A 57671-nucleotide genomic window follows, 5' to 3' on the forward strand; every position below is an offset into this window, starting at 1 on the left:
GCGTGATGGACATCAATCTGTCAGGCTGCGTGCTGGGGATGAAATATGTTTTCCCGGAAATGCAAAAAGCCGGGGCAGGCTCCGTCATTAACATTTCCTCCATCGGCGGCATCGTCGGGATGGCCGGATCAAGCCCGTATACAGCAGCCAAAGGCGCGCTGCGCGCCTTATCGAAATCCGCCGCGGTTGAATATGCGAAACAAAACATTCGCGTCAACTCCGTCCACCCCGGCATTATCGTCACACCGATGACTGAACCGTCCATGAAGGATGCCATGCCGTATTACAAGACGTTCACACAGCTCCCATACTTCGGCAAACCGGAAGATGTCGCGTACGGCGTCCTATTCCTTGCTTCCGATGAATCGCGTTTCATGACGGGATCAGAGCTTGTCATTGATGGTGGCTGGACTGCTTTGTAAGGATTTGACCAACTGCTTCCATGAATGAACGAGAGGCCGCCCCTAATTAGGTATTTCCGCTTGGGGGCGGCCTCTTCGGCAGGCTCAGCTTGCATTTTCCAATTAGCAATATACACTAATTACAAATATGTTAATGTGAAGTTGATCACTAACTAGATAAGCATATTGAATTTGATTGATCTCTTCTAAAAGTAGATGTATCAAATATCTCCATTCAAAATCTCAGTGAATAGCATAATAAAGCTAGACTGTATGTAAGCTCCCTTCCCTTCGGACCTTTCTTGCAGTCTTTGCTTTTTGGGGAGGAATTAGAATGAAACGACTGCTGTTTACAGCTCTTCTAGTCATATTACTCTCATCATGCTCTGAAAAAGTAGTAGATGATAAAATCACTACTGAAGCGATTTCTAAAGTACCGCCAGAGATTGGTACAACAATTAGCCCAATGAGTGATGCTATGGACCGTGGTCAACATGATTTATCTAGAAATGTTGTTGTAGACGTTTCACACTATAAAACCCACTCAGTGGCAAGAGGGGACATTGTTTGCTATGAAGATAATATCGTCTCAAGGGTAGTTGGGCTTCCAAATGAAAAAATAAAAATAAGTAATGGACAAATTTATATTGGTGGAGCAAAATTGGATGCATTTTATGGGTCGGCTCATATTCGAGGCTATGATTATGAACATTTCAAAGGTAGTGACTTGGAGGAAAAAGCAAAAGAAACTCTTATCGAAGAGATTTTCAAAAAAGGCATGAAAGAGATTACGGTCGGCTCTAACGAAGTTTTCGTAATAGGTGACGATTGGTCTAGAAGCAATAATTCTACATTTCGAAGCTTAGCTATGAAAGATTTGCGTGGTAAGGTTGTTGGAGTTAGTAAATAGGTGCGCAGATTTCTTAGCCACTATCTCCAGGCTTTGGAAGCAGTTAACATTTCATGTTAATTTTTGTTGTGATAATGAAGTTCGCAACCCAATATTTATACCAACAAAAAAAGAGTTAATATTTTAAGGCCAGTTCCGTTCCTGCAGCATCTTCACGATAACCAGGATTTATTTGTGCCAGACCAAGTGCCCGAAATACTTTGTTGATTGTTCCCATCTTCACACCATCATAAGCTGCTTCGATCTGAGAAATACGCGGTTGAGTAGTACCCGCTGCTTCAGCAAGTTCTTTTTGACTCCAACCTAACTGAATACGTCTGGCCATTACAAGATCGCCAATAATTACAGAAAAGGAATTCAAATATTCTCGTACTTCTGGGATCTCCTTAGCCTCTTTCAAAAAATCGGCGTAATCCTGTCCTAATTTTTTAGTCACAGTGAATCACCCTTTCATAAATTAATGTATTTCATCGGATCGGTGTAGAAATTAGGGAGCATTGTTTCCGTTTCTTGGACCGCAGTATCAAAATCAGCAGAAGACCTTGCTTGTTTAAGTACAGAACGTGTGAACACGAGAATCTGCTGCCCTTCGTGCACATGGACAAAGAATATGGCACGAAATGCCCCGTATCCTTGCCTATATCAACCGCATCTGGAATTCCATGATTGCTCGCAAAATTCAATGCACGTGTAATTCGGGGCAATATCCAAAGCGCATCTTGATCGCCGGACTGCGCTTGAGCCTTGAGTATGTTCAAGTGATTTAGTACAGGCTTTTGACCGTCTTCATCCAAAGCAAATTCAATTGTTGCCACGATTATACCATGCGCGATATGAATTATCAAATAATTTAGCGCAATTCCTTTTCTATTTATAAGAAATATCGGAACGGGATCTACCTACACAGCCCCGCTCCCCCTGAAACATATTCTCTCCCCCAAATTATATCCGACTTTTTCTCTCAGGAATTTGCTTGTAAGGTCCTCGGATGGAGAGGTTCATCAGATGCGCGGCAATCTCCTCTTCCGAATAAGGCATATTGTTCGCGACCCACCAGATAATGACCTCCAGAAATGCGGATTCCACGTACTTGACGACGATTTCCCTTGTCGCTGTTAAATTGCGGTCATCCGGTTCTGTGAAATCGACGCCCTTGGAAATAAACTCATGAATGACCTCAAGCAAGGCGGAAGCGAAATAAGGCACTCGATTTCTAACCAGCAAGGCATAATAGAGGTTGAAATTTTGGGCAATTTGATGAAACAGCCGAACAAAGCTTGGATGCGCTTGTCCGCTCAGCATATCGAATTGGTCGGGATCATCTGCATCAGCAACAAACAGGTGCCCTCTGAGATCTTCCAATATCTCATTCATATACTGCTGGGCTAATGCTTGCTTATCATCAAAATGCAAATAGAATGTCGCCCGCTTCACGGTTGCGCGTTCGGAAATATCCTGCACGGTAATTTGCTCGAAATCCCGTTCTTCCATCAATTCAATCAGCGCTTTACGAAGAAGCAGATGCGTGCGTATAACTCGGGGATCCTTTTTTTTAACTTCCATTTCAGTAATCCTTATCTATCCAAAGTAGGGATGTTCAGACATCCTGTTAGCGTCATTATACCTTTTTCAGGTAACGTGGTACATCCCTCGATCATTTGCAGCTCATCGAGCCTCGCAAACAACAAAAAAGCCCACCATACGAATATGATGAGCTCCCTGCTTCCCTACCTTCTTGCCTTAGGCAAGGATTTCGTGATGGATGAAATTATAGATGACGTCCAGTAATGAATCTATCTTTCCAATAGCCTGTGTTCATATCACGAATGACGACACCCGAACTTGTCGTGTTGCTGATGAACTTCCCGTTTCCTATATAAATGCCGACGTGATTGATCCTACCCGGTTTGCTCACGCTGAACATAACCAGATCGCCTTTTTGCAGGTTTGCCTTACTTTTCACAACTGTCCCTACCTGCGTTTGTGCGCTGGAGCCCCAGGGAATGGTGATGCCGTTCTGGCTGAATACCATTTGTGTAAAAGCAGAACAGTCCAGGATGAGTCGTTTGGTATCTCTGACGCCAAAGCCGTATCGGACCTTGCCGATATAGGATTGCGCCGTCCGTACAATACTGTCTGCTTTGCTGGAGCTTATGGCATTCGCAGCAGCGGTTGTGTCGACAGTCGCAGCTTGAGCGGCAGGCGGATTCAGGAACATGGTCCCCGATGTTAATAAGGATAAACTTAGGCTGATCCCCACTAACGATTTGCTAAGGCGGTTCTTCTTCATTGCTTGCATGATTGGATGTCCTCCTTCATGGATCGTGTGTGATGGTCGGGGTATTTCCCCTGGAACTACCATATCACACCTGAACCTCCCGGGATTTACCAGGAAGTGAAGAAAGACCCGCCAAGCCTAGCGTTGACGGCCAACCTTAAAATTCCATGAGAATTTCCTTTGCGTCAATCCCTTGACGACTCAAACCATCTGTGTATGCTCCTGACGGTAATCCGAAGGCGTTACGCCATACTTCTTGCGGAATACCTGCGAGAAGTGCCGCATGTCTTGGTAGCCAATGCGTTCGGCGACATCAGCCAACTTCAACTTGGGATTCAGCAGCAGCTGTTTCGCCTGCTCCAGGCGAAGATGCGTAACATATTCCTTAAAGCCTTGCCCCGTCTTCTGCTTGAAAAGCTGGCTGAAATAGACGGGGTTCAGGTAGACGATAGAGGCCACCTTCTCCAGGGACAGATCGGCCTGATAATGCGTGCGCATATACTGGAGCGCAACTTCAATCGAGCGATCGCTGCCGCTGGCATGGTGCTCATAGACCTGCGTCGTGGATGCCTGACGCATGCGCTGCACCTCGGCCGGCACAGCCTGGAACTGCTCGATCAGCTCCGTGTTCATGATTTGAAAGGGAACCTTCAAATATTTCACTAGATGGCTGCGCAGCTCATCGACCAGTTGATTCACGCTGGCACCGCTCGGCAAGGTGACGAGGCCCAGCAGGCTCTTGTTGTCGTGCACGGTCACGAAGCCCTTGCCATAGCGCTCGATCAGCTCCTGAAGAACATTCTCAATGATGTAATTCTCGAGAAAGACCGGCTTGTCGCTCTCCATTTTGACCATGATCAGGTGGAAATACGGGTGCTGTTCCATGAAAGGCCCCATATCAATGCGGCCGGTATCCAAGCCTTGCGCGAATCGCTGGAAGACGGCTTCCTGCAAATATTTGCGATTCGCCTTCAGCAGCTCGGCATCTTCGATCAGCTCTGTCTCGCGTGCGATTTCTTCGCTCAGCTTCCCGATCATATCGCCGAGAACCTCTTTGCCAATCGGCTTCAGCAAGTAATCCTTCGCTCCTAGCCGTACAGCCTCTTGCGCATAGGAAAACTCCGAATACGCGGAGATGACCACCCATTTCACATGCGGGTGACGGGTACGCGACATATTCATGAACTCTAGGCCTGTCATGCCCGGCATGAGGATATCGGTAAGTACAATTTGAATACGGTGGCTGCGGAGCAGGGCTATAGCTTGCTCCGCATTCGCGGCCAGATGGATATTATGCTCTGGAAAGCGGTTCTGAAGCGTACGCTGAATGCCTTCCCGAATGACCGTTTCATCATCTACGATGAGAATGTCCATGGTTACACGCCTTTCCGGGGGAGCGGCATCGCAATCGTAACGGTCGTGCCCTCCCCTTGTTTACTATGAATACGGAGTCCGTAGGTTTCTCCGAACATTAAAACGATCCGCCTGTGAACATTGGTAAGCCCAATGCCCCGTCTGGTTTTCACGTCGGTGGCCGGTGTCATCTTTTCCAACTGAAGGGCAGCCATTTTCTGACCATCATTCTCGGTTGATTCTGCTGCCAGCATGGCCTGCATCTGACGCAGCGCACTCTCTTCGATGCCAACACCATTATCAGCAATAATAATGCGCAGCTCATACTCGCAGAGTTCTGTTGAGACTTGAAGAGTCCCTGGTCGATCCAGCGGCTCGAGGCCATATTTGACGGCGTTCTCGATGATCGGCTGCAGCGTCATCTTCGGCAGCACGACATCCAGACATTCCGGATCAATGTGCAGCTCCGTACTCACTCTGCCTTCAAGCCGATTCTCAATAATCGTCATGTAGTGCCGCATCTGATCCAGCTCCTGTCTCAGCGTCGTCTTAGAGGCCTCCTGCCAGTCGCTGCTGTACCGGAACATGTGGGATAGGGCCAAGATCACTCTGCCCAATCGATCGTTCTCACGCTCATCCAGCATCCAGTAGATCATATCCAACGTATTGTAGAGGAAATGCGGATTGACCTGCGACTGCAGCGCTTGCAGCTCGGCGTTCTTCTCGCTCATGGAGGACAGCGTGATACGCTCAATGAGCTCATCCATCCGATTCACCATGCGATTGAACGAGGAAACCAAGGAATTGATTTCCTCGAACGATTTGACCGTCACAGAGCCTTTGAAATTCCCCATCTCCACTTGCTTCATCTCGCGAATGAGCAGTTTGAGCGGTGAAGCAATATTTCGGGACACGATGCTCGCCAGCACGGTCGAAAGCAGAATCAATACAAGAATGACGACATATAGATACTCCCGTGTTTTCACGACCTCTGCGTTGATGTCGCTTTTGGGCGTCAAGCCAAAAACCGTCCAATCCGACATCTTCGCCTTCGCGGCGACAATGAGCTGACCCGTCCTGTCGTCCACGATGATCTCACTGGCTTGCGGACGCGGCAGTCCGTCGAATGACGGCATACTCACCTTCTCGCTTGCCGTCGAGGCAATCATCCTGTCTTCCCGGTCCACAATGTAGACCTGACTGTTCGGGCTGATCGTGACGTTGGAGAGTGCAGCCAGAATCGGCTGCGGATTCGTTTCAATCAGCATGACCCCAATCATCCGATGGTCCGATAAGTCGTAAAGCTTGCGGCCGAAGACGAACAGCGTATCCTTTTGAAACCGGTTGATGACAGAACCTTTATAGAGACCCAGCCACACCATTTCTCCCGAAGAATCCATCAGCTTCTTATACCACTCCGAAGTGGCGTAATCCGTATCAATGACACTGTCAAACCCGCGTTCATAGTTATAGTTTTTACCTGCATTGGTCACCACATGTATCCCTACGATGTCATCGCGCGAGTAATATATAGCGCCAATAATATTCGTAATCGTTCGCTCATTAATAATGCTGACGGTCTCATCCCTGCTCGAATCCCGCTCCTGGATGAGCCTGAGCATTTCGTAGTTGCTGTTAAGGGACTTGGTAATGCTGTCATACCCTTGAAGCAGCAAATCAAATAAACCCACCGTTTGGGAAATGTTTTTCTCTGCCAAATCACTGATTTTACTATGGATAATGTCCGTCGTTTTCTTGTAATAAACCACGCTCACCAGGAGCACGAGAACTAACATACAGGAGATAAAGAGTAAAAACAGCCGATTATGAATGGAATGCAGTCCCCGTGTCACTGGATCGTCGTTCCCCTTTCCGTCAGTAGCTACTGGCTATTTTACCAAGACCGCCTCCGAAATAGCAAAAAAGAGAGGGGTGAAGTTAACCCTTCACCGCTCCCGCTACCATACCTTTTGTAATTTTATCAGCTAATAAGAAATAAATAATGATGACGGGCAATGCGCCCAGAACGAGGAATGCACCAATGGCTCCGTAGTTGACCGAATACTGACTCACGAAGCTGTTGACCCCGAAAGGCAGCGTCTTGAGCCGCTCGGATGAGATAAACGTCGCCGCGAGGATGTACTCGTTCCATATATTAATGAAAGTTAAAATACAGACCGTCATCATCGGCGGTATCGATATCGGCAGAATGATGCTCCAGAAGATCCGGAAAACCCCCGCGCCATCCATGACAGCGGACTCCTCGATTTCAGCCGGAATGGATTTCATGAATCCACTTAGGATGAACACCGCTATCGGCGTTTGGAATGCAATATAAGGCAGAATGATCGAGAGATGCGTGTTCAGCGCGTGCAAATTTTTGAAAATAATCATAAGCGGCAGCAGCGTCGCTTGCAGCGGCACCATCATCCCGATCAGGAAAATCACCATGACCAGTTGGCCATATTTCCATTTGAACCGTGCAATCGCGAAGGAGGCCAAGGAGCCCAGCAGAATCACACAGACCATCGTCACGGATGTGACGAACAAACTATTTTTCAAGTATTGAAAGTAATGTCCCGCATCGATGGCAGCGGAGAAGTTGCTCCACTGCAGGGCGTGCGGCAGGGCGAAAAATTTGCCCGACAAAATTTCTTCATTCGTTTTCAACGAATAGATAAAGAGCCAAAGCAGTGGATATACTTGCGTAACCACGAGCAGTGAAAGAAATCCGACGACGATAATTTTGACGAAAGAGAGGCGTTTGCGTCTCCGAATTGTTGCAGGTTTAGCCGCAGCTATCTCCCTTGCCGTTTGCATGGCGACACTCCCCTCCTCATGAAAATCTTTTCTCTAGTTTGTTGAAAATCGTATTGATAACAACCGTTGCGATTAGGCACAAACCAACCAAGAAGGCGGCAATCGCGCTTCCGTAGCCATATTTCATGGACAGGAATGACATGTTGTACATATGCGTCGAGATCACATCAGTTGCATGCGCCGGGCCGCCTGCGGTCATAACCATGACCATGTCGAAAGCTTGCAGGGAGCCGATGAAGGCGAGGACGATCGATATTTTGAAAATCGGAATATTCATAGGGAAGGTAATATGCCAGTCGGCTTTAAGCCCCTCTGCACCGTCAATCCGGGCTGCCTCATAAATATCAGCAGGGATGTTCTGAATGCCGGTAAACTGGATCAATGTATGATAACCAAGGTACTGCCACAGTGCCACGAAGTAGAGCGAGTACATCGCAATCTTGGGTTCTGTCAGCCACGAATGGGTCCAGCTGTGCAAGTTCAGCATGTCTAACACTTGATTCAGCATGCCCCCCATAGCGGCAGGGTTATAGATCGTTTTCCACAATTGACCGATGATAACAACGGATAAAATAACCGGTAAAAAGTAACTCGAAACGAGAAAATTCGGTTTTTTGATAAAACGGTTAAGCAGCATCGCCACGCCTAAAGCGACTGGAATTTCAGCCATGGAAAACACGGCAAACATCAATGTACGGCGAACAGACGGCCAGAACACGGGGTCTGCGAAAAGCAAAGTGTGAAAATTCTTAAACCCGACGAATGTGGAATCGCCGATCCCATTCCAATCCAGTAGTCCGCTGTAAAGCGATACGAGAATCGGGACAAAAACGAGACTGACATAAATAATCAAACACGGCAGTACAAACATGGCAATCGTCCACTTGGAGACTCTTAACACATTCACTAGGCTCGCCTCCTTCATGGCATATACCAATCGGAATTTACCCTCAGCCCCACTCGCGGCGCTCAGGATAAATTCCGATTTGGCTGCTAATTCATCTTATTTTTTGTTGGTGTCGTAAGCTGTTTGGTGTTCTTTCCCTACTTCAGCAGGATCTTTCTTCTGTACGAAGAGGTTTTGGATGCTAGTTAAGTGACCTTGTGCAGTTCCTGGGTTCATCGTGTTGTCGAATGCCAAGTCGCCGCCTTTTACTTGTTTGAACAAGCCAAGCACTTCCATCGCCATGTCGGAGTAACCAGCTGCTTTGAAGTCGCCGTCTACTTTTTGTGCGATACCTACTGCGCCTTTAACTGCGAAAGCTTCTTTAGGGAAGTTAAGCATGAAGAAGTTCAAGAAATCTTTGGTTTCTTTCAAATGTTTGCTGTTTGCAGAGATTGCGAACGCGCTGCCTGGTGCCAACATGAACTCATCTGGGTTGCCTTTGCCTTTAACTGTTGGGAATTTGAATACGCCCACTTTACCGTTAACGGAAGAAGTTTCGATACCGCCTGTTGCCCAGCTGCCCATGTAGTACATAGCTGCTTTGCCTGTTTTGAACAAGTTTTCACCTGCGTTGTAGTCAAAAGATGTTGCGCCTTCTTGGAATGCGCCAGCTTGGATCAAATCTTCAAAGCTACTGACTGCGTCTGTGAAAGCTGGATCTGCGAAAGTCTTTTTGCCGTCAACAACCGCTTGCAGGAAGCCAGGTCCGCCGTTCGTGCGAAGCAAGACGTTCATGAACAAGAAGGAACCGGTCCATGAATCTTTCTCACCGATGGCCATTGGCTGAATGCCTTTGCCTTTCAGCGTTTTGACAGCTGCAACCATTTCTTCGAATGTTTTTGGTACTTCAACGCCAGCTTGTTTGAACAAGTCTTTGTTGTAGTAAACAAGTCCGATGTTGTTGCCGTCTGGAAGCGCGTAGATGTTCTTGTCGAACGTGTACCAGTCAAGGATACCGTCTTGGAACGTTGCTTTCAGGCCGTTTTGCTCAACCATATCGTTCAGCGGAGCGAAAAGCTTAGCATCAACGAAAGGTTTCATTTGCGCCGCTGGATTCACGATCGTGATATCCGGAACTTCTTTGGAAGCCGCTTGCGTTTTCAATTTCAGCTTTTGTTGATCCGTGTTCAAGGAATCAAGCTCGATTTTGATGTTCGGATTTTTCGTTTGGTAGTCGTTGACGATTTTCTTCAACATCCCGTTTTTCGGGTCCGTTGGATCGGGATATATGTTTTGGAACGTGATCGTGATGTTCTCTTTTTTCTCTACTGTGCTGGTCGTAGCCGCCGGTGTTGCTGCTGCTTTGGCATCTGGTGTTGCTGTGCTCGTGCTTGTACCGCTGCCTGAACCACATGCTGTTAAGCTGATTGCCAGTAAGCTTGCGCCGATAACTTGAAGACCTTTATATTTTTTTACCAATGTGAATCCCCCTCGTTTGTTTGGTGATCTTGATGTCCTTATTATTGCGCAAGAATGGGAGTGCTTACAATGTGGGAACTATAGGTTTGATGTTTACTTTTTATAGGTATATGGAAAATGGCTAGGCGAGGAGGTTATTCCTTCCAGATGGGTGGGAGCTTCATATGGGGATCTGGTGGCTGAAAGGCGGGCTCAGTTGACGGTTTGGCGGGCGGGCTTATTGAGCCTGCCAAAATAGCAGGCTCAGTCGACGATACGGCGGGGGTGCTCGCTGAGACTGCCAAAAAAGCAGGCTCAACTGCGAAAGTCGGGCATTTCTCGCCTTTTTCACGTCGAGACTGCCTGAATGGCGGGCTCAGCCGCGAATACAGCGGCAGTGCTTGCTGAGCCTGCTAAAAAAGCAGGCTCACCACCAGAAACCGAAGCCAGAAGGACAAAAAAATCGACTCTCCCTCTGAATCAGCAAGGAAAAGTCGATTTCTACATCTAGTGCGTCGCACAAAACTAGTACGCCTTAGGAACCTCAATTTTGTTGGTGACACCATCTTCGGTGAAATAAATATGCGCGTCGAAGCCTTGGTCATCCATGAAGTAGGACACGTATTTCGGCTCGCCGTGCTTGATCGGCACGAGCAGTGTCGCAATCCGGTGGCTGCGCGCCGGCTTAGTTGTCGCCTTCAGGTGCCGATGCGGCGGCAAGCCCTCGATTTCGGCCGGATCGACGTCCGCAAAGCCTTGATGCTGCGTCAGCTCCAAGTCGCCGGAGGAGCAATAAACGAAACGACCGTCCATGTCCGCTTTGCGGCCCTGGACTTTGAAGTTCTGTCCGTTCAGCTTCATCTCGTACAGGGTCTGGAACAGCCAATCGACCGAACCTGCCTGCGACAGGTCGATATGATCAACAACCACAACATACGTGCCGAAGAAATACAATTCGCGCACATAGCGCTCCAAATACGGCACGTTCTCAAGATACGCCGCTGTGGCGTTGCTGCGAGAGTAGCCATATCCCTTGCGCTGCTCGGCGATTTCTACGAAGCCGTTGGCTGCCATGTTCAGCACTTTATTTTTCTCAGCATATTGACCGTGTCCGTCGATCAAAATATTGTTCGTTGAACGCGTCTGTCTGCGCCAGTTCATGTGCATCGTGCTGTTGAACGCTACATAATAGCCGCTCTCGATGGCCAGCGGTTCGCCGTAGGCATGCAGCAGGAAGCCGTTTTGGTCGCCATGGCTATGGCTGACAGAGCCGTACTTGCTGCTCTTCGTCAGAAGCATGATATGGCGCTCCGGATCGGCCATTTGTGAGTGAAAGGCCACCCAGCCAATGTCGCGGAACCATTTGACCGACTCTATATTGGCATCGGTAGGCTCAACCGCTTCTACTTGCGGGTAATCGTGACGGTACACCATTTCGTCGAAACGGAAATCCCACCAGCCGTAGTTGTAGAATTTCATTTCGGAATCCGTATCCGTTTCCCGAGCCCGCTCGAAATACCATTGATATAGACCATTTCCGGTGACACCGGCAAACTGGCGGATGTTAAATCCTGTTTTTAAGCTGACTGGATCGCCAAGCGTGGATTGATCCCCGAAGCTTGCGCGAAGGGTATCCGGGCTGAAGGCATACAGCGGGAAATCCCCCGTTTTCGTGAAAAAGGGCCTTTTATAAAAATCAATATTCGTATATTTCTTCAGCAAATTCATCGCTTCCGTGACAAAAGCCATCCCGGTCGTCCAATACATCGGACCCTCCGCCCAGCCTCCATCCGGTCCGCCCCAAGGCGAATATAAGCACGCATAGTATTCAAGGGTGTAATCCAGCCACTCACGGACTTCCGGCTCTTCCTCCAGCAAAGCAATGCAGCTAGGTACCAGAACGCTCGAAAGCGAGCGCACCGCATGGCTGTCGAATGGTACATGATGAATCTTCGAATGTTCGATAACGTGCTGGGCGATTTGACGCGTACGCGCAAGCAAAACACGACGCACAAGCGCGCGCTCATCCTCGGATAACACGGCATGCAGCCAATCATAGCCCCAGGCTATCGCGCCTGCCATACGGAAGGAAGCTTCATCGTTGTAGTCACGGCATGTTGTGCCGTTTACATCCCATGAACAGACATGCAGCAGCCACGTTTTGGCTCGATCCAATAAGGCGTCATCTTCCATTAAAGTACCCGCCACGGCAAGATGACGAATCGCATAAAGCACTTCTTGCGTATCCATATACATTTGGCGCCACAAATTGGCAACACGCTTATTGCCTGGATAAGGCTGCGGTTCAGCAACCAGCTCACGGTCGATCCAAGGCTTAACGGATTTATCATAAAAAACGTCAAACCCGCAATAAGCTGGATCCACAGCTAATTGACTGCGAAAAGCCGCTATTTCCGCGGATTGCAGCCACAGTCTTGGATGCTTCGCAGTTGCTTCCGCATAACGGCGCTCTCGGCTTGGCAGTGGAGTTTCCGGCAAGTGAGGCGGTACCTCGAAGCGGCGCACTTGGCTCCAAGCGGTTTGTGAGCCTCCCTCTTCAAGTAGCGCATAACGCCAGAAGTAGGTGCCAGGCTCCAACGCTTGATCCGGTGTATACAAATTATACGGAATTGGTTGAATCGTCAGCGTGTCTGCCTGCGCGAACGCATCGGTAGACGAGATTTGCAGCACATAGCGATCTTGCTCCAGCTGCGCTGGAATCCACGTGAAGCGAGGAGGATTCTCCAGTAAAGCCGTTTGCTCATTCGGTTCGTATTGTACGGTTAATACGCCGCTCTGCGGTTCGTATAATGGCGACAGTCGTGTCATATCCATTCTCCTCCCGAGGGTTGTCTCTACGTGAAGCCTTCTCTTAGTTAAAGCCTTCTCCTAGATAAAAAGCAAGCCTTGATCATCCCTTAATTGAATACGTGTGATGCTATCTGAAAGATCAGGTACGGAAATAGCGATTTCCTTGTCCGAAAGGCGGGTCAATTCTACTGGGCTGCCTGCGCGGTAAATATGGATAAAATCAGCACGGCGATCCTGACGGCGGTGAAGCATTGCCGTAAGTGGCTGACTCGGGTCGACAGCATCACCCGGTGTCCCGATAGCCAGCAGCTCATCGCCTGGCTGTACAAGCGCCGTATGGAACACGGTTGCCTCCGTATGAAGCGAAGCTCCCAGCTCATAAGAGGCGTGCAGCTGAGCTGCGCCATTCCCGTCGGCCGCTTCAGAAGCAAGGTATTGACCGACAATGGGCAGCGGTCTTTCCAATTCAACGGCATCTGCGGGAGCATCCTGGGCTGCGATTAGAAGCGTGTAGACTTCGTCCATGCCATACGGCTGCTGCCCGGCTTTCGGCTCAACAACGGGATGCATCCACCACTCTATGCGCTTCGATTCTTCACCCGCCAGCTCGACTTGGAACCAATCGAGCAGCCACTCTCCCGTCAACAGCAAATGACGATTCATCGTGCAGCCCTCGTAGCCGTCCGTAGACTGCAGCCAAGTATACACCGCTGTTTCTGTTACCTCATAGCGAACACAGCGCCCTTCATGAGGCGCTTGTGAGCGGCCATCCAGCGACACGGTATTGTGGCTGGCCGTTTCGGCAAACCACGATTTCCGCATGGACGAGCCGTAAGGCACCATCCCCAAATCGGGCGTCAAGGTTTGCGCCTTGTGCATCAGCGTCAGATGCAGCTTGTCGTAGTGGCCGTGGGAACCGCCATGCTCGCCGAAATCGGCGAGGAACGACAGCGGGTTCCCCGCTGCACGGCCAAGCACGAAGCCGGAGTCCGGCCAGAGCCGCGCCGGCCGTGGACCGGGCGAAGTAACGCCGGCGGCTTCGCCGGAGCCGTAGAGCAGCGCTTCGAGCTGCTCCCCGCTGGCAGCGCCCAGCTGCCGGTAAGCTTCGCGCAGCACCGGCGCGAGGCCGGCGATGCCGTAGATCGCGAGCCCCTGCTCCGCGATCTCGGCGATCTCGCGCGCGTAGGGATCGCGCGCGAGCGGCCCGTCGTGCAGCGCGGGCAAAGCGCCTTGGTCGTCGGCCATATCGGCCAAGACCTCGAGCATGCCGCGCATGGATTGTCCCTCTGCGCCGGTCGTGGCGTAGAGATCGATGCCGAACCGCTGCGCCATCTCCGCAGAGATCAAGTACGCCCGAAGAACGAAAACGTGATAATACGTGCTTCCCTCGAACTCCATCTGATCAGGCTTCACGCCGATCGATAGATGATGTTTGAAGCCGCCCTGGCCTTCAATGAGCGCCTCCAGCGCCGCTTGCTCCCCGCGAGCGGCGTAGACGCAAGACAATGACGCGTTCAGCCAAGCGGTGTAGTTGTTCTCCGCATTGTTCCGCTCATGAATAAGGATGTGCCGGTATTCTTCCATGCTCCCGGCGAGCAAGCCTAAGAACGCGTCGATCGCCGCTTGCTCTGCCGCCTCGAACGCAACCCCCTCATCGCGCAGCAATAAGTACGCGCGAATCAGCGTCGTGGACCAGATCGCTTCCGTTAGCGCCTGGTGAAAAGCGCGCCCCTTCAGCATCCAGCTTTGCGCCTCCGGATGCACGGGATAAAGCGGGAACTGCTCGGCGTATTCGACGAGCAGTCTTTTGCTGAGCGACGCATAGGATACTTCGCCCAGCGCCGCATAAACAGCGGCGGCCTGCAAAGCCACGCGAGCCAAAGACTGGTGCTTGAACACGAGCCAAGCACCGTGGTATTCCTCACCTTCAATGACGCAGCCATGCGGACAGTGAAATTCAGCCGCATCAACTTGCAGCGGATCGAACGCCAGTTCGGTGTGGTGGCGTGGACAAACATACTGGTGCCACCATCCCCCAGGTTCTTTGGGAATCGAGAGGCTGCCTGCTTGCAGCAGCCCGTCGATTTCCTCTTTTAAACGTTGTGCTGTACGGCCTGCCCAAGTCAGTTGCTCCAGCTTTTCGCTTAGCCTCAGCGCCGTACTCATCGCATCATCATCCCGCCATTGATTTCGATCGTTTCACCCGTTACATAAGCAGCCAGATCGGAAGCCAAGTAAAGCACTGCGCCTGCCACGTCATCCGGTGTTCCTTCCCGCTGCAGCGGAATGCCGTTGATCGTAGCTTGACGAGCCGTATCCGTCGTAAATGTCGCATGGAACATTGTATTGCCAATAAAACCAGGGGATACGTTGTTAACCGTAATTCCGCTGGCTGCTACTTCTTTCGCCAACCCTTTGGAGAAGGTCAACACCGCTGCTTTGCTTGCTGCATAAATGCTTGAACCCGGTCCGCCGCCATTGTGCGCTGCTACAGACGTCATGTTGATGATGCGGCCGCCGCCCTTGGCTTTCATGCCAGCCAGCACTCTTTTGGACATAAACACGGTGCTTTTCAAATTCACATCCATAATGCGGTCATACATCTCTTCGAACATCTCTGCATTCTGCACACGCTGTACGAGGTGACCTGCGTTGTTGACGAGAATATCAATCGTACCGCCAAGCGCCTGCTCCACTTCATTAACAAGTCGATCGATTTGCTCCAAGTTCGTCACATCTGCCTGCACTAAGACAGCTTCGCCGCCTGCTGCTTGAATTTCCGCTACAACTTCCTGCCCCTGCGCAACGTTGTTCAAACAATTCACACCAACTTTAGCTCCATTGCTAGCCAATGCCAATGCGATAGCGCGACCGATCCCTGCGTTAGATCCTGTTACAAGCGCAATCTTGCCCGTTAAATTGATGTTCATATGATTTCCTCCATTTGGTTGTGTAGTTTGTTGTTGGTGTCTAGCAGCTTCTATTTCCGAATTTAGCGCCTATTTTGTTGGAATAAGAGTCCCTCGAGACTCTTATTCCCCCCCCCACGGATGCCCCATCACGCCGACTCAGCCGCGAATGCGAGGCCGCGCCGTCTCCGGCATGGTCATCGTCAAGCGGGTGCCTTGGCCCCAACCGCTGTCTACGGAGAGGCCGTAGGCTTCGCCGAACACCATTTGAATCCGTCGGTGGACGTTCATCAGCCCGATGCCTCCACGCTCCAAGCTGCCCTTCCCTTCGACTTCTTCCGGTTCCGCCAACCGGTTCTCCTCCAGCTTCCTGCGAAGCTCAGCCAATTGTTCCGGCTTCATGCCGATGCCATTGTCTTCGATGAAGACTTGGAATAAACCGCCTTCTTTGCTAGCATCGATGCGAATGTAGTGATACGACTCCACACCGTCAGGAAAAGCGTGCTGGAAAATATTCTCGATCAGCGGCTGCAGCGTCAGCCGGACCATTTTCTCGAGCAGCAGACTAGGCGGGATCGCTACGTCAATCTCGAATTCTTTGCCGGTACGATGCTGCAAAACAATCATATAATTGCGCACATGATTCAATTCATTGGCGACGGTTATTTCTTCTAAGTTGGTCTGCACGGAGTAGCGAAGCATGAAGGCCATGGCCTCCACCATCTCCGTAATTTCACTGGAATCCTGCACAATTGCATAGCAATTGATCGTTTCCAAGGTGTTATACAGGAAGTGCGGATTGATCTGCAATTGCAGCGACTGAAATTCCGCCCGCTGTCTCTCCAGCTTCGTTTCGCCTAATTCCAGCGCATTTTTCTGCTGCTCCAGCTCAGCTTCATAGACACGCTCAATCATATCCGAGAGACGCGTTACCATCAGGTTATAGCTGTGAATGAGTCCGCCCATCTCATCAGTCCGGCCAATCTCGTCGATATACTGCCAGTTCCCCTTTTCCGTCTCCCGCATGCTCTCTTTCAATTCCCGAATAGGAGCGATAATGGAGCGGCCGAAGCGATAAGCGAGCCACAAGGCCACGACTAACGTAACCAAACCAACAATCAGCGTTGTCGTTCGGATCGTATCCGCAGGTCGGCGCAGCTCTTTTACAGGCATAGAAGCCACCAGATTCCAATCGGAGTAAGCCGATTTCCGCGACACAAACATACGTTCTTCCCCGTTATATTTATGAATGAACGTTTGATTGCCGCTGGCCAGAATTAAGGATGACAACTCATCTTTCGGTTTGCGCTGACCCATCGTAGGCGGATAAATGTAGTTCCCGGTATCATCAACGATGAAGAAAAACCCTTCCTTGCCCAAGCTGACGCGGTCCCACGTCTTCGCAAGCTCCGCGAGCTTAATTTCTATAGCGGCAACACCGCGGTTCTCATCTCCATAAGACGGTCCCCGCACCTTGCGAGCCATCGTGACAACAGAGCCCTGATCGACAGGGCGAATGCTCATATTGAGCAGGGCGATTTTGCCGTCACCCGCAATTTTCATCAGGTTGTCGTATTGCTCCTGTACGAGCACCGGATCGAAGTTGAGCAGGTTCTGGTTCTCATAAATGACCGAGCGTCCATGCTGCCCAACGACATAAATCATATTCAACTGTTTATATAAGGTAACGACGGACTGCACCGACGCCTCGGCAAATTTTTTGATTTTATCGGAGTAAACATAATATTCATAAGAATCATCCGGCTTCATTTCCATAAAAGACCGCACATCGGAGTTAGACGAAACCGTGTTGCTTAACAGCTCATAAGCCTGCAAATAGCTATCTGTCTGGTAGCTAGCACTGTCGATCATTTGCTCCATATACTGCTTAACCTGACCATCAAGTGCCTTGGACGATTGGATATAGGAGAAAGCACCGACAGACAGCAGCGACAAGATGATAACAATGAGAAAATACGAGTAGATTTGGCCTGAAAGCGTCTTTCTTCTCATGTACGAATGCCCATTTGTTGGCGGTACTCCGAAGGGAGACAGCCTTCATACTTCTTGAATGTCTTCGTAAAATGGGGATGATCGGCGTAACCGACCTCTCCGGAAATGTCCGTGATGCGCCACTGCGGCTGTTCAAGCAGCTTCTTCGCCTTCTCCATCCGTCTGCGCGTGCGGTACTGCACAAACGTCTCTTGCGTGCTTTGTTTGAACAATTGGCTGAAATAAGAGGGATTCAGTCCGATGAAATCAGCCACTTCTTCTAACGAAACTTCCTCCGCGAGGTGGGTCTCGATGTACTGCTTGGCCTCCTCTACCGGGTCCTTCAGCTTCCCTTTGCGCTTCGCACGGAGCTCATCCAGATGTCCATGAACCGCTGCAATGAACCGGTACCACGCTTCCTGCTCATCAGCGGCACCTGTCAGATCCAGCTCGCCCTGCATGAGGTACACATCGCGCACATTGAGTCTTTGGTGCAAAAGAGTGTGAATCTCTTGTAAAATATCTATCCAGCGATTGAGCTTCAATTTATACGTCTTCAACTCATCCTGAATTTCGCTGACAAGGCCTTTCAATTCCGCTTCTTGCAGCATCCAGACCGCATGTTCCATACGGCTTGCCCACTGTTCCAGCTTCGTGACTGCCACGAAAGTCTCTGAACTGACTTTGGTTTTGGTGCGGATCAGCTTCTCCAGCACGTTTTGGAAACCTTTGATATTAACGGGCTTCAGCAAGTACTCTTTTACCCCATAGGAAACGCATTTCTGCGCATATTCAAAATCACCGAACCCTGAGATGACCACCACTTGGATATCTGCATCCATCTCGGCGACCCGTGCGCACAGCTCAAGTCCATCCATTTTGGGCATGCGGATATCAGTGAACAGGAAGTCGGGTCGTTCCTCCCCAATTCGCTGCAGCGCGACTACGCCATTCTCAGCCGTACGCAGGCTTTCGATCGGCAGTTCCGATTGTTCCACGAGCTTTTGCAATCCTTTGCGTATCATCGGTTCGTCATCGACAATGAGTATGCGATACATGAGGAGGTCTCCCTTCTTACCCTTATGAAATGCCTGCTCCCCACGTGCACAGCACGTGAGGAGACGGTCATGCCCAGTTGCTGAGCTTATTTACGCGGCATCGACACAGTCGTACCGGAATCTTTGCTATTGAATTTCTCTGTGGCTTCCTTGATGACATCGTTGCCGCCTTTGGATTTCCACTCTTCCAATACTTTCGGCCAATCCGAAATCGGTTCTTTGCCATACACCATTTTGACCATATGCTGCAAAAGAACCGGAGGCGCTTGGTCGGAAAGCGGTGAAATGTCCACGTTTTTCATTAATGAATCCAAGCGAGGCTCGAAGCTGATGCCGTCGCGGCCTTCATTTTTCAGCGTTGTATCATAGATGTTCATTAGCTTCTTGCCTTCATCCGTCAAACTAAGTGTGCCTTTATTATAAGTCGTATCTTGCACTAGCCACAAGAAGGATTGACGGTAACGCTCTTCATCGACGCCTGCGCTGTCTGTTGGGGCTTTGTAGTCAATTTTGCCGTCTACGGTTTTGAAGGTGTCGCCTTCGATCCCAAACGTGAAGAATTTCTCTGCTTCGTCCGACATCATCCAATCGAAGAACTTAATGATTTGTCCGGCATTTTTCACATTTTTATTGATGAAATAAGTCCGTGGCGCTGCGCCGTACAAGTAGTGACCGCCTTTGCCATCCGGGCCCGTTGGGGAAGGGATGATAGCAATACTGCCTGTTGGAACCGTTGTTTTCAGCTGTGTTTCCCATTGCAGCATTTCATTCGCGTTCATGGACCACATACCTGCTTTGCCCGCAAGGATCGTGTTCTTGAACACGGTCGCGTTGATCGTTGCAAATTCTTTGTTGATCAAGCCTTCGTCAAACATCGTTTTGTACGTTTGCAGCGCTTTCATCATATTCTCAGTATCGAAGAATTTCGGCAAGATTTGATCGCCTTGCTTCTCGAACATCGACAAGTACGGGAACACATCATAAGCGCCGAAGAAGGAATCGGCATATTTGAAGTTCTCGCGCCCCATGTAAGGGTTCTCTACGCCCATTTCCTTGAACTTGCGGAGTACGTTCATGTACTCATCTACGGTTTTCGGAACGCCTAGGCCGGCTTTATCCAGCAAATCCTTGCGCACGAAGATCGCGCGGCGGGACGGGTTGGACAAGTACTCCGGAATCGCGTAAATTTTACCTTGATACGTCACACTGTCCCAAGCATCTTTGGGGACCTTTTTCAGCAAGTTGGGGCCATATTGTTTGAGCAAATCATCCAAAGGCATGAATACGCCCGCTTTCACGGAACCCGCCATTTCCTTGCCGTTCACGCCGCCGCTGCCCTGTACAACGTCAGGAATATCGTTGGTTGCGAACATTTGGATCATTTTTTGCTCATATTCTTTGTGCGGAACCAACACGATATTCATATCGGAGTTCGTGATCTCTTCTAGTTTCTTCACCCATTTATCTTGATTGATATCCGGTGATTTCTCCACATGTCCGAAAGCCAGAGTACGCAGAGAGATGGAGAATTTCGTTTTCTCAGCAGGCTTCGTGCTGGCCGCACCAGCTGTTGCACCCGCAGCGCTTGATGCTTTCGGTTGTTCCGAAGTCTTGGAAGTACAAGCAACCAGCATACTGCTCAACAAGACAGCTGCCATCGTGGTCGGAATCCATTTTTTCATGTATGCCCCTCTTTTCTTTTTGCAAATTGATAACGAGATTACATCTTCATTGTAAAAGCGTTTACAAAATGCTGATATGGAATGCCTTTAGTTCGATTTGTCTTTTTTTTAGAATACTGTAAAAATTGGAGATTTCATGCAGAGATTAAGCAGCTTCTATACAAGTTTCGTCGACGTTATAGGTATATCCTACCCTCGTGAAACGCTTTCAACAATGGAATGCCTTATCACTTGCTTGTGTTTTTTTTAGGTTGGGCTCGAAAAAGCTTGTCAACTAAAAAGGATACCAACATAATAAAATAAATAAAAGTCGGAGGTTTGGCAATGACCAACTTACAGGCAACGAAGGAAGAATGGCAGCAGCTTTTTGAAACAACAATTCGATTTAAAAAACAAGCTCCCTGGGATTGGATGGAGGACGAGGATTACTTTCTAATAACCGATCCCGATAGCGGCGAGCATGGTTGCTGTGTCGTGTTAGGGGCAGGCAGGATCAGTTATGGTCTCAATGTTTATATAGGTCCAAACGCACGGCTATTCCTGCAGGAATTGAGCGGTGTTAATGATCAGTTGGAGGATGATCAGCTTGAATTAATTCATTCGACGAGAGCCATCACCGTTAGTTTCGAGAATCGCGATCAGTTGGACAAGGATGATCTCCAATTAATCCGTGACCTTGGTTATAAATTCCGCGGTGCTCAGGCTTGGCCGCAATTCCAAAGCTATGAGCCTGGCCTCTTGCCTGCTGAGTTGAATGGACCAGAAGTTAGATTTCTTAGAACTGCCTTAGAGCAAACCATGCATGTAGCGGATCGGTTCCGAGAGAATCATGAATTGTACTTTGAACATGACCAAACGGATGAAGGGACTGGTGAAAAACGTCTGCATCGCGTCCCGGAGATCACATCCTCGGGTGTCACTTGGTCAGATACGTGGCTTCCTTGGCTGGAAGAGGGGGACTTTCTAACCCCTTACGTGTATCCTAACGAACTGCAGCTTCGCCAATTAGCTAAAAGTTTGAAGAAATCAACAGAGATCTGGCATTCCGACTTTCAATACATTTCCCAAGCATTCGGCGAAAAGGATGAACGAGGAAGCTATCCTCGATTGAGTCTATGGATGAACGCTTCAGCCGATTTTGTGATGGCTGGCGGATTGGCGGGTAACCATAATTTCATTCAAGCCTATGTGGAACAGCTGCTCAATTTGCTCAAGGAGTCTGACCATACACCAGCTTCCATACAAGTAAGCTCCAAGAAAGCATATCTCGCTTTGAAGGACACTGCTGATAAGCTGGGCATTAAATTGCAATTCAATTTCGATTTGCCTGAGCTTCAAATGGCTTTCAACGAGATCGAAAATTCCATATAGGAAATCTACCTTTCGTGAATAGGTAATAAACCCTAAAAAGGAACCGTCCCCAAGAGGACAGTTCCTTCTTCGCCTTACGATTTAACAGAACCCACCATCATCCCTTTAACGAAATGACGCTGCAAGAACGGGTAGATCAGAATAATTGGAATTGTGGCAATGATAATTGTCGCCATTTTGATGCCTTCCGGATCCATATGAGCCAGCCCGCTGAACTGCGAAGAGTTCGGGTCAATGCTGATGTCCTCCGAAGCAATCAACTGACGCAGCTTCACCTGAAGCGGCCAAAGCGCTGGTTTGTTAATATAGTATAACGCATTTTGATACGTATTCCAGTGGCCCACGGCATAGAAAATCCCCAAGGAAGCCATCACCGGTTTAGACAAAGGCAGGACAATGCTCCAGATCATGCGCAGCTCAGAGCAGCCATCCATACGCCCGGAGTCAATTAATTCACTCGGAATTTGCAGGAAGAACGACCGCATCACGAAGAAGTTGAAGGCACTGATGGCTCCCGGAAGCAGCAAAGCCCAAAGGGAATTCGTCAGGTGCAAATTTTTCATCAAAATAAAGTTGGGAATCAGCGGCGCACTGAAAACCATTGTGATCAGCACCATGATGACAATCGCGTTGCGGCCTGCATACTCAGGGCGAGAAACCGGATAAGCCAGCGATGCTGTAGCAATCAAATTAATCAGTGTACCTACAATTGTAATGTAGACCGTTACTCCAAAAGACCGCCAAATCGCCGCGTCACTGAACACATATTGATAGTTGATTGACGTAAATTCTACAGGAAGGAACAGAACTTTCCCGGTTACAATGGCTTCCGACGAACTGAAGGATTGAGCCAGCACGTTTAAGAACGGCAGGAACATCGCCAGTGATAAGAGTGTCAGAAAAAGCACATTAAAAACATTAAACGTTTGCCAGCCGGCTGTCGGCTTGCGATTCATAGCGTTCACCTCCGTCTTAGTACAGGCTTTCCCCGGTTGTTTTTTTACTCATAATATTTCCGGTGACGATGAGCATGACCCCGACGAGGGCTTTAAATAGGCCAATCGCCGTTGTATAGCTGAACTGTTGATTCATTAGCCCTGCAGTATAAATATAAGTATCTAGAATTTCGCCATTTTCTTTATTCAAAGGGTTCAAGAACACGTAAACACGTTCAAAGCCGAAATCCAGGAACTTTCCGATGTGCAGCAAGAACAAAATCATGATCGTTGGCAGCAGCGACGGCAGCGTGATGGAAATAGTTTGTCTCCAGCGGTTGGCGCCATCTACCTCAGAAGCCTCGTATAAATCGGGATTAATCCCTGCTAATGCGGCCAAATAAATGATCGTCCCGTAACCGGAGTCTCTCCAAATTCCTGAGGTAATCAGTACCGTACGAATCCACGACTCTTCCCCCAAGAAGTACACAGGGTCGAAACCAAGCATCGTAATGAAATGATTCACAGCCCCCGTAGATGGTGAAAGAATGCCAATTGCGATACCGCTTACAATGACCCACGAAAGGAAATGAGGCATGTACACCACGGTTTGCAGAATACGCTTGTAGAGGACGACTCTTAGCTCATTCAGCAGCAGAGCCAGAACAATAGGTGCAGGGAAAGCCAGCACGAGATCATAGATCCCAATCAGCATCGTATTCTTCAAAATTTTCAAGAAATCGTAATGGGCAAACATCCGCGCAAAATGCTCGAACCCGACCCACTTGCTCCCGGTAAAGCCATCAAAAATGTTGTAATCCTGGAACGCAATGACAGACCCGAGCAACGGTACATATTTGAAAATAATAAAATACAAAATACCCGGCACCGAAATCAGGTATAACGCCCTATACTTCCAAAGCTTTCCTAGAAAGCCTTTACCCTTGCTGGCCTGTGCGCCTTGTCTCACTTGCTTCACAGCTTGTGCGTTGACCGCCATCCTCTGGCCCCCCTCACTTCAATCTCGTCGATGTTATAGTTCTATCCTACCTTTCTAAAGCGCTTCCAACAATGGAATGACTTTTCACTGACTTGTGTTTTTTTTAGGTAGAAAAAAGAAATAAAGAAAGGTGTCTCCAACGTAGATCTCTCTACGCTGGGACACCGAATTTTAGTACAATGGCTGCGTTTGGAACAATGTCATTTTAGGACATTGATCTGCCCAAAAGTTTAGCTCAGCTTGCTTTTCTCGATACGGACATGCCCAGAGAAAAGGTTGCGTCGTTAGTTGTACCCAGCTTGGCTATGCGCGCTATGTATTAAAAACTGCCAGTCTAAGTAGATTTACCTACTTAAACTGGCAGCACTAGAGTCTCACCTTATTTATTCCGATACTTTCACTTTCAATACTTCGGCCGCGATGACCCGTTTCGTTCTGAAACGCTTCAAATCCTTGAATTGAATAAACTTCTTCGTTTCCTCGTTCCAGATTCGGAACTTCAATGATTCTAGGCTGGTAAGCAGCGTAATCGTTTGCACTTTGCGCAGCTCGGCACTTTTGTTATGCACCTTTTCCAGGTAGTAGTTCGGTACGCGCGGGCTCAAGTGATGAATGTGGTGGAAGCCAATATTCCCTGTAATCCAGTGTAGAACGCGAGGCAGCTTATAGAACGAACTGCCATGCATTGCGGCTTTCACATAATCCCATTCGCCTTCGTGCTCATAATACGTGTCTTCATAGTTATGCTGCACATAGAATAGCCAAATGCCAGCCATCCCTGATACGAAAAACATAGGACCTTGGATCAGAAGGACGGATTGCCAGCCGATTCCCCAACATAGCAAAGCGAGTCCGCCTACGATACCCAAGTTGGTTATATAGGTGTTAATGCGCTCTTTATTGCCAGCCCGCTTGCGGTTAAACCGATAATCAATCAGGAAGATGTAGATCGGTCCAACAATAAACATGATAAGCGGATTGCGGTACAACCGGTAATACAATCTTCGGCCCCATGAAGAAGCCATATATTCGTCAACCGTGAGTGTCCAAATATCGCCCACACCTCTGCGATCCAAATTACCGCTGGATGCGTGATGAACCGAGTGCGTATGACGCCATTGATGATACGGACAAAACGTTAAAATACCTGTGATGGTCCCGACAATTTCATTCGCAATTTTGTTTTTGAAAAAAGATTTGTGACAGCAATCATGGAAAATAATAAAGATTCGAACCAGAAACCCTGCGGCAACGATATCTAACACGAACGTAAGCCAGATTGAAACCGAAAGACTCAAGAAAGCGAAGTACCACAAGACAAGAAAGGGTACCAGTGTATTGATAATTTGCCACACACTATGCTTCATATGTGGTCTTTCGTAAGGTGCGATGTCAGCTCGCCACCCACCTTTTTCCTCATGCTTCATATTCAGTTAGAACTCCTTCTTTCCGCTTCGTGCCGGATGTGAATTATTGTCACCTGATGTAGTACGTTGCGAATCAAATAAAGTTCCCTATTGCGAGAAGAAATATTACACCGCTCTACCATCATAAGTTGGAAATGGCTTTTTGTAAAATGCAATATAAGTCATATTTATAAAAAGAAGTGAAAAGCACTGCCGGAATCATGAATACCTGCTCGTTCCAACCCCTTCTTAACGACCATTTTGCACTCGTGCCTTCATTTCGGGAACGGTCACAATATCGAAGTTCTCCTTCTTCAAGTAAGCGATAATGCCCGGAAGGGCTTCAATCGTATTGTCCAAGTTTCCTTTTTTGCCACCATAGCTGTGCAGCAAAATAATGCCGCCGTCTTTCGTATGCGTTTTAATATTATGAATAATGTCCTTGGATGAGGTGCCCGCCCAATCCCGGGGATCCACGTCCCAACCGACCAATGAGCGTCCAGACTGTTCCACTGCCTTCTTCACGGGTGTGGAAACAGCTCCGTATGGCGCCCTGACCAGAGAGGGGCTTATACCGATCGTTTTCATAATCCAATCCTCTGTTTCATTCAGTTCCTGCTCTATACGAACGGAGGAGAGTTTGGTCAAATCAGCATGGTCCCATGAATGATTGCCAATAGCATGACCCTCCTCATGAATTCGCTTCAGTACTTTTGGAAACTTGCTGACTTGGCCGCCAACGACAAAAAAGGTCGCTTTGACATTATTCTGTTTCAAAATATCCAAAACTTGGGGCGTATACTTACCGTCCGGTCCATCGTCGAATGTGATTGCAACCTGCTTGGATGCAGCGGATTGCTTTGCTTGTGAAAGGTTCCCATTCCGTCCCGTTTGGGTTTGCGCAACGGCCGTATTCAGAGAATGCTCTCCTTCTATCGGTTTCACTTCGATCAAAGAGGCAGCCGGCCCGATAAGGGCTGCATTCGTTAATACACCTTCCTCGTGGGATTCCTGGATGCTTATGACTGGTGATTTGCTGGGGAACGGTATCACACTTCCCGTCATTGTGAAATTAATGAGAGCCATGCCAACCATGCCGCAAAATGCGCTGCCTAATATCCAATGTTGTTTGCGTTTCGTCAATAGTTGAACTTTCACGACAAAAACCTTCCTCTATGCTCTCTGAGCGGCATTATTTATGTAAGAATAGACGCATGCTGCTTATAAAAAGTTTATTGATTCGACAAGATTTGACTCCAATTACTAGTTGCGCAATGCCTAGCGCTTTTGGTAGGATATGCAACTAGAAACCTAGGACAAGGAACATCCCTCCTCATTGACGAATCTCTTAAGCAAATGCGAACGGAAAGGAATTTTTTCCTATGAATATCTTAATTATCGAAGACGATTCCAGCATTCAAATGCTGCTCAAATTGAGCCTTGAGGTGGAAGGGTTCCAAGCTGTTGTGGCCGGCACGGTCGCCTCCGGTCTTCACGAGCTGGAAACTCGGCCCATCGACCTGATCTTGCTGGACTTGATGCTGCCGGATCAATCCGGCTTCGAGCTGCTTATGACCTTGCAGCAAACTTACAAGGAAATTCCCGTCATCGTGCTCACCGCCAAAAATGAAATGAACGACAAAATACTTGGCTTTCAGCTCGGAGCGGACGATTACTTGACCAAGCCGTTCGAAACACGGGAGCTGGTCATGCGAATACGCGCTGTTATGCGCCGTATGACGCCGGATTCCGCTGCACAAGCGGTAGACGTTCTTCAGGCTGGCATCATCGAAATGGATCGCAACGAGCGGACGATGAAAGTCGCCGGCAAGCTGATCAAAACGACGAGCAAGGAGTTTGACCTGCTCTGGCTGCTAGCCAAAAATCCCAAGAAGGTATTCACGCGGGAGCACATTCTGGATCAAGTCTGGGGCTTCGAATATTACGGGCAAACCCGGTCTGTCGATATGATGGTGAATCGACTGCGCGAGAAAATCAAGCCTTACGATCATGTGCTCGCCACTGTTCACGGTATGGGCTACAAGCTGGAGGTTTAAGGGATGAAGCTTCGCAACAAACTATTCATTCAGCATTCCATCACGATCGTCATGCTGCTCGCCGTGATGTATGTAGTCGTCAATTATACGTTGAGCAAAAGCATGATTGAGCGGGATACCCAAACCTTGGGCCAGTATTATTCGCTGCATCGCATTGAAGCCCTGAAAATTGTGAACGATAAGAAAATCAGCATTGAACAGCTATTTTCGGGCACCTATGCTCCGCTCATTGCCTCCCACCTCGCGGCGAACAGCAATTTCCAAGTGCAGCTCTTTGACCCCGAGGGCATGATTATTGGGGACAGCGGCAATAAAGAAGATTTGATTAAACGGAGCGATATTGACGCCGCGTTGGCTGGTCAAACCGCATCTGTCATCACCGAGGGAGAAAACAGCAAATTGCTCATTTATGCCTCTCCCTTCGTCTATGAAGGCAAGATTGTAGGCGGGTTCCGCTACTTGCTTGATCTGAATAAGCACGAAGAAACGCTGTCCGCGATGCGTTCCTGGTTTATTGGCGTCGCTCTCGGCTGCCTGCTCATTGCTCTGCTCGCGAGCTACTCCTTCTCTTTCTTCATTATGCGCCCTCTGCATGCTTTGCAGCAGGCACTGAAGCTTGTCACTATCGGCGATTTCAGCCGCAAAATCGTTGTCCACAGTCAGGATGAAGTGCGCGAATTAGCCGATGACTTCAATCAAATGTCAGCAGCGCTGCAAGAGCACATCGAGCTGCTTCACTATGAACAAAGCAAGCAAAAAAAGTTTTATGACAATGTGACCCATGAGCTGAAGACACCGCTGACTTCCATCATCGGCTTCTCTGATCTTATCGACAAAATGGAGCGTATTGATGATATTCGAACGTGCAATGTGTACATCCGCAAGGAAAGCACACGACTGCTGCAAATGGTTGAGGACCTGCTGCAATCATCGCTCAAAGGCGATGAAGCTTGGCTGGTACAGGTCGAGCGTACCGATCTAGCAGCGATACTGACAGATAGTCTGCGAATTCTTGAGCCTACCCTGCATAAATCCTCGATCATGACCACCCTGCAGGTTGAGCCATGCGAGGTTTATGCCGATCCCAAGCGCACACAGCAGGTGCTGTTTAATGTCATTGAAAATGCGATCAAGCACAGCGGATGTACAGAGCTTGCGATTCGATTGGAGCAGCAGGAATATCATTGCCTTGTACGCATCACCGATAATGGGAAAGGCATGAACGAGCAGGAGACAGCTGCGTTGTTCCTGCCTTCTGAGCAGAAGCTGAATCGTCCCATTTCGACGCATTCGCATGGACTCGGACTGCTGCTGTGCAAGCAATTGATGGAGCTGCAAGGCGGCGACATCACCGTATACAGCCGTGAAGGAAGCGGTACGGAAGTTGTATTAATGTTCCAGGTCGAGTCCCTTCCCCCTCAAGTTTTGTTACAAAATTGATACAAAATGATGATTTTTCTGAGATAAAAGGAGAGTAATCTACATGCAAGAGGAGAAGAAAGGGCTTTCATGGTTGCGCCTCATCTTGTTACAAATCGTTATCGGATGTACGTTGATCGGTATTTTCGCCTATGTGTTCCGCATCGGCGTTGATGAAGTACAGATCGTACCCAAGGAACCGAACAGCCGAGATATGTTTGACGGTGTTCCCATGCGTATGAATGTGACGTATCCGGGGATTGGAACCATCTCGATTGATGATCCGAAAGAGCTGATTGCCTGGAAAGCAACGTTTAGCCGCATCTTAAGCGGAGGCCAGCCACAAACTCGTGAAAACGCTTCACGGTTGCTGTTAACAGGCTCCATTGCTTATCTGGATCAAGAGGATATTCCTTTCCAAATCGGTACCAGCGGCTTTCGTTTCGGGTCTGACTCCGTTAATTCGCTGGACATCAGCGCTGAAATTAGGAAGCTGCAGAACATGCTGATCGACAAGACACTCACCGCAGATACGGTAAGTGAAGCTATTGCGAACAGGAATCATCAGGTATTCCGCTTGCAAGATGGCCTTCTTACGACATTGTCTGATGCGGACCGGGCTGCTCTTACGATGCAAATGCGTTCTGCGGTCAGGCTGATTGATTTCAGTCATTTTGACTTCATGGCTGAACAACCCAGCGCCCACTTTGTCGTACAACTTTCCGACAAAGCGGTGAACGGCAAGCATTGGCTGCATGTTGACCGATATGATAACGCTTACTTCATCGTTTTCGATTTGTTGGATGAAACCAACCACAAAGCCTATTTCAAGTTGCGTGATGCCTCCTAACATATCGAGGGGATGGTTGATGAAATGGCTAGAAAAAAAAGCAATAGTTCTTTGATGATCGTATCGATCATTGTTGTCGTGCTGGTTGCAGGATTCTTCCTGTACAAATCCGGTGTTTTTGGCGGAAAAGCGAAAGGAAAAATTACAGTTTACTCCATTTTCCAAGAAGAAGAAGCTCGTAAAATCTTGGATAAATTCAAAGCAGAAACCGGCATCGACTACGACGTGCTTCGTTTGCCGAGCGGTGAAGCTGTGACTCGTGTGCAAAATGAAATGGGCAAGCCGCAGGCCGACTTCCTGATGGGCGGTCCCGCTGATTCGCATGAAGTGCTGAAAAAAGCTGGCGCACTGGAAAGTTACATTTCGCCGAATTCCAAAGATATTCCTGACAACATGAAGGACAAAGAAGGCTTCTGGACAGGGTTTTACTTAAATCCAATTGCTATCGGGATCAATGAGCAGCGCTGGAAAGAGAAATATGCAGCAGCTCCGTATCCGCAAACGTTCCAAGAGCTTCTTGACCCGAAATTCAAAGGCGAAATCGGCATGTCCGACCCGGCTACCTCCGGCACAGCCTACACAGCCGTAGCTTCACTAGCCCAGGTTTGGGGCAAAGACGAGATGCTGAGCTATGTAGCCAAACTGCTGCCGAACCTCAAAGAAAGACCGAAATCTGGCATCGAGCCGATTCAGAAGGCAGCTAAAGGCGAGTACACGATTGGCATTACCTTTTTAGGCGACCAATTAAAAATGAAAAATCAAGGCAATCCGATCATCAGTATCGTTCCGGAAGCCGCAGGCTACGAAGTAGGCGGACTCGCGATCGTAAAAGGTGGCGCTAACACGGCTGGCGCTAAGAAGCTCATGGATTTCATGCTGACCAATGAGCCTGGCCTTCTTTATACCGAATCTGCTTTTGCCAGTTCCGTGAAACCGACCGTGCCGATTCCCAAAGGCGGTATTGATATTAAAGCAACCAAATACAACACGACCTACAGCTTGTGGAAAGCTGCTGAACAGCGTAAAGAGCTGCAAGATGCGCTGAAAAACCTCAAATAAAAGTAAGCGATTACAGGGCATTGAAGCACGTCTGTTGTGCCGCCAATGCCCTCCTATACAATGAATTTGGAAGGTGGTCGTGAACCCCTTATGATCATAGAAAAAAAGGGTATGGGTTCGTCGATCGGCAGACTGGTGAAAGATCCATCCTCGCTGATCCTTGTGCTCATCAGTTTTGCAGTTCTCTGTCTCTTCGTCATTTATCCGCTCATTTACGTCATTGCCTTGCCAGGAGCGACAGATTGGACCACTTTTTTCAGTAAAAGCCGTTATGGAACAGCCTTGCTGAACACTGTCGTCAGTTCCTCCCTATCTGCTCTAACAGCTACTGTTTGCGGCTTTATTTATGCTTACTCCATTCATTACAGCAACATCGCAGGGAAGAAATTTTTCCGCTTTATCGCCTTTCTTCCGATTCTGGCCCCTTCTGTCATGACTGGTCTGGCCTTCCTGCTGCTATTCGGCAGAGGTGGAATGGTTTCGCAAACCATGAAAGCTTGGTTCAACGTCGAGCTCGATTTATACGGGCTGCCAGGACTCTGGATCGTGCAGACGATCTCGTATTTCCCACTTGCTTATATGACAATTACAGGCGTCCTTCGCTCGATTTCACCTAATCTGGAAATTGCGGCACAGAATTTAGGAGCGCGCGGTTTCAAGCTTTTTCGCACCATTACGTTTAAATTAGCACTTCCAGGCGTCATTAATGCCTTCTTGCTGGTTGCCATCAACTGCTTTGCTGACTTCGGAAATCCCAAGCTGATCGGAGGCAATTACTCTCTGTTAGCTGTTGAAATCTACGGAGAAATTATTAATAACGAGCCTGGGCTCGCTTCTGTCATGGGTCTTATTCTGGTCATTCCTGCCCTACTGGTCTTCGTCATTCAGAGCAAGCTGCTGTCCAAAGGCTCCTATTCCACCATAACAGGGAAGCCAGTTTCCGGACTCAATCGTGTGAAGACTTCACGCAAAACCGATATCGTGCTATTTATTTTCAACAGCATCATGGCGCTCTTCATTCTATCGATGTTCGCTATCACCATCTTGTTCGCTTTCACCAAGAACTTCGGTCGAGACAACACCTTTACACTGGATCATATATTCAAAATCGTCTTCAACCCATCCAGCCCTGCTGTACTGAACAGTTTGGTTCTATCGCTGATCAGTTCCATTCTAGCTGTTGGCTTCGCCCTCGTGCTGGCCTATGTCGTTGTACGCAAGCCGTTTCCCGGCAAAAAAATACTGGATTTCACCGCCGTTCTGCCCATTGCCTTGCCTGGAACGTTCGTTGGTCTGGCTCTGATCGTCGCTTTCAGCAACGGACCAATCATGCTGCAAGGATCAGCGATTCTTATTATCGTCGCAATGCTGCTGAAGCAGATGCCGGTCGGCTATCGAGGACTTACCGCATCTTTCAAACAGGTCGACAAATCCATTGAAGAGGCTGCCACGAATCTTGGCGCAGACAGCCGGCGCACACTGACAACGATCGTATTTCCGATGCTCCAGAAGACGATTGTCGCGAACTTTGTTTATGCCTTTATGAAAAATATGAACACCCTAAGCACCATCGTCTTTCTCATTACCCCCAAATGGGTGGTCGCAGCGGTATCCATCTTCAACTATGCCGAGACGGGAACCTACTACTGGGCGGCTGCCGTCGCCGTCGGATTAATGGGAACAACCCTAGCCACGCTGGGTGTGATGAAGCTCATCTTCCGTTCGAAGGTCAAAATATTCGATTTCTAATTTAACGTATATCTAAGACATCCGTCTTTCTACGGGAAAGTTCATCTTACGATGCCAGCTTTTCAACCGAAAAGCTTTAAGGAGTGAGGATCATGAGTTCACACATATTATTGGATTTGAAAAATGTGAGTAAAGTGTTTGGCAGCAACCACGTTCTCAAACAGATTGATTTGCAGATTGAACGCGGGAAGTTCATTACATTCCTAGGGCCAAGCGGGTGCGGTAAAACAACACTGCTGCGCTCGATCGCGGGCTTCTACACCGTTGACGAAGGTGAAATATGGATTGACGGCAAGCTCGTCAACGATCTGCCTCCTTACAAACGCGGAACACCAATGGTGTTTCAGGAATACGCCTTGTTCCCGCACATGACAGTGTTCGATAATGTCGCCTACGGACTTGATATCCAGAAGCGTCCTGAAGCTGAAGTGCAGGAGCGCGTGAAGACCGCCATGGCGAAAGTGAAATTAACAGGACTTGAGGAGCGCTATCCGCACGAAATGTCCGGAGGCCAGCAGCAGCGTGTTGCTATGGCGCGGGCTCTCGTCATGAACTCCCCGATCATCCTGCTGGATGAGCCGTTAAGCAACTTGGATGCCAAGCTGCGTGAAGAAGTGCGCGTAGAGCTGCGAAGCATCCAGCAAGAGCTGGGCCTGACGGTCATCTACGTCACCCATGATCAGCTTGAGGCTTTGTCGATGTCGGATCATATCGTCGTCTTCAACAAAGGGGCGATCGATCAATACGGCACACCGCACGAGATTTATTACAAGCCTCGCACCCCCTATGTGGCTGATTTCATTGGCACGACGAATTTCGTCGATGCGATCGTGAACGAATCTGCAAACGGGAAAGCCACAGTTGCCTATGGCGTGAAAGGTCGTACGGCCAGTGTGACCCTGGATGAAGCTGTAACGGTTGGCGAGAAGGTGCTGCTCAGCATTCGCCCAGAATCCCTGCGTATTAATGCACCGGATGCAAGCGAGTTCATCGTAACCGGCTTCGTGAAATCATCGATGTTCTTGGGCGAGAAGGAGCGGTATTTCATTCTGGACGATAACATGAAAGAATGGATTGTCGATGCTTATGACATCGGTTTGACAAGGTTTCTAGGGAATGTCACGATTAGTGCAGCTGATGATAAAATTCACGTAATTAAGCTCACCGGGGCTTAAAGCGAAATAGATAGTTGCTGAAAAGGGGAACTTTGGTTTCCTTTTTTGGCTGTTCAGGAGGGATTCAACATCATGTGGAAAAAAGCATTGCTCGTGATTATCGCCGGTGTTGGCGTATTCCTTGGCTTTCTCATCTTCGGGGAGAAGAAAAATAACCAGCCGCTGAAGGTCTATGTTATCTTTCAGGAGGACGCCGGACGCATTCTGCTCGAGACGTTCAAAGAACAAACAGGCCAACCCTACGATATCATCCGGATGTCCAGCGGCGAAGCCAGCTATCATCTGCTGACACTGGGCAAAACCGGGATTGACGTGGTGCTGGGCGGGCCTGCCGATCTTCACGAGCAGCTCAAAAACAAAAATAAATCCCTCCGTTACTCCTCGGCGGCTGCGAACAGCATCCCCGCCAAGTATAAAGACAACGACGGCTATTGGACTGGTATGTACATGGGTGCGCTGGCCATTGGGGTAAACCAGACTGTCTGGCAGCAGGACCCGACACTGAAGGCTCTGCCGCTTCCCCAGGGGTACGAGGATCTGCTCCGCCCTGAGCTTAAGGGCAAGATCGAGATCCCTGACCCGGAGACCTCGGGAACGGGCTATACGCTTCTCGCTTCGCTCGCCCAGCAGCGCGGTGATCGCGAAGCGGTCAGCCTGATGCAGTCGCTGAAGCAACAAAGCGCCTCCATGACGTTCGCCGGCAACACAAGCGCCCAGCACTTGGCGGAAGGCGAGCTGGCGGCGGCTGTCTCCTTCTTAAGCGACCAGCTGCGGTTCAAAAACTCGGGCTACAACATCAGCTCGCTCATTCCGCCGCAAGCCGGCTGGGAGATCGGCGCTGTCTCGATTCTCAAGGGAGGCAACAACTCCGCAGCAGCCAAAAAGCTCGTCGATTTCATGCTGTCTCGGGAAGTTCAAACCGATTATATGAACACAGCCTTCTCCTTCCCGGTCGCGCCGAATATTCCGGTGAACCCGCTCCTTGTACCCGTAAAGCTGGAGAATCTCCTTGCGACGTACCGCTTCGATCTGGCTGCGGAACAGCACGAGAAATTACTAGGCGAGTGGCGGGAAGCGTCGAAGTGAAGCTGCGGCCTGAGGAGATGCTAGGCGCCCGTCTCCGACAAGAATACGAAGAACCTCATTTCCATGATTCGTGGAAATGAGGTTCTTCGGTGCGCGAAATCCTGTCCAAGCGGAACTACGGTACGCTATTTGGGGCAAAAGAGAGCTGCCTGCACAGGAAGCGGAACTGGAGTACGCTATTTGTTGAAATTAGCACGCTGCGGAGGTGAAAACGGCGAAATAGCGGACTGTAGTTCCGCTTCGGCGGTTTTTTCGCTATTTTCGGTGAAATAGCGGATCGCAGTTCCTTTTGGGTGGCATTAATACAGCGGCTGCAACCGCTACTGCTACTGCTACTGCTACTGCTACTGCCACTGCCACTGCCACTGCAACCGCAACTGCAACCGCTACTGCGACCGCAACTACAACCGCAACTGCGACCGCAACTACACTACCAGAACAGCTCGCCGTGTCCTAGCAAACGGGACAGGCCTTCAACGAAATAGTAATCGCCGTAAATAAGCGGCACGTCGATATTCTTGCCTTCCGGATAATGGCTCGTTCCATGAAGGATCAGCCCTTCCTCGGTCTCCGAGTCCCATGCGCCATAGTTCACGTACAGCGAGTGCAAGATACGCTCGCCAGCTTGGCGATACAGGGCGCTCTCCTGCTCGCTTACCTGATCAGCCAGCAGAAGCAGGCCGCACGCGGCGCAAGCGCCTGCGGAAGAATCCCGATAAGCCGTAATGCCCTCCGGCAAGCGGAAATCCCAGTGCGGCACGCTGTCCTCCGGCAGATTGGCCAAGAAGAAGTGGGCTGCGCGCTTGGCGGCTTGCAAATACCGCTCATCTCCCGTGTGATGATGACTGAGCGCCATGCCGTAGATCGCCCACGCCGTGCCGCGCGACCAAGCGGACTCCGGGGCGAAGCCCTGTCCGCCATTAACTTCAAGCTGCTCGCCGGTGTGCGGATCGAAGATCACGATATGATTGACGGAGCCATCCGGACGGATGAAGTGCTCCAGCACCATATCGGCATGCCGCACCGCGATCTGCTTGTACCGCGGATCGCCGGTCGTGCCCGACGCCCAGTGCAGCAGCGGCAGGTTCATCATGCAGTCGATGATGGCCCAGCCGGCGTTGTCTTCCCCTTCGTGCCATGGGTTCCAGGCGCGAATGAAGTTCCCCTGCACGTTGAACCGTGCAGCCAATAAATTAGCCGCGAGCAAGCCGCGGCGCTTCGAATCCTCCGCGCCCAGCAGCTTGTAGCGCGCAACGCTCGTCAGCGTCCACATGAAGCCGATATCGTGGTCCAAACGGTAATAATCCGCAATGACCTGATCGAGCTGCTGTTCACAGGACTCCGCCAGCAGCTTCAGCTGCTCGTCTTTGGTCTCGCGATACAAGAGCCAAAGCAGCCCTGGCCAGAAGCCCGCCGTCCACCAATACGCAGGCTCCAGCTTATACTCTCCTTGTACACTGGCATGAGGAAAGCCGTCTCCGATCCGCTTGCTTGTTCGCGCTACTTTGGTGACCGTCTTCTGCCAAGCCTCTTGAGCCCAACCGGATTGCCTATTCATCCTCTTCACTCCCTATCTGCTTTATTCGAACGCACATATAAACATAGCTGATAATTCCAAGCGTATTTGTCCACTAGGCTTCAATGTGAAATCAATGGCATAGCAAGCTCGTGACTGTCCATAATGATCATCATGGATGAAGGACTCAACCGACCAATCGAACAAGCTTGGGTCGAAACCAATGTACAACCGCGCCTCCTTGGTTGGCGCGATCACAATCCGTCCATCCTCCGCTAGCTGCGGCAGATGCCAGGAAATGAAGCGCTCCACCAGTGTGGTCGGCGCTTTCGTAAATTCAAAGCGGTCCGACACGACCAGCGTCGGCGGCTCTGTCTTGCGCCAAGTAAAGCGGCGCACCCATTGCCTTACCTTCTCCGTGCCATAGGCGCTGGAGAGCTCCAACGCCAGCGTGTCTTGCGCTTCCGTGCTGGTAAACTCAAGCAGCTCCGCTCGATGAGCCGCACCGGCCTGCTGATAATGTCCATCTATGATGGGGACAGAGTGGCCTTGCGAGCCATTGCACAGAATCTCGTATCGCTCTGGGCCAAAATACGCCCGAGTATAGCGCCCGCTGCCGAGATCAGCGAGCAAGGTCTCCCCTTGGGCATAGAGCAGAAAATGCCCAAGATCATTATGATTATGCGGCTCGTTATTGTGGCCGCCCTTGGCTGCAAATACATAAGCGCCTTGCGACTGAAGCTGCCTTGATATCAGCCACTGCGCATCCGCTAGATAATAGGATGCCGTGTGCCACGGACGGCCGTCTGCCTCCTCACGGGCCCAGAGCAGATTGCGCAGCGCAGATGCCCACCTGCTGCAATGGTCATCCCTGTATCCAGCGCGAAGCCCTAGCTCAGGATGCTCCAGCTCGGGGTAAAGCTGCTTCAGATAGCCGCTTAATCCCATGAAGATCCCCGCCTCCCCGTGGGAGTCGGAGAAGCTGACAACCTTCCGTCCATCGAGGAAGCATTTCTGTTGGAACAAGGCAATCCGCCGCACCTTGTCGTCTTGGAACCAATCCACGGCACCGCCTGTGCGCCGCTGAATTAAATCGGCGGCATAGGTGAAATAGCCGAAGCCGTACTGCCAGTACATGTACCCTTCGGTGCATGCGCCATCTTCTTCAAAGCCGCTCAAATAAGAGGCGAGCGGCGGGAAGGCTCGCTCCAGTACAGCGGCGAGTTCATCATCATCCTGCAGCGTGTAGATCGCTGCAGCAGCAATCGAGCCTCCGCAGACGGAGGCCCAGTTGTGCGTAGCCGTCTCCCAGACGCTGGGAGCCTGTGTCACAAATGGCCGCAGTACGCGGCGCAGCACTTCTTCGCGAATGCGCACGCGAAGCAGGTCAGGCAGTGCGTCGCCCAGCAGCACGCTGATTTCACTCAGCGCGAAGGCTGTCTCCGCAGCGAAAAGATCAATCGTGAAAGCTTCTCCCGAAGCATTCGCAAGATCTGCGGCCTGCTGCCCCTTCCCGTTAGGCCCGCGCATCTCTGGCCCTTGCAAAATATGCGCAGGCAAACACCACGTATACTCGTCCAGAATGGACCATATCGTATCCAGAAGCGCGTCGAAATAGACGCCATGCTCCGTCTCTAGCCAAGCTAATAAAGCAAATGTCGTCAAGCGGTTCCGACGGCGAAAATACACATGTTCGTACTCAACTCGTGTTCCTTGCTCCGCATATAACCGAAATAAGGTGTAACTAAGCTCAGGCATCGTTTCCTGAAGCAGCTTGACGCCTTCTGTACGGATCTCCTCCACAAGCTGGCTGCTATGCTGGCCGCTGTGCAAGCGAGCTTTCACTTGCTCGGAGCTTTCTCCAGCAAACAACAGCTGGGATTGATCCAGTCTCACTGCCCCTAGTGCTGCTTTCAATTCTCCCATGTTCCCTAATGCTACATTCACCGAAATACGACCCACTTTCTTGAATGAAATGTGAAGGCGCTTGCCCTCCGTTCGCGTACGCATGTATTGGTTCATCCGTTAACAAACAGGGAGAACCGAAGTTCTCCCTGTTTGCGCTTTCCTCTTGACTATACCAGAAACTACTTCTTGGCAGCATCAATAATTTTCTGTGTGCGATCTTGCGAATTTTTGATCATAGCATCTAGATTTTGCTTATCTAGAATAAGCTTCTCATACTCTTCATTCAACGCTTTATACACGTCTGCTTGATAAGTTGCAGGAGGCACCAATTTGGATGCTCTTGCATTCGTCAACACCGTAATCAAGGAATCTCTGTCTACCTTCTCCGGGTTTTTGGTGCCTTTGAGGATGGTATCTACAATTTGACCCAGTTGATCATTTTTAACTTTAGACCATGATGGAACATACTTCCCTTGCACAAGAATACCATCTGTTGTCAGGTAGCGAATAAATTGGTAAGCCTCTTGCGGATGTTTCGCTTTGGCAGAAACCGCATAGAAATCTGTTGTAACCATGGAATAACCGCTTGGATCTGAAGCATTGTTTTTAGGGAATGGCGCTACAGCCGCTTTAAAATTAAGCGGGAACTGCTCGGTACCGCCGATTTCTGAGTTCATCCAGCTGCCGATGACGATCATGCTTGCGCTTTGGTTGAAGAATTGCGGACGATAATTCAGCTTTTGTGAAATCATATCTGTGTAAGGCGTCGAAGACTTGTCCACTTTCTCCATTTGGTAACGCATCTCAACGGATTTGCGGAACAGCGGGCTATCCAAGTTGGACGTACCGTCTGCTTTCAAGTAATCACTGTTGTCTGGTTGATTCGCCAGCGCCAAACGCATGAATTCAAGCCAGCCGCCGCCTTGAGGTCCGTGGAAATAAGTACCGTAACGCTTCGTCGGACCGTCGCCTTTGGTCAGCTTTTTGGCATAATCCTGGAACTCCGTCCATGTCCAATCCTTCGGAACTTCCAGACCGGCTTCCTTCAGATGATCGGTGTTCAGCATGACGTACCAAGGGTTGAACTTCCCTGGAAGCGCATAGTATTTGCCATTAAGCTGTGTATCTACTTTGTATTCTTCGGACTCCTTGTAGCCTTCTTTGCTGATATATTCATCAAGCGGAGCCACCATGCCGAGCGCAACGCGCTGCGCGTACATGCCTGCTTCACTGAACATCATCACATCCATATCTTCGCCGGATGCTGCGGATAAATCCAGCTTCTTCGCGTATTCTTGCGTATCCCCTTTTTCACTCAGGTTGATGAGGTCAACCTTGATGTTCGGGTTCTTCGTTTGAAAGCCATCGATGATTTTGCTCCAGTTTTGCTGAGCTTCGCTGCCGTAAGCATGAAATTTGATCGTAACCGGCTTCGCTGAAGCTGCTGCTGTCGATGTTGCAGTCGTATTAGGTTTATCTGTACCACAGCCTGCCAACAAAGAGATGGTGACAGCCCCACAGATGATGCTTGTTATTGTCTTTTTCATGAGTGACCCTCCGATATTTAGTTTCGCTAAAGCGCTTAACTCTCGTGTACACCCCCATTATAACAAGGGGCATATGTGGAAAGATGACGCGATATTGACTACTATCGACGTTATTTTGACTTCTCTGCTAGGGCTGCTTTCGTCTCCGCTAATCCGCGATATTCGAGAGGTGTCATGCCAGCGACGCTTTTGAACATTTTGATGAAATAGCTATGATTATCGTAGCCCAGCGATTCGCCAATTTTGGACACCGCTAAATTCGTCTGATCCAGCAGCTCCTTTGCACGCTCCACCTTCATCCGATTTACATACTCAATGAACGTTTCCCCCGTCTCTTTCTTAAACAATCGACTGAAATAGCTTGGGTTCAAGAACAGCTGCTCAGATACTTCATCCAGTGAGATTTTCTTATTCAAATGCAAAGAAACATACTGGCAGGCATCCAATACCTCCGGGCGCTTGCTCAGAACCTTCACATCTTCGGCCACTAGGAAAAAGGAGGAGAAGAAATGAACCATCCACTCTCCCATTTCCTGCAGCGTATCCATTTCAAGCAGTTCTTTGTGCAGGATCTCTACGGAAAAATGGTTCCGAAACAGCTGCATACTTTTCAGCTTCAGCTTTAGATCCAGTACCAGCTTTAGAATCCAATCCCTCACCGTCTCCGGCGGGAAGCGATTCTCGCGCAAATAGGACATCCATTTCTCGACCATGGGCTGGACCTTGCCCGGATTGCTCTCGATCAGCATTTCCCTCAGCGTCGTGACCGCTTCATCATACACCGCAAATAAATCCTGCCCGGAATAGGCCATGATTCTCCATTTCTCAATCGCTTTGGGCTCCATATAGAACCGCTGCCCGTTAGCCGTTAACAGGCCGTTTAATTCCTGTTTGATCTCCGACGGAGCAGCGCTGATTTTGCCTATGATAAAAGAAATCTTAATCTTCAAGGTTTTCTCCACCGCATGCTGAAGCTCAGCAAGAAGAGGCAGGGCACGATCATAAGGATTGGTCTTAATCCCGCCGGGAGCCGAAATGAAAATGAACGAACGCAGCACATCGTAGGCAAAATGGACTGCTTCCCGCTCTTCGCTGCTCAGTACCTCTTCCATGATGTTATTGAGCGCGAAGCGCAGCACATCGTCACTGACGAAACGCTGGCGCGCCAGCCGCTGCCCATCAATATAGCAGGCTACTGGCAAGCAAGTCCTTCCCTTGAGGCTGAACCCGAAGGATTCGGCTTCCCGCACCCAAGAGGCTTCATTCAACACGGGCTCATGAATAGTCGCTCTTAGGAATGTCTCTTTATGCTGCTCCCGATTGCGATCAACCAGATGCCGCAGCTGATTGTGACGCTCCCGGGAATGATATTCTTCATCCAGACTGATTTTGAACTGCTTCAGCAGCTTTTCCAAATCCTCTGGATTAAGCGTGTCTTTGAGCATGTATTCCTGCACATTGAGCTTCATAGCCTGCTGGGCGAAGTGGAATTCATTATGACAGGAAAGAATGGCGACTCGAATAGCCGGATGTTTATCCTTTAAACCACGAATCAGCTCCAAGCCGTTCATGCGGGGCATCCCGATATCGGTGACCACAATGTCAGGCATATCCAAGGCCGCCGCTTCCATCGCCACAGCGCCATTTTCATAAAGCCCCACCAGCTCCATATCCAGCTTCGCCCAATCAATCGCACCGGAAAGCAGCTCCAACACGGGATAGTCATCGTCTACGAGCATCACTTTATACATCTTCCTGCACCTCCTCTTGTTTGGGAATCAGCAAGGTCACAGATGTGCCTACTCCCTCTTCACTGTCCACTTCCATCCGATAAGCCTCGCCAAAGGTCATTCGCATTCGTTCGTTCACGTTCGGTAATCCAATACTGGAGAATCCTTTCTTCTTGTCCGGCTCTATAAGTGCTGGCTCTACTGGATGTGCAAACAGCTTGTTCCTTAGGCGTTCAAGGGTGATCGGGTCCATGCCTTGACCGTTGTCACGGACACTAATACGGATATACCCTTCATCTAACTGTGCTTCCAACGTAATCGTGCCGGCTTGCTGATTGAAACCGTGAATCAGAGCATTTTCGATAATCGGCTGCAAGAAAAAGCGGGGGACCCGCTCCAAGAACACATCCGCATCAATGTAAGTCTGCAGCGTGACTTTCTCCTTCTGCCGCATATTCATCAGCTTCATATAATCCATCACAATATCCACTTCATCGTGCAGCAGAATATAGGCTTTGTCTTGAATGGTCATACGCATAAGCTTGGACAAGGAGCTGATCATATCGGCGCTTTCGCGATCCCCTTTGCCAAGCACCTTCATTCGGATCGAGTTCAGGACATTGAACAAGAAATGAGGATTGATTTGGGCTTGCAGCATGTCCAGCTCCGCCTTGCGCTTGCGTGCTTGCGTGTGTGTCACTTCGACAATCATGTCGGAGATGTGATCCAGCATCTGGTCAAATGACTTCCCCAATCGGCCGATCTCATCCTCACCGCGAATGGCGCTGCGCAGATGGAGATTCCCTTGCTGGATCGAGGTTGCTACTTTATCCAGCTTCACGAGCGGTCTTGTGAAAGCACGAATCGCTACCATGAGCAGGATGAAAAATAAGATGAAAGAAACGACCTGAAGCGTGAATACATTTTCAAAAATCCCATTGATGGTTCCCACGGCTTGACTGTAAGGAATAAGCGAAACCAGCTTCCAGCCGTTCATTGGGAATTCCCGCTTGGAAATCAAATAATTCTGATGATCGATTTGGATGATTTCCGGAGACTTGGGGTTCTGCTCCTTCAAATAAGGAAACGCCTCGCCAATCCTCGAAACGTCCGCATGGGACAGGATGCGGTCATCCTTATCGAGCAGAATAATCTCCTGCCCCTGGCTCTTCGCTATTTCTTTGAAATAATTACCGATTTGTCTCTCCAGAATGGTCACCACGATGAACCCATTTTGGCTGGAGAGAGACCTCGCCACCGTTAGTTGATACGGGCTATCCGCTTTATCCTGCAAGAATTGAGTCGACGACTCGCCAACCCAATACGATTCAATTCCTTTCAAGCTCCGTACTTTGTTAAGCCAGGGCTCCTTAAACAATCGTGTTGGATCGTAATCCGATATCCAATAGTTCGTGAAATAGGTCCCATTGTTGAGAAAAACGGTAACAAAGCTCTTCTCCCCTGCACTGGTCTCCGCAGCCCCGGTAATCGTCTCCAATTTGATCAAAACCTCTTGCCGGGCTCTGAATTCTTCATACGAAGGGTTGCTCATGTCTCCGCTTTTCAAACTGAAATCTTGAAACGTCATATTCATGCCCGTGTCATATTGAATGAAATTCAGGATATACAGCATATTTTTGAGCGTGCCTGTCACATGACCGTCCACCAGCTGCAGCGTTTGCTTCGCATTCAAGACCGCCTGATCTTTGACAGCATCCCGAGTTAAATAGTTATAAATGAACAATGTGAGGAGTGCCGGTATCAAAATACAGACAATTAAGGCCACGGTTAATTTGCCGCGAAATGATTTAATCGAGTATTTGGTCTTCACCGGCCCAAGCGCCCCTTTTACAGTGGAATGAATAGCAAAAGAGGAAGCCTCAGCTCTTCCCCTTCACCTCATTATAACCCAATGTTGCGTCGACAAAAAACGACATCCATCTGGTTCTCTATTTATTTTTTTGATTAACCCTTAACGCCGCCAAGTGCTATACCTTCAATCACGCTCTTCTGCCCGATAATGAAGATGATTAAGAGTGGAATGATAGCCGACACAGCGGCCGCCATAATCAGCGAGTAGTACTCCCCGTTCAGGGAAGCGAATTTCTGCATCGCCAGCGGAATCGTGAACAATTTATCCGAACGCAGGAAGATCAAAGCATTCTGATAGTCGTTCCATGTCCAAATGAAACGCAGAATGGCATAGGTGGCAACGGCTGGACGGACGAGCGGGAAAGCAATTTTCCAGAAGATCAGCCAATGGCCGGCCCCGTCGATTTTGGCTGATTCCAGATATTCATTATGAATACTCATGAAAAATTGGCGCAGCATGAACGTACCTAGAACGCTGAAACAGCCGATTAGCACAAGACCGAAGTGATTGTTAAACAAACCAATATTGCGATATAAAATAAATTGCGGAATCAAAATCGCTTGGCTTGGCACCATGTAGGTCGCCAGTACGATCAGGAATAGCCACTTGCCGGCTTTGAATTCGACCTTGGAGAAGCCGTACGCCGCCATCGCGGAAACGACACAGGAAATGAAGGTTGTAATGACGGACACTTTAATGGAGTTCCAGTAATAGAGGTAAAATGGATTTTTGCCAAACCAGACTTCCTTGTAGTTCTCGATAGCGTTCCAATGCGATGGAATCCACTCGATCGGGTATTTGAACACATCCGTTTCCACTTTGAAGGAGGCCGAGAGCATCCAGAAGAAGGGGAGCAGGAAGATCAGACTGATGATGAACAGAATGATGGTTGCAATCAGCTTTGATGAGTTAAACCGTTCTTTCATGAGAAGTTCCTCCTACGCTTAGTAATTGACCCATTTCTTTTGTCCCGCCCACTGCAGGAACGTGATGAATAATACACAGACGAATAAGATGACAGCCATTGAGGAGGCGTACCCTACACGAAGGTTAACAAAAGCCGTATCGTACAAGTACCAGACGATCATGCTCGTTGAATTAATCGGGCCTCCCGAGGTCAGTACGGCGATTAAATCGAACACCTTAAACGTGGAAATTATCCCTGTGACCAATAAGAAAAAGGAGGTTGGCGACAAGATCGGAAGCGTTATCCGGCGGAAACGCACCCAAGCATTCGCTCCATCGATCTCGGCGGCTTCATACAGATCTCTGGGAATGGATTGCAGCCCTGCCATGTAAATAATCATATTAAAACCGATGGAAATCCACACGGAAATCATCATGACCGAGGACAACGCGAAGGCCGGATCTGCGATCCATTTCGGCGGGTTTGTGAAGCCAAGTGACATTAAGAACTGATTGACAGGACCTGCTGATGGATGAAACAGCACCTGCCATACGACCGCTACGGCAACAACGCTGGAGATATAAGGCATGAAATAGGCCACTTTGAAAAAGCCTTTCCAATATACGTTCTTATTGATGACAATCGCTAATATTAGAGATACGGCCATATAAATGGGCACGGTGAGGACGAAAATGAGATTGTTTTTGAGCGATTTGATGAAAACAGCGTCTCCGAACAGCTTCGTAAAGTTTTCTATGCCAACCCATTTCAAGCCGCTCATTCCTGCAACGAAGTTCCAATCCGCAAAGCTAAGAACGAATGTAGCAATAATGGGGAGCAGTGTCAGCACCGTTACGCCAATCAGCATCGGACTGACGAACAGGAAGCCAGCCAGGTTCTCTTGACGACGGCGGACATTGCGTTTATATCGAACGGGCTTGTCTTGTGTAAGCACTTCTGTTGTTGCAGACATGATATCCTTCACCTCTTACTTGATGTTTGATTGACCTTGTATAGCCTCATTATAGAGAAGGAGAAGAAGGTAAATATAACGTTATTTTGATTTCTTCGTCTCTTATCTTGACCAATTAGGTATGCTTGACGCAACATGGGTATAGCGCTGCGTGCAAGCAGCTAATTAGACTACTTGAGAGGCTGGAAGTCACTGTTATGAGTCATCAGCAAGCAGCAATAGGAAAACCAGTTCCTGCTGGGCGGTTTCCGATTTCTCTTTTCTCTTTAACCGCAGGCGCATTTGCCATTGGCATGACCGAGTTCGTCATTATGGGACTCTTGCCGAATGTCGCCCAGGATCTGCATGTCACAATCCCGCAAGCAGGCCAGCTCATTACGAGCTACGCCATGGGCGTAGCGATCGGCGCCCCGATTCTCGCCTTATTCACGAATAAGCTGCCCCAGAAGCTGCTGCTTGGCCTTCTGATGGTCCTGTTTATCTTGGGCAATGCGATCAGCGTTATCGCTCCCACCTATACCATCCTCATGGGGGCGCGGATTGTGACGGCTCTGGCTCACGGGACCTTCTTCGGTGTCGGCGGCGTCATCGCCATGAATCTGGTACGCCCTGAACGTAGAGCCGGCGCCATTTCTGTCATGATGGCGGGGCTAACGATCGCCAATATTATGGGCGTTCCTTTCGGCACCTTCATTGGACAGCAGCTTGGCTGGCGTGCCTCGTTTGGCGCCATTGTGATCATGGGCATCATCTCGCTCATCGGAATTCTCTTCTTTATCCCGCGTGTACAGCAGGAGAAAAGCGCGGGCATTGTCCAGCAATTCCGCGCCTTAATACAGCCGCGGCTGCTGCTGATGCTGCTAGTAGGTGCTTTGGGAAGCGGAAGCTTGTTCACTGTGTTCACCTACATCACGCCGCTATTGGAACAAGTGACCGGTTTCTCCGAGCATTACGTGGCATGGATTCTCGTTCTATTCGGCTTCGGCGTTACCTTCGGCAACATCATCGGCGGCAAGCTGGCAGACTGGAAGCTCATGCCGGCTTTGCTTGGCAACTACGCGGCGTTAGCCCTTATTCTGATCATCTTCAACTTCACCGTGCATCTCCCGGCAGCCGCTGTAATCACGATCTTCATCTGGGGCGCAGCCGCATTCGGTATTCTGCCAGGCCTGCAGCTGCGCATCATGACAATGGCTAAGGATGCGCCTATGCTCGCATCGACCTCCAACCATTCGGCCAATAACCTTGGCAATGCCAGCGGCGCTTTTATCGGCGGGTGGGTCATCACCCATATGGGTCTTACCTATTTGCCATGGGCGGGCGCTCTGCTGCCGATTGTTGGGCTAATCCTTGGGCTTGTCAGCTATCGACTCGATCGTAAAGAGAAACAGAGTTAAATCTTGCATCCAGCACAAAAAGACCATAAGTACCCACTACGAAGTGGCTCTTATGGTCTCTTTGTGTTCGATGCAGCTTCTATGCTGGCGGCGATCCGTCTAGCTGCGTGTGATGGGCTCAATTAATTTCAACAATTCATTTATATCCGCCTTGTCGAAGGTCGGAATCCCGTCCATATTATACTCTAGCGACATCACATGCAGCACCTGCCTTATATCCCATGGATGATCGTCCGGCGTATAGAAGATCGAAAGGACGGTTTCAGCCGCAACCGTTGCATCTGAACTTGTCACTTTGATTGCCAAACGATTGAGTCCTTCGCTGAGACGAATCGCTTCACTTTGTCCATTCATGACTCCTATTTCCGCACCCAGCACACCGCTTAGCGGATCCTGCTTCCAGATGCGAATGCCGGTATTTGCTTCAGCCGATGCCGGAGTTAAAGTAATCGTATCGTTAGGTCCATGTACGACCGTTGCCAGCCAAGGGGCAGTTGCCGGAAGTACTTTCTCCACTGCTCCTTGCTTCAGCTGTAATTGAGTTAAAACTGGATGAACCACAACGACTACCTCTTGCGATTCTATCCCATTGGAAATACCCTCTCGTTCATAGATGGCTGTGAAGTGATGAGTTCCAGAACTGACACCCGTCAGAACGATTTCCCGAGCCCCATAGACATCGGCGGTTACTCTGGCCTTCTCCACGCCATTGTCTCTCAATGAAATAGAGCCTGGCTGCCCTTGGTCTCCAATCAAGCCGCCAACCGATGCCGTGAATGAGACCCGTTCGCCATATTGGAAATGAGAACTGGGATGGTTGAGAATGAGCACAGTTCCTTGCGTATTCGGCACAATGACCTGCGACAAAGGAGCTGACATCTTGGATTGATGGAACGAGTCTGGCACATACGTTGCTGTAATAGATACAGTGCCCGGCAGCAGATTAGCTGTAGTAAGCGAAGCATCCCCAGCTGCATCCAGCTCAATTTCTGTGCTTGTCATATTGCCGCCGCTGAACATCACTTTTCCTGTGGGAATCAAGGCTTCCCCATTCGTATTGGCCACATGTGCCGTGAAGGTAATCGGTGTTCCATAATAAACGGCCTCTGTCACCGATTTGGTCATCGTTACACGCGTTGGAATTGGATTGATTTGCTGGGTATGGCTGCTTGAGCTCATGGCCGCATAATTTGCATCTCCTGCGTAATTAGCCGCGAAGGTATGCGTACCAACCGCAAGCCGATCAGTTTCCCAAGCAGCTTTGCCATTCACAAGCGTTAACTCGCTTGGCCATAGAATCGTGCTGTCCGTTCCCGTAATTGCAACTACACCTTCAGGAATAGGAAGTCCGGACGTCGTATTCGTCACATGGATCATGAAAGTAATCAAATGGCTATAAACACTTTCATTCGTAGGGGCAACCGTGAGTTCTACTTGAACAGCAGCCTTGGTCACGTACTGGGTGACTGGTGTAGATAGACTCGCTCCATGATTCGCATCTCCGGAGTATTCGGCGGTTATGGATAGAGTTCCGACTGGGAGACTGGCTGTAATAAGTGTAGCAATCCCGTTGCCTTCGATGTTTACCGGTGGTGAAATAACGCTGCCATTGGCTTTGAAAGTAAACTGCCCTGTTGGCGGAAGGTCGCTTCCATTCGTGCTGCCTACATAAGCGGTAAATGTAATTGGCTCGCCGAAGTTCGCAACGGCATTATTTGAACTTAGCGTCGTTGCTGTAGGATTCTTGCTAACCGTATGTATAAAAGGAGAAGCTGTTTGAGCAGCGTGGCTGCCATCGCCTGTGTAACTGGATGTAATCGAATGAGCGCCAGCAGTCAGATTAGGAACAACGATCGAAGCGTGAGCACTGAAATTCTCCAGCTGATCCCAGGTTCGAGAAATGACGTTTCCTTTTTGTCCTTTAAATGTAATTAAACGGGCACTCTTGTCTATGGTAATTCCCTCCACATAGCGATCGCCAGCGATTTTCCACGACTTCACTATTTGGTTATTAGCATCATAACCTATGAGTTGGATTTCTTCCGTATTTTCGTAAAAGCTATACGCCCAAAATGACAGCCCGCCCCATTGAATAACCGGACAATTGCTGCAGGTCAATTTCAAATCTGGTTGAGTTGGTGGAGAAGCTCCCGCCGGTTTATTGACCACGATAGGCTCATCCTCTACCAAGTCTCCCGTGCCAATGAGCGTGGCTCCATCATAAAATGCGACATTTCCCGTAGGTGTCGAACCCCCTCCGCTAGCGTCCGTAACCGTTGATGTAAACTCGACCCTTCCTCCATAAACGGAAGCCGAATCACCCGTTATCTGATTGGAAACCGTTGTAGCAGCATAAGCAGGTTGATGAAGACTTCCTAGTAAAGAAACGAAGCAGACTAAACATAACCATCTCAAACTATACCGCACCTTGTTCTTGTTCATTGTCATCTTCTCCTTGCGTCTCTAGCTAACTACCTCTTTTGCCTACTATTATACCGAAAATTCAAATAAATAGAATAGAAAAAACCACAATCCCCGAGGGGCTTGCGGTTTCTTCTGAGAACTTCCAATCACCCTCAGAGAGGTCGATCTATGGCAAATTGCTCTCCCAATTTCGCATAGGAGTTGCCCGCCAGCCGACTGACTGGCTTAAGCGCCTGAGCATCAATATGCCCGTTCTCATACAGTGACTCTGCGATGTGAAAGTGCACAACACGCCCAATTAATAAATCGGCAGCAGGCGTGCCGTCTGTTCCGCCTAACGGAATGGCTTGCTCCAGCAAGCATTCCATTCGAATGCTTGCCTCGGCAATGCCGGGGACAGCGATCTTCACGCTTTCTACTGGCGTGAGGCCAGCCAAAGCGACCTCGCTCTCCTCCGGCGGCAGCGCGGCAGCCGCCTGATTGATTTGCTCTATATAGGTTTCATCGGAGATATGAACTACGAAAGCCCCGGTGTCTATGGCATTACGCGAAGTGTCCTTGCGCACGCCTTGCTTCCTTTGAACCGAGATCGCCACCATCGGCGGATTCGCCGTCACAATGGTGAAATAACTGTACGGCGCTGCATTAAGCACCCCCTCTGCAGACAAAGAGGTTACAAAAGCGATTGGTCTTGGAATAATGCTGCCAATTAACAGCTTGTAGTTTTCCCGCTCGCTCTGGCTCGAAGGATCAATGGCAAGCATCAGGGATCACCTCCTTTTTAGGCAAAATTCGTCTTGTACCACGCAGCGGCTGCATCCACTTCCGAACGTGTCAATTGGTGCCCTGCTTGCTCCCAGTGCACATGCACCGCCGCTCCCGCTTCACCTAGCAGAGCCGTTAGTTCTTCCGTCTCCTGCGGAGAGCAGATGGGATCGTTCTTGCCAGCCCCGATGAAGATCGGCGTGCCGGCAAGCTCTGGCAGCTGAACACCTCGCCGCGGCACCATCGGGTGATGCAGAATGGCTCCCCGCAGCGCATCGGGATAGTGAAACAATAGGCTGCCGGCGATATTCGCGCCATTGGAGTAGCCCACCGCTACGACATTCTGCCGATCAAAGCCGTGTTCCACGGCAGCTTGATCGAGGAAGTCGTACACTTCCTTGGTGCGGAAGATGAGGTCTTCCTCATCGAAGATGCCCTCAGCCAGCCTGCGGAAAAACCGCGGCATCCCATTCTCAAGCACATTGCCTCTCACGCTGAGCACCGAAGATGCCTTAGAGATCGCCCCGGCTAGCGGCAAGAGATCACGTTCGGTGCCTCCGGTACCGTGGAAGAGCACCAGTACCGGGGCGGCTGCATCCGTTCCTTTTTGATAAATATGCTTCATCGTTGATTCGCCTCCAATACCCGCACCTCAATCGGCGGAAGATTACGCTCAATTTGAGCACGATTCTCCTCGAACCACTCAGGGAGCATCAATTTCTCGCCAAGCGCTTCCGGCTGCTCATCCCGTGCAAAGCCTGGAGGATCCGTCGCAATCTCAAAGAGAATGCCGCCTTCTTCGCGGAAGTAGATCGCGTTAAAGTACTGACGATCTACGATCGGCGTAGGCTGGTAGCCGCTATTTTGCACATGGGTTCTCCACAGGGCGTGCTCTGTGTCATCTTTGGCCCGCCATGCGATATGGTGAACCGTTCCTGCTCCGCCAACCCCATACGCCATCGGAGTCACGTTGATATCAATGACATTGCCTAAATCTCCGAAAGAGATAAATCTGGCATAAGCACCTTCTTGCCCTACTTTCGTGAGACCCATCACCTGCTGCAGCAGGTCTGCAGTTTTGTCCGGGGCCGTGCTGTACAGAACAGCTCCGCCAAAGCCTTTGATCGCTTTCTCGACAGGCACGCCGCCGAAGGACCATTGACTAAGCGCTCCGGATTCACGCTCTACAAGTTCGAGTTTGAGGCCGTCGAGATCCTCGAATTGCAGGTAAGTCTCTGCAAATCTCGAGGTTTTCTCAAAGGGAACACCAAACTGATTCAGTCGTTCTTCCCAGAAAGACAAGCTGCCTGTCGGCACCGCATACGTCGTGATGCCAACTTGACCGCCGCCGATCCGGCCTTTGCGGGAATGTGCCCACGGGAAGAAGGTAATGATCGTTCCCGGACTTCCCATTTCATTCCCGAAGTACAGGTGATAGACTTCCGGGGCGTCGAAGTTAATCGTTTTTTTGATCATGCGGAGTCCAAGAATACCTGCATAAAAGTCTACGGTTTCCTGTGCATTTTGAACGAAAGCCGTTATATGGTGAATCCCAGCTGTTTGATGTTGTGTCATGTGATCCATCTCCTTATTATTTATCATATAGTTATGTCCAAACTGATTTAGAATTAATGAAACAACGCTTCAATCGAGCAGCTGCCTGCGTCCATCGCAGTGCGATGCTCATGTTGCATATTCTTCAATTTAAGAATCTTCAATTTAAGATATTTGTCAAAAGGATAAGCAGTTAACTCCTCTAAGCGGGGAGGATAACTACTTGAATCCATCCTGGGCAAATTTGCCTAGCTTCTTCAGCAATTGACTGGCCATTTTCTTCTCTTCCGTCGTAAGTCCAGCTACTGCATTCTCAATGACTTCCGCATGTTGAGGAAATATGTCTTCAATAAACTGCTTTCCTTTATCCGTAATTTCAGCAAAAATGAGCCTGCGGTCCTCGGTCGAGGTCTTCCGCTTCACATAGTCTTTCTTCTCCAGCTTATCCACGACATAGGTGATATTCCCGCTGCTCATCAGCACTTTGCCGCCAATTTGTTGAATCGCTTGCGCGCCTTTATGGTACAAAAGCTCCAGAACGCCAAATTCCGTTCGATTCAAACCATGTTTGCGAATATCGCGGTCCCCATGGGCATTCACCCATTCACTGGCTCTGGAAAGAGCAATATAGAGATCCAAAGAAGCATTTCGTTCTTCGCTCATCTTCGTTCACCTCATTTCTTTGCAACAACATCTTAACTTGTAATATCTTGATTTAAAGATACTTTAATTCAAGATAAATGTCAATGCTTATTTTTATAAAATAAAGGGCTGTCCCATAAGTAGATACACCTACTTGAGGGACCGCTTTTTTGATCACAATAGAAAGTATAGGTTTTCGGTTCCCGAAAACGTCTTTCTATTTGGGATAAAACCTACCTCTAAACGCGGTCGCTCATCTTTGAATGGCCTCGATAGAGGTTTTCTCATTGAATTCGGAGAGGCTCAATCTTGCCTATTCCAAACTTACTTTTACTTTTCGATTACCTGCAGCTCGGATTTGTACATGATAACCTGACATAAACTGGCTGTTCTGCGTGTGGTCTTCTTTCATGCGTATGACTATAGCGTCCGGATCTATTTCACTATAGCTGTTTCGGGTTCTGATAATCTCTTGATGAGCCTCCTGCTTTCTCTGACTCCAGCTCCAGTTGCTTTCTCTAAACCTGCAATTATGCATCCTTTTTGCTCTTGAAATAGCCTCAACGATTAAATTCCTGCGTTTGTGCAGGCTTTTGAGGCTTTTTCTGGATGAGCGGCCGAAAAAGATAAAAATGCCTGCACAATTGCAGGCATTTCCACTTTTTAACCGAATTCGCTCAGGAATTCCTGTATTTTTGCAGGCTTTTACACTCGGGGGAACTGAACTGATCTGAACTGATCAAGAAGTCTGATCAGGAAGCCCCTTCATCCCACATGAAAGTAATCAACCCCATCATCTATCGACGCTTTCCTACTAAATTGGGCCTATGGGACAGCCTCATCGAACCCGCTCTGAGCCTGCTGAAAAGAGACTGTCGAATCACTTCAGAAGATTTGCCCTGTAATCGATTTGAGAGACAGTTAGTCTGTTCAATAAGCAATTTTTGACCCCCTAAAATAGTTATTCGACAGTCTCGAAAAGGCAGTCTCAAAGGGCGAAGCAGGCAGCATCCCGGCGAAAGCACGCTAAACAAAATTTCTAGCTTTCCTCTTATTGTACGTACGTATCCGCTTGGGAAGCGCATCGACTAGGATACAGCCGCTGCCACTTGTCAAGCTGGTCCTGTAGGCACAAGCTTAGCCTTAGCCTACAGCGGCCGAGCCTTAGCCTTTCTGCAGCTGATACATTTTCGCGTAGCGGCCGCCGAGCGCCATCAACGCCTCGTGATTGCCGCGCTCGGCGATCTCGCCGCGGTGCAGCACGAGAATCTGATCCGCATCGCGGATCGTCGAGAGCCTGTGCGCGATGATCAGCGTCGTGCGCCCTTCGCTGACGACCTTCAGCGCCCGCTGGATCAGCCCTTCCGTCTCGCTGTCGATACTGGCCGTCGCTTCGTCCAGAATGAGAATGGACGGGTCGAACGCCAGCGCTCGGGCGAAGGAGATGAGCTGCCTTTGGCCGGAGGACAGCGTGCTGCCCCGCTCCACCACCTGCTCGTCATAGCCGTTAGGCAGCTGTTCGATGAAGCCGGAGGCGCCAACGTCGTGCAGGGCGCTTTTCACGCGGTCTAGTGAAATGTCTTCATTATAGAGGCTTACATTGAATTTGATATCTCCCGCAAACAAGAAGGGATCCTGAAGAACGATCCCCATATGCTTGCGCAGCGCTTGCTTGGACATCTTCGTGATGTCGCTGCCATCTATTGTAATGGCCCCTTCACTGGGCTCATAGAACCCAAGCAGCAGGTTCATAATGGAGCTTTTGCCTGATCCCGTATGACCCACAAGCGCAACCGTCTCGCCCTTGCGTGCTTCGAACGAAATATGCTTCAGTACGTTCTCCCCTTCTTTATAAGCAAAGGTTACGTTATCGAATTTCACGATACCTTCGGGACGGGCAGTTGTTCGGTCAACTTTCTCTACCTCCTGGCCTTCCATATCCAGAATCGTGAATACTTTGTCCGCAGACACAAAGGCTCTTTGGGCATTCGTCAGTTGATCGAAAATCCCGATAATCGGTTGAAAAATTCTCCCCAGATAATCAATGAAGGCATAAAATACCCCGAAAGAAATCACAGCTTGCAGCGATTCTCGGCCAAAATACCAAATCACCACAGCCGTTACCAAGCTTCCAACCGTCCCCACAATGTTACGTGAAGACAAGGAATAAATACGGAACTGTTTGACCTGATTCACATAACGATCCTTGTTCAGGACCTCGAACTCTTCCAGCGTCACTTTCTCTCTGCGGAAAGCTTGGATGATCGGCATGACGACGATGGATTCATTGATCATCGCATTCATATCGCTAAGCCGCGCGCGCATGATGGTGATGAAGATTTTGGAATACTTCAAATGGATCGACATGATGACCACGAAGATCGGCGGCAATACTAAACAAAAAGCAGCCAAATGCCAATCCAAAATGAACAACGCCACAAAGATCCCGACTAATTGCATCATGCTGACGACGAATGTCGCCATGAAGCTCATGAACAAGTCGCGAACAGCTTCGGTGTCATTGGCAATTCGCGATACGACCTGACCGATCGGCGTATTATCGAAATAGCGCAGCGATATGCGTTGAATATGGCGCATCAAGTCCATGCGCATGTTCTTGATGATTTGCAGCGCCGTCGATTGCAGCAAGTATCCTTGCGCGTAGTTGCAGATACTCGCGAAGAGCAGCAAGCCCATGTATAGGCCTAGCAGCTTGAGAACCGGTGCCATTTGGCTGATGCCAGGTGTGAGATGCTGATCAATAATGGTCTTCGTGATATATGGACCGGCCAGCTCCGCGCCAACTGCGCAGCACAGAATTAGCAGGGCGCCAATAATTCTAAATTTATAGACGAGCGCGTAAGCAATAAGTCTTCTCGTCGTGGATGGTTTTTGGTTCATCGAATCCTCCTCTCTTCCGCTCGTCATTCTTCCAGGCTCGCTTCCATTTGTTGGCGTTCCCATTGCTCACGGTACCAGCCGCCGAACTGCATCAGCTCTTCGTGGGTTCCTTCTTCGAGAATTCGTCCTTCGTCCAGAACGAGGATCCAGTTGGCATGACTCACAGCGGAAAGACGGTGAGTGGTGATTAACGTCGTTTTGCCCGCACGCTCTTTGCGGATGTGCTGAAGAATACGGCTTTCCGTGCGCGCATCAACAGCAGATAAGGAGTCATCGAGCAGCAGAATCTCTGAGTTGATAAGAAGCGCTCTGGCAATGGCCAAACGCTGTTTCTGACCGCCGGACAGCATGACGCCATTTTCCCCGACAATGGTCCCCAGACCTTCGGGCATTTGGCTGATATCTTGCGTGAACGAAGCCATCTCAATAGCCCGTGCAATCTCTTCCGGCGAAGCGTTGTGCTTGCCAAGCGCTACATTGTCTCTGATGGACTTGGACAGCAGGAGGTGCTCCTGCGGCACGTAAGCCACCCAGCTTTTCACCTGATCCAGACTAATTTGTTCAATCGACTGACCGGCTATGAGCAGCTTGCCTGGCTCAACGGGGAATTGGCGCAGCAATTGTTTGAGCAGTGTGCTTTTGCCGCTGCCCGTGCGGCCTACAATGCCTAACGTCTGCCCGCGTTCCAATTGGAACGAAATATTGACGAGACTTGGATGATTGGCAGTCGGGTATGTGAAGCTTAGCCCTTTCATTTCAATCCGTTCCGGCACATCTACAGAAACCGGCTTCGCCACATCGACAATATCGGCTTCCTGCTTCAAAGCCTTATCCAAACGGTCCGCCGAGGCACTTCCGCGCTGCAGAACATTAATAAACTCCCCGAAGGAAATCATCGGCCAGATCAGCATACCTAGGTAAATATTGAAGGAAATAAGCTGTCCCAACGTAATCTCTTGATGAAAGACTAGATAAGAACCATAACCGATACCAATCGAGTAGCTAAGCCCAACGATCAGCGTAGTGAGCGGCTGAAATAGCGTATTCAGCATAGAAACCCGGCGGTTCTTATTCATAACGTCGGACGTCACTTTATCGAAAGCCGTCAAGTCATGATCCTCTTGGACATAAGAACGAAGGACACGAATGCCAGAAATGGACTCCAGCGCATGATCATTCATTTGGCCGAAAGAAGCCTGCGCCGCGAGGAAGCGTGTTCGCACGCTTTTGCCAAGCTTATTGATGACAATCACTAGAATAGGGAGCGGTATAAGCGCAGCCAGCATTAGCTTGTAGCTAATCAACGAAACCATCGTGATAATGACCACGGACGCCCCGACCAGCGTGTGAACAAGCGTCATCACCCCATAGCCAGCGGTCTGGCCTATTGCAAGCACATCATTCGTAGCCAGAGCCATTAACTGCCCCGTGCTGTTGCGTTGAAAGAAGGCCGGTGTCATTTTCGTCAGATGCGTCAACAAACGACCTCGAAGCACCTTCTCAATGAGCGCTGAATTGCCGAACAATGTCGTAATCCAGACGAACGTAATTACATAGAGGAACAAAGATAAACCTACAAGAATGAGAACAGTCTGATTCAGCTGTGAGGACGTCAAGTTCCCACTGCGAATATGATCAATGGTATTCCCTATTAATTTCGGGGGGACTGTCGCCAATAAATTCACACAAATCATTAAGCTAACAGCAAGCACGTAGTATTTCCATCTTTCTTTGAAAAACCACTGCAGTTTAATGACAAAAGACAAGCCTTCCACCTCTTTCCATACTGTTTCCATTTTACATACGTATTGATTTTATCGGTTCAGTTGAGGGAAGTCTACATCTTATCCGGTTTTAATTAAACTTTCCGGTCGCTGCTGCTCCTCTTCACCAAGGATTCCCTTTTATGAAAAACTGCAACATTCTTCAAGCCTCTCCCGTTAAAGAAGATAGACAAGCAAACACAAAACTTACATACAGGAAGGAATTACAACTATGAAAACTACCATGAAAAAGACGCTAGCCGTTCTCTCCTTATCCGCTATGATGACAACAGGAGCTGCTTATGCAGCAACGAATGAAACCGCACAAACCACTTCTATTATGCCCGTCAATGCCACAGCACCCTCCTCGGTCTCTGTCCAAGTGAATGGTGGAGCTATATCTGAACATGGCTACTTGAAAACTGCCGCAAATGAGCCTATGCTCCCTCTTCGCGCGGTGACAGAAGGCTTGGGCTTCACTCTGACTTGGAACCAAGATACGATGTCCGTTGATTTGAATAAAGGCAATGTCTTTACAACCGTTAAAACGGGCGAAGATCGCTATACGATTAATAAAATGCTCACAACGCTAGGTTCGGCGCCAGAGCTGGTGGATAACAAACTATATGTCCCAGCTTCCTTTGTCAGCAAAGTGCTGCATGGTTCAGTGACAACAGAAGGGACTAAAGTATCCGTCGCCATGAAAGATGATCAGAAGAAAGTGCAAGCGACTGGCGTCATTACTTCGATTCGTACCACTGGGGATAATGCAGCCATTCAAATCCAAGGCATCAACACCGAGGGCATCGTGCTTAATGTAAGCAAGGAGACCGAATATCAAATGCTGGATGGCACTAAGCTTAGTCTTTCCGATCTTCATATCGGTTTAACCGTGTCGGCCGAGCATGCGATGTTCGCAACCCTTAGCTTGCCTCCGCAAACGCCTGCTTCCAAGCTGACCGTTCTGGATACAGCTAAACACGCAGGGACAATTGGAACCTCAGGCACGGTTGAAGAAGTGCGTACAGATGATAAAGGCAACACCAGTATTCGGGTTAAAGGCACAGGATTAACGGAAACTGCACCAGGTGAAGTGGTTCTTCAAT

The 57671-nt window shown here is 49.4% G+C and carries 46 protein-coding genes (2 of these 46 only partly in view); 13 read left to right on the forward strand and 33 right to left on the reverse strand.

The annotated features are described in order from the left end of the window. Positions 1-422: the 3' portion of an SDR family NAD(P)-dependent oxidoreductase gene (locus tag BC351_RS23395; protein WP_079415451.1), read on the forward strand. The gene continues 325 nt to the left of window position 1, outside the view; only the last 422 of its 747 coding nucleotides appear in the window; its start codon lies beyond the left edge, outside the window; the stop codon is at positions 420-422. Positions 423-735: 313 nt separating this feature from the next. Next, a complete protein-coding gene (lepB, locus tag BC351_RS23400; RefSeq protein ID WP_079415453.1) occupies positions 736-1311 on the forward strand; it encodes a signal peptidase I in 576 nt (191 codons plus the stop codon). A 115-nt stretch (positions 1312-1426) separates the two neighbouring features. On the opposite strand, the gene BC351_RS23405 is transcribed toward lepB, so the two are convergent. The 9 genes from BC351_RS23405 to BC351_RS23445 form a co-directional block, all read right to left on the reverse strand. Continuing rightward, entirely contained in the window at positions 1427-1747 is a 321-nt protein-coding gene (locus BC351_RS23405; protein WP_079415455.1) for a helix-turn-helix domain-containing protein, read from the reverse strand. A gap of 31 nt (positions 1748-1778) precedes the next feature. Continuing rightward, a complete protein-coding gene (locus BC351_RS23410; RefSeq protein WP_144028503.1) occupies positions 1779-2126 on the reverse strand; it encodes a hypothetical protein in 348 nt (115 codons plus the stop codon). A 127-nt stretch (positions 2127-2253) separates the two neighbouring features. Next, a complete protein-coding gene (locus BC351_RS23415) occupies positions 2254-2874 on the reverse strand; it encodes a TetR/AcrR family transcriptional regulator (protein WP_079415459.1) in 621 nt (206 codons plus the stop codon). 205 nt (positions 2875-3079) lie between these two features. After that, the gene (locus BC351_RS23420; RefSeq protein ID WP_079415461.1) at positions 3080-3610 is read right to left on the reverse strand and encodes a C40 family peptidase; all 531 of its coding nucleotides are present in this window, start codon (positions 3608-3610) and stop codon (positions 3080-3082) included. 180 nt (positions 3611-3790) lie between these two features. Beyond that, positions 3791-4963 (reverse strand): response regulator transcription factor, encoded by a 1173-nt coding sequence (locus tag BC351_RS23425; protein ID WP_079415463.1) that lies wholly within the window; start codon positions 4961-4963, stop codon positions 3791-3793. Between the two features lie 2 nt (positions 4964-4965). After that, the gene (locus BC351_RS23430) at positions 4966-6795 is read right to left on the reverse strand and encodes a sensor histidine kinase (RefSeq protein ID WP_079415465.1); all 1830 of its coding nucleotides are present in this window, start codon (positions 6793-6795) and stop codon (positions 4966-4968) included. Between the two features lie 85 nt (positions 6796-6880). After that, complete coding sequence (locus BC351_RS23435) at positions 6881-7762, reverse strand: carbohydrate ABC transporter permease (RefSeq protein ID WP_079415467.1); 882 nt, start codon at positions 7760-7762, stop codon at positions 6881-6883. A gap of 16 nt (positions 7763-7778) precedes the next feature. Beyond that, complete coding sequence (locus BC351_RS23440; protein WP_079415469.1) at positions 7779-8669, reverse strand: carbohydrate ABC transporter permease; 891 nt, start codon at positions 8667-8669, stop codon at positions 7779-7781. A 96-nt stretch (positions 8670-8765) separates the two neighbouring features. Beyond that, positions 8766-10127: an extracellular solute-binding protein gene (locus BC351_RS23445; RefSeq protein ID WP_079415471.1), complete on the reverse strand. Its 1362-nt coding sequence runs from the start codon at positions 10125-10127 to the stop codon at positions 8766-8768. Between the two features lie 204 nt (positions 10128-10331). On the opposite strand from BC351_RS23445, the gene BC351_RS23450 reads away from it, so the two are divergent. Next, entirely contained in the window at positions 10332-10514 is a 183-nt protein-coding gene (locus tag BC351_RS23450) for a hypothetical protein (protein WP_079415473.1), read from the forward strand. 117 nt (positions 10515-10631) lie between these two features. Here the strand turns inward: BC351_RS23450 and BC351_RS23455 are convergent, their stop codons facing one another. The 6 genes from BC351_RS23455 to BC351_RS23480 form a co-directional block, all read right to left on the reverse strand. Continuing rightward, positions 10632-12935, reverse strand: a complete 2304-nt coding sequence (locus tag BC351_RS23455) for a DUF4962 domain-containing protein (RefSeq protein WP_079415475.1) — start codon at positions 12933-12935, stop codon at positions 10632-10634. 60 nt (positions 12936-12995) lie between these two features. After that, on the reverse strand, positions 12996-15083 hold the full coding sequence (locus BC351_RS23460; RefSeq protein ID WP_079415477.1) for a heparinase II/III domain-containing protein: 2088 nt from the start codon (positions 15081-15083) through the stop codon (positions 12996-12998). Further along, positions 15080-15847: an SDR family NAD(P)-dependent oxidoreductase gene (locus BC351_RS23465; RefSeq protein WP_079415478.1), complete on the reverse strand. Its 768-nt coding sequence runs from the start codon at positions 15845-15847 to the stop codon at positions 15080-15082. The genes BC351_RS23460 and BC351_RS23465 overlap by 4 nt, the downstream gene beginning before the upstream one ends. A gap of 138 nt (positions 15848-15985) precedes the next feature. After that, entirely contained in the window at positions 15986-17839 is a 1854-nt protein-coding gene (locus BC351_RS23470) for a cache domain-containing sensor histidine kinase (RefSeq protein WP_079415480.1), read from the reverse strand. Continuing rightward, complete coding sequence (locus BC351_RS23475; RefSeq protein ID WP_079415482.1) at positions 17836-18876, reverse strand: response regulator transcription factor; 1041 nt, start codon at positions 18874-18876, stop codon at positions 17836-17838. The genes BC351_RS23470 and BC351_RS23475 overlap by 4 nt, the downstream gene beginning before the upstream one ends. Positions 18877-18962: 86 nt before the next feature. Continuing rightward, complete coding sequence (locus BC351_RS23480) at positions 18963-20558, reverse strand: extracellular solute-binding protein (RefSeq protein ID WP_079415484.1); 1596 nt, start codon at positions 20556-20558, stop codon at positions 18963-18965. A 324-nt stretch (positions 20559-20882) separates the two neighbouring features. Between BC351_RS23480 and BC351_RS23485 the strand changes: the two genes are divergently transcribed. Continuing rightward, a complete protein-coding gene (locus tag BC351_RS23485; protein ID WP_079415486.1) occupies positions 20883-21929 on the forward strand; it encodes a DUF7309 domain-containing protein in 1047 nt (348 codons plus the stop codon). Positions 21930-22003: 74 nt separating this feature from the next. Here the strand turns inward: BC351_RS23485 and BC351_RS23490 are convergent, their stop codons facing one another. From BC351_RS23490 to BC351_RS23505, 4 genes are all read right to left on the reverse strand, one after another. Further along, positions 22004-22885 (reverse strand): carbohydrate ABC transporter permease, encoded by an 882-nt coding sequence (locus tag BC351_RS23490; protein WP_079415488.1) that lies wholly within the window; start codon positions 22883-22885, stop codon positions 22004-22006. Positions 22886-22901: 16 nt separating this feature from the next. Next, positions 22902-23864: an ABC transporter permease gene (locus tag BC351_RS23495; RefSeq protein WP_079415490.1), complete on the reverse strand. Its 963-nt coding sequence runs from the start codon at positions 23862-23864 to the stop codon at positions 22902-22904. Positions 23865-24247: 383 nt separating this feature from the next. Further along, entirely contained in the window at positions 24248-25291 is a 1044-nt protein-coding gene (desA, locus tag BC351_RS23500; RefSeq protein ID WP_079415492.1) for a Delta(5) desaturase DesA, read from the reverse strand. Positions 25292-25519: 228 nt separating this feature from the next. Then, positions 25520-26428: a polysaccharide deacetylase family protein gene (locus BC351_RS23505; protein ID WP_079415494.1), complete on the reverse strand. Its 909-nt coding sequence runs from the start codon at positions 26426-26428 to the stop codon at positions 25520-25522. A 224-nt stretch (positions 26429-26652) separates the two neighbouring features. Between BC351_RS23505 and BC351_RS23510 the strand changes: the two genes are divergently transcribed. From BC351_RS23510 to BC351_RS23540, 7 genes are all read left to right on the forward strand, one after another. Beyond that, positions 26653-27327 (forward strand): response regulator transcription factor, encoded by a 675-nt coding sequence (locus BC351_RS23510; protein WP_079415496.1) that lies wholly within the window; start codon positions 26653-26655, stop codon positions 27325-27327. A gap of 3 nt (positions 27328-27330) precedes the next feature. Beyond that, positions 27331-28767 carry a sensor histidine kinase gene (locus BC351_RS23515; protein WP_079415498.1) on the forward strand — a complete coding sequence of 479 codons (1437 nt, stop codon included), beginning with the start codon at positions 27331-27333 and terminating at the stop codon, positions 28765-28767. A gap of 43 nt (positions 28768-28810) precedes the next feature. Continuing rightward, positions 28811-29596 (forward strand): DUF3919 family protein, encoded by a 786-nt coding sequence (locus tag BC351_RS23520; protein WP_079415500.1) that lies wholly within the window; start codon positions 28811-28813, stop codon positions 29594-29596. Positions 29597-29620: 24 nt separating this feature from the next. Further along, a complete protein-coding gene (locus tag BC351_RS23525; RefSeq protein WP_158082203.1) occupies positions 29621-30655 on the forward strand; it encodes an ABC transporter substrate-binding protein in 1035 nt (344 codons plus the stop codon). Between the two features lie 90 nt (positions 30656-30745). Continuing rightward, on the forward strand, positions 30746-32404 hold the full coding sequence (locus BC351_RS23530) for an ABC transporter permease (RefSeq protein ID WP_158082204.1): 1659 nt from the start codon (positions 30746-30748) through the stop codon (positions 32402-32404). A gap of 92 nt (positions 32405-32496) precedes the next feature. Next, on the forward strand, positions 32497-33579 hold the full coding sequence (locus BC351_RS23535) for an ABC transporter ATP-binding protein (protein WP_079415506.1): 1083 nt from the start codon (positions 32497-32499) through the stop codon (positions 33577-33579). 72 nt (positions 33580-33651) lie between these two features. Continuing rightward, the gene (locus BC351_RS23540; protein ID WP_079415508.1) at positions 33652-34665 is read left to right on the forward strand and encodes an extracellular solute-binding protein; all 1014 of its coding nucleotides are present in this window, start codon (positions 33652-33654) and stop codon (positions 34663-34665) included. Between the two features lie 430 nt (positions 34666-35095). On the opposite strand, the gene BC351_RS23545 is transcribed toward BC351_RS23540, so the two are convergent. The 7 genes from BC351_RS23545 to BC351_RS23575 all read right to left on the reverse strand — a co-directional run bounded on the left by BC351_RS23545 (position 35096) and on the right by BC351_RS23575 (position 45119). Then, complete coding sequence (locus tag BC351_RS23545; RefSeq protein ID WP_079415510.1) at positions 35096-36223, reverse strand: glycoside hydrolase family 88 protein; 1128 nt, start codon at positions 36221-36223, stop codon at positions 35096-35098. 21 nt (positions 36224-36244) lie between these two features. Then, positions 36245-38191: a heparinase II/III domain-containing protein gene (locus BC351_RS23550; protein WP_158082205.1), complete on the reverse strand. Its 1947-nt coding sequence runs from the start codon at positions 38189-38191 to the stop codon at positions 36245-36247. A 77-nt stretch (positions 38192-38268) separates the two neighbouring features. Next, positions 38269-39636 carry an ABC transporter substrate-binding protein gene (locus BC351_RS23555; RefSeq protein ID WP_079415514.1) on the reverse strand — a complete coding sequence of 456 codons (1368 nt, stop codon included), beginning with the start codon at positions 39634-39636 and terminating at the stop codon, positions 38269-38271. Between the two features lie 110 nt (positions 39637-39746). Further along, positions 39747-41387, reverse strand: coding sequence for a response regulator transcription factor (locus tag BC351_RS23560; protein WP_079415516.1), 1641 nt, complete (start codon positions 41385-41387; stop codon positions 39747-39749). Beyond that, entirely contained in the window at positions 41380-43197 is a 1818-nt protein-coding gene (locus tag BC351_RS23565; RefSeq protein WP_079415518.1) for a cache domain-containing sensor histidine kinase, read from the reverse strand. The genes BC351_RS23560 and BC351_RS23565 overlap by 8 nt, the downstream gene beginning before the upstream one ends. Positions 43198-43331: 134 nt before the next feature. Further along, a complete protein-coding gene (locus BC351_RS23570; protein ID WP_079415520.1) occupies positions 43332-44165 on the reverse strand; it encodes a carbohydrate ABC transporter permease in 834 nt (277 codons plus the stop codon). Positions 44166-44183: 18 nt separating this feature from the next. Next, the gene (locus tag BC351_RS23575) at positions 44184-45119 is read right to left on the reverse strand and encodes a carbohydrate ABC transporter permease (protein ID WP_079415522.1); all 936 of its coding nucleotides are present in this window, start codon (positions 45117-45119) and stop codon (positions 44184-44186) included. A gap of 197 nt (positions 45120-45316) precedes the next feature. Between BC351_RS23575 and BC351_RS23580 the strand changes: the two genes are divergently transcribed. Continuing rightward, positions 45317-46516 (forward strand): MFS transporter, encoded by a 1200-nt coding sequence (locus BC351_RS23580; RefSeq protein ID WP_079415523.1) that lies wholly within the window; start codon positions 45317-45319, stop codon positions 46514-46516. A gap of 99 nt (positions 46517-46615) precedes the next feature. On the opposite strand, the gene BC351_RS23585 is transcribed toward BC351_RS23580, so the two are convergent. The 7 genes from BC351_RS23585 to BC351_RS23620 form a co-directional block, all read right to left on the reverse strand. Then, positions 46616-48958: an Ig-like domain-containing protein gene (locus BC351_RS23585; protein ID WP_158082206.1), complete on the reverse strand. Its 2343-nt coding sequence runs from the start codon at positions 48956-48958 to the stop codon at positions 46616-46618. Between the two features lie 134 nt (positions 48959-49092). Continuing rightward, positions 49093-49704 carry a flavin reductase family protein gene (locus BC351_RS23590; protein ID WP_079415527.1) on the reverse strand — a complete coding sequence of 204 codons (612 nt, stop codon included), beginning with the start codon at positions 49702-49704 and terminating at the stop codon, positions 49093-49095. Positions 49705-49721: 17 nt separating this feature from the next. After that, entirely contained in the window at positions 49722-50330 is a 609-nt protein-coding gene (locus BC351_RS23595; protein ID WP_079415529.1) for an alpha/beta hydrolase, read from the reverse strand. Next, positions 50327-51280: a ring-cleaving dioxygenase gene (locus BC351_RS23600; RefSeq protein WP_079415531.1), complete on the reverse strand. Its 954-nt coding sequence runs from the start codon at positions 51278-51280 to the stop codon at positions 50327-50329. Before BC351_RS23600 ends, BC351_RS23595 begins: the two co-directional genes overlap by 4 nt. A gap of 198 nt (positions 51281-51478) precedes the next feature. Continuing rightward, positions 51479-51922 carry a MarR family winged helix-turn-helix transcriptional regulator gene (locus tag BC351_RS23605; RefSeq protein WP_079415533.1) on the reverse strand — a complete coding sequence of 148 codons (444 nt, stop codon included), beginning with the start codon at positions 51920-51922 and terminating at the stop codon, positions 51479-51481. A gap of 1143 nt (positions 51923-53065) precedes the next feature. Beyond that, the gene (locus BC351_RS23615; RefSeq protein ID WP_079415536.1) at positions 53066-54802 is read right to left on the reverse strand and encodes an ABC transporter ATP-binding protein; all 1737 of its coding nucleotides are present in this window, start codon (positions 54800-54802) and stop codon (positions 53066-53068) included. A gap of 23 nt (positions 54803-54825) precedes the next feature. Further along, positions 54826-56598 carry an ABC transporter ATP-binding protein gene (locus BC351_RS23620; protein ID WP_208629840.1) on the reverse strand — a complete coding sequence of 591 codons (1773 nt, stop codon included), beginning with the start codon at positions 56596-56598 and terminating at the stop codon, positions 54826-54828. A 199-nt stretch (positions 56599-56797) separates the two neighbouring features. Between BC351_RS23620 and BC351_RS23625 the strand changes: the two genes are divergently transcribed. Beyond that, positions 56798-57671 carry the 5' portion of a copper amine oxidase N-terminal domain-containing protein gene (locus BC351_RS23625; RefSeq protein WP_079415539.1) on the forward strand. Its footprint extends 164 nt past the window's final position, so 874 of the gene's 1038 nt are visible here — the first part of the coding sequence; it begins with the start codon at positions 56798-56800; its stop codon lies off the right edge, out of view.

This window comes from Paenibacillus ferrarius, assembly GCF_002027705.1.
In the GTDB taxonomy this organism is placed as follows: Bacteria; Bacillota; Bacilli; order Paenibacillales; family NBRC-103111; genus Paenibacillus_E; species Paenibacillus_E ferrarius.

What these genes read in the sequence shown, in the direction of transcription:
- lepB (WP_079415453.1), top strand. Translation starts at nt 736, where the DNA reads ATGAAACGACTGCTGTTTACAGCTCTTCTAGTCATATTACTCTCATCA.
- BC351_RS23415 (WP_079415459.1), bottom strand. Translation starts at nt 2,874, where the DNA reads ATGGAAGTTAAAAAAAAGGATCCCCGAGTTATACGCACGCATCTGCTT.
- BC351_RS23420 (WP_079415461.1), bottom strand. Translation starts at nt 3,610, where the DNA reads ATGCAAGCAATGAAGAAGAACCGCCTTAGCAAATCGTTAGTGGGGATC.
- BC351_RS23425 (WP_079415463.1), bottom strand. Translation starts at nt 4,963, where the DNA reads ATGGACATTCTCATCGTAGATGATGAAACGGTCATTCGGGAAGGCATT.
- BC351_RS23435 (WP_079415467.1), bottom strand. Translation starts at nt 7,762, where the DNA reads ATGCAAACGGCAAGGGAGATAGCTGCGGCTAAACCTGCAACAATTCGG.
- BC351_RS23455 (WP_079415475.1), bottom strand. Translation starts at nt 12,935, where the DNA reads ATGACACGACTGTCGCCATTATACGAACCGCAGAGCGGCGTATTAACC.
- BC351_RS23460 (WP_079415477.1), bottom strand. Translation starts at nt 15,083, where the DNA reads ATGAGTACGGCGCTGAGGCTAAGCGAAAAGCTGGAGCAACTGACTTGG.
- BC351_RS23465 (WP_079415478.1), bottom strand. Translation starts at nt 15,847, where the DNA reads ATGAACATCAATTTAACGGGCAAGATTGCGCTTGTAACAGGATCTAAC.
- BC351_RS23470 (WP_079415480.1), bottom strand. Translation starts at nt 17,839, where the DNA reads ATGAGAAGAAAGACGCTTTCAGGCCAAATCTACTCGTATTTTCTCATT.
- BC351_RS23475 (WP_079415482.1), bottom strand. Translation starts at nt 18,876, where the DNA reads ATGTATCGCATACTCATTGTCGATGACGAACCGATGATACGCAAAGGA.
- BC351_RS23480 (WP_079415484.1), bottom strand. Translation starts at nt 20,558, where the DNA reads ATGAAAAAATGGATTCCGACCACGATGGCAGCTGTCTTGTTGAGCAGT.
- BC351_RS23485 (WP_079415486.1), top strand. Translation starts at nt 20,883, where the DNA reads ATGACCAACTTACAGGCAACGAAGGAAGAATGGCAGCAGCTTTTTGAA.
- BC351_RS23490 (WP_079415488.1), bottom strand. Translation starts at nt 22,885, where the DNA reads ATGAATCGCAAGCCGACAGCCGGCTGGCAAACGTTTAATGTTTTTAAT.
- BC351_RS23495 (WP_079415490.1), bottom strand. Translation starts at nt 23,864, where the DNA reads ATGGCGGTCAACGCACAAGCTGTGAAGCAAGTGAGACAAGGCGCACAG.
- desA (WP_079415492.1), bottom strand. Translation starts at nt 25,291, where the DNA reads ATGAAGCATGAGGAAAAAGGTGGGTGGCGAGCTGACATCGCACCTTAC.
- BC351_RS23510 (WP_079415496.1), top strand. Translation starts at nt 26,653, where the DNA reads ATGAATATCTTAATTATCGAAGACGATTCCAGCATTCAAATGCTGCTC.
- BC351_RS23515 (WP_079415498.1), top strand. Translation starts at nt 27,331, where the DNA reads ATGAAGCTTCGCAACAAACTATTCATTCAGCATTCCATCACGATCGTC.
- BC351_RS23520 (WP_079415500.1), top strand. Translation starts at nt 28,811, where the DNA reads ATGCAAGAGGAGAAGAAAGGGCTTTCATGGTTGCGCCTCATCTTGTTA.
- BC351_RS23525 (WP_158082203.1), top strand. Translation starts at nt 29,621, where the DNA reads ATGGCTAGAAAAAAAAGCAATAGTTCTTTGATGATCGTATCGATCATT.
- BC351_RS23530 (WP_158082204.1), top strand. Translation starts at nt 30,746, where the DNA reads ATGATCATAGAAAAAAAGGGTATGGGTTCGTCGATCGGCAGACTGGTG.
- BC351_RS23535 (WP_079415506.1), top strand. Translation starts at nt 32,497, where the DNA reads ATGAGTTCACACATATTATTGGATTTGAAAAATGTGAGTAAAGTGTTT.
- BC351_RS23540 (WP_079415508.1), top strand. Translation starts at nt 33,652, where the DNA reads ATGTGGAAAAAAGCATTGCTCGTGATTATCGCCGGTGTTGGCGTATTC.
- BC351_RS23545 (WP_079415510.1), bottom strand. Translation starts at nt 36,223, where the DNA reads ATGAATAGGCAATCCGGTTGGGCTCAAGAGGCTTGGCAGAAGACGGTC.
- BC351_RS23550 (WP_158082205.1), bottom strand. Translation starts at nt 38,191, where the DNA reads ATGCGTACGCGAACGGAGGGCAAGCGCCTTCACATTTCATTCAAGAAA.
- BC351_RS23555 (WP_079415514.1), bottom strand. Translation starts at nt 39,636, where the DNA reads ATGAAAAAGACAATAACAAGCATCATCTGTGGGGCTGTCACCATCTCT.
- BC351_RS23560 (WP_079415516.1), bottom strand. Translation starts at nt 41,387, where the DNA reads ATGTATAAAGTGATGCTCGTAGACGATGACTATCCCGTGTTGGAGCTG.
- BC351_RS23570 (WP_079415520.1), bottom strand. Translation starts at nt 44,165, where the DNA reads ATGAAAGAACGGTTTAACTCATCAAAGCTGATTGCAACCATCATTCTG.
- BC351_RS23575 (WP_079415522.1), bottom strand. Translation starts at nt 45,119, where the DNA reads ATGTCTGCAACAACAGAAGTGCTTACACAAGACAAGCCCGTTCGATAT.
- BC351_RS23580 (WP_079415523.1), top strand. Translation starts at nt 45,317, where the DNA reads ATGAGTCATCAGCAAGCAGCAATAGGAAAACCAGTTCCTGCTGGGCGG.
- BC351_RS23585 (WP_158082206.1), bottom strand. Translation starts at nt 48,958, where the DNA reads ATGAACAAGAACAAGGTGCGGTATAGTTTGAGATGGTTATGTTTAGTC.
- BC351_RS23590 (WP_079415527.1), bottom strand. Translation starts at nt 49,704, where the DNA reads ATGCTTGCCATTGATCCTTCGAGCCAGAGCGAGCGGGAAAACTACAAG.
- BC351_RS23595 (WP_079415529.1), bottom strand. Translation starts at nt 50,330, where the DNA reads ATGAAGCATATTTATCAAAAAGGAACGGATGCAGCCGCCCCGGTACTG.
- BC351_RS23600 (WP_079415531.1), bottom strand. Translation starts at nt 51,280, where the DNA reads ATGACACAACATCAAACAGCTGGGATTCACCATATAACGGCTTTCGTT.
- BC351_RS23605 (WP_079415533.1), bottom strand. Translation starts at nt 51,922, where the DNA reads ATGAGCGAAGAACGAAATGCTTCTTTGGATCTCTATATTGCTCTTTCC.
- BC351_RS23615 (WP_079415536.1), bottom strand. Translation starts at nt 54,802, where the DNA reads ATGAACCAAAAACCATCCACGACGAGAAGACTTATTGCTTACGCGCTC.
- BC351_RS23620 (WP_208629840.1), bottom strand. Translation starts at nt 56,598, where the DNA reads ATGGAAACAGTATGGAAAGAGGTGGAAGGCTTGTCTTTTGTCATTAAA.